This is a genomic window from Akkermansia biwaensis (assembly GCF_026072915.1).
GTDB lineage: Bacteria > Verrucomicrobiota > Verrucomicrobiia > Verrucomicrobiales > Akkermansiaceae > Akkermansia > Akkermansia biwaensis.
Genome location: NZ_AP025943.1, coordinates 2940505 through 2998175, shown reverse-complemented (window position 1 = coordinate 2998175; position 57671 = coordinate 2940505). Strand labels below are relative to the sequence as shown.

The 57671-nt window shown below is 60.0% G+C and carries 39 protein-coding genes (2 of these 39 only partly in view); 22 read left to right on the top strand and 17 right to left on the bottom strand.

All coding sequences use genetic code 11. The annotated features are described in order from the left end of the window. A protein-coding gene (locus tag OQH67_RS12320; protein WP_215436623.1) for a M60 family metallopeptidase crosses the window boundary here: on the top strand, positions 1 to 1211 show its 3' portion. The gene continues 661 nt to the left of window position 1, outside the view; only the last 1211 of its 1872 coding nucleotides appear in the window; its start codon lies beyond the left edge, outside the window; it ends in the stop codon at positions 1209 to 1211. A gap of 925 nt (positions 1212 to 2136) precedes the next feature. Here OQH67_RS12320 and OQH67_RS12315 read toward each other — a convergent pair. After that, positions 2137 to 2763 carry a DUF417 family protein gene (locus OQH67_RS12315; RefSeq protein WP_215436620.1) on the bottom strand — a complete coding sequence of 209 codons (627 nt, stop codon included), beginning with the start codon at positions 2761 to 2763 and terminating at the stop codon, positions 2137 to 2139. 218 nt (positions 2764 to 2981) lie between these two features. Here OQH67_RS12315 and OQH67_RS12310 point away from each other — a divergent pair, with 218 nt between their 5' ends. From OQH67_RS12310 to OQH67_RS12295, 4 genes are all read left to right on the top strand, one after another. Further along, the gene (locus tag OQH67_RS12310; RefSeq protein WP_215436617.1) at positions 2982 to 4139 is read left to right on the top strand and encodes an MFS transporter; all 1158 of its coding nucleotides are present in this window, start codon (positions 2982 to 2984) and stop codon (positions 4137 to 4139) included. 167 nt (positions 4140 to 4306) lie between these two features. Further along, the gene (pheS, locus tag OQH67_RS12305; protein ID WP_215436609.1) at positions 4307 to 5332 is read left to right on the top strand and encodes a phenylalanine--tRNA ligase subunit alpha; all 1026 of its coding nucleotides are present in this window, start codon (positions 4307 to 4309) and stop codon (positions 5330 to 5332) included. An 18-nt stretch (positions 5333 to 5350) separates the two neighbouring features. Beyond that, positions 5351 to 7888 (top strand): phenylalanine--tRNA ligase subunit beta, encoded by a 2538-nt coding sequence (pheT, locus tag OQH67_RS12300; protein WP_215436606.1) that lies wholly within the window; start codon positions 5351 to 5353, stop codon positions 7886 to 7888. Positions 7889 to 7952: 64 nt separating this feature from the next. After that, the gene (locus OQH67_RS12295; RefSeq protein WP_215436593.1) at positions 7953 to 8975 is read left to right on the top strand and encodes a lipoprotein N-acyltransferase Lnb domain-containing protein; all 1023 of its coding nucleotides are present in this window, start codon (positions 7953 to 7955) and stop codon (positions 8973 to 8975) included. On the opposite strand, the gene OQH67_RS12290 is transcribed toward OQH67_RS12295, so the two are convergent. Next, entirely contained in the window at positions 8965 to 9558 is a 594-nt protein-coding gene (locus OQH67_RS12290; RefSeq protein ID WP_215436590.1) for a M15 family metallopeptidase domain-containing protein, read from the bottom strand. The genes OQH67_RS12295 and OQH67_RS12290 overlap by 11 nt on opposite strands. A 415-nt stretch (positions 9559 to 9973) precedes the next feature. On the opposite strand from OQH67_RS12290, the gene OQH67_RS12285 reads away from it, so the two are divergent. After that, a complete protein-coding gene (locus tag OQH67_RS12285) occupies positions 9974 to 11437 on the top strand; it encodes a tryptophanase (protein ID WP_215436587.1) in 1464 nt (487 codons plus the stop codon). A 251-nt stretch (positions 11438 to 11688) separates the two neighbouring features. Here the strand turns inward: OQH67_RS12285 and OQH67_RS12280 are convergent, their stop codons facing one another. The 3 genes from OQH67_RS12280 to OQH67_RS12270 all read right to left on the bottom strand — a co-directional run bounded on the left by OQH67_RS12280 (position 11689) and on the right by OQH67_RS12270 (position 14376). Further along, positions 11689 to 12282 (bottom strand): uracil-DNA glycosylase family protein, encoded by a 594-nt coding sequence (locus OQH67_RS12280; RefSeq protein ID WP_412249760.1) that lies wholly within the window; start codon positions 12280 to 12282, stop codon positions 11689 to 11691. A gap of 18 nt (positions 12283 to 12300) precedes the next feature. Beyond that, complete coding sequence (locus tag OQH67_RS12275; RefSeq protein ID WP_067573146.1) at positions 12301 to 13350, bottom strand: serine/threonine protein kinase; 1050 nt, start codon at positions 13348 to 13350, stop codon at positions 12301 to 12303. Positions 13351 to 13428: 78 nt separating this feature from the next. Then, entirely contained in the window at positions 13429 to 14376 is a 948-nt protein-coding gene (locus OQH67_RS12270; protein ID WP_215436581.1) for a hypothetical protein, read from the bottom strand. A gap of 151 nt (positions 14377 to 14527) precedes the next feature. Here OQH67_RS12270 and OQH67_RS12265 point away from each other — a divergent pair, with 151 nt between their 5' ends. Together OQH67_RS12265 and proC are read left to right on the top strand one after the other, a co-directional pair. Then, positions 14528 to 15403 (top strand): ABC transporter permease, encoded by an 876-nt coding sequence (locus OQH67_RS12265; protein ID WP_215458928.1) that lies wholly within the window; start codon positions 14528 to 14530, stop codon positions 15401 to 15403. Positions 15404 to 15405: 2 nt separating this feature from the next. Continuing rightward, positions 15406 to 16212: a pyrroline-5-carboxylate reductase gene (gene proC / locus OQH67_RS12260; RefSeq protein ID WP_067573152.1), complete on the top strand. Its 807-nt coding sequence runs from the start codon at positions 15406 to 15408 to the stop codon at positions 16210 to 16212. Between the two features lie 94 nt (positions 16213 to 16306). On the opposite strand, the gene OQH67_RS12255 is transcribed toward proC, so the two are convergent. Genes OQH67_RS12255 through OQH67_RS12230 form a run of 6 tightly spaced genes read right to left on the bottom strand, consistent with a single transcriptional unit; the run spans position 16307 to position 23755 of the window. Further along, on the bottom strand, positions 16307 to 17734 hold the full coding sequence (locus OQH67_RS12255) for a hypothetical protein (protein WP_215436575.1): 1428 nt from the start codon (positions 17732 to 17734) through the stop codon (positions 16307 to 16309). Positions 17735 to 17748: 14 nt separating this feature from the next. Next, complete coding sequence (locus OQH67_RS12250) at positions 17749 to 19191, bottom strand: hypothetical protein (protein WP_215436572.1); 1443 nt, start codon at positions 19189 to 19191, stop codon at positions 17749 to 17751. Continuing rightward, complete coding sequence (locus OQH67_RS12245; protein WP_215436569.1) at positions 19181 to 20176, bottom strand: prenyltransferase/squalene oxidase repeat-containing protein; 996 nt, start codon at positions 20174 to 20176, stop codon at positions 19181 to 19183. The genes OQH67_RS12250 and OQH67_RS12245 overlap by 11 nt, the downstream gene beginning before the upstream one ends. Before the next feature lie 19 nt (positions 20177 to 20195). Continuing rightward, entirely contained in the window at positions 20196 to 20429 is a 234-nt protein-coding gene (locus OQH67_RS12240) for a hypothetical protein (protein WP_215436566.1), read from the bottom strand. A 6-nt stretch (positions 20430 to 20435) separates the two neighbouring features. Further along, entirely contained in the window at positions 20436 to 21146 is a 711-nt protein-coding gene (locus tag OQH67_RS12235; protein ID WP_215436563.1) for a hypothetical protein, read from the bottom strand. Beyond that, on the bottom strand, positions 21143 to 23755 hold the full coding sequence (locus OQH67_RS12230; protein ID WP_215436560.1) for an MFS transporter: 2613 nt from the start codon (positions 23753 to 23755) through the stop codon (positions 21143 to 21145). The genes OQH67_RS12235 and OQH67_RS12230 overlap by 4 nt, the downstream gene beginning before the upstream one ends. A 202-nt stretch (positions 23756 to 23957) precedes the next feature. Between OQH67_RS12230 and OQH67_RS12225 the strand changes: the two genes are divergently transcribed. The 3 genes from OQH67_RS12225 to OQH67_RS12215 all read left to right on the top strand — a co-directional run bounded on the left by OQH67_RS12225 (position 23958) and on the right by OQH67_RS12215 (position 29175). Next, positions 23958 to 26012, top strand: a complete 2055-nt coding sequence (locus tag OQH67_RS12225) for a methylmalonyl-CoA mutase family protein (protein ID WP_215436557.1) — start codon at positions 23958 to 23960, stop codon at positions 26010 to 26012. A gap of 22 nt (positions 26013 to 26034) precedes the next feature. Continuing rightward, entirely contained in the window at positions 26035 to 28179 is a 2145-nt protein-coding gene (scpA, locus tag OQH67_RS12220; RefSeq protein WP_067573165.1) for a methylmalonyl-CoA mutase, read from the top strand. Between the two features lie 270 nt (positions 28180 to 28449). Continuing rightward, positions 28450 to 29175: a hypothetical protein gene (locus OQH67_RS12215; RefSeq protein ID WP_215436554.1), complete on the top strand. Its 726-nt coding sequence runs from the start codon at positions 28450 to 28452 to the stop codon at positions 29173 to 29175. A gap of 248 nt (positions 29176 to 29423) precedes the next feature. Here OQH67_RS12215 and OQH67_RS12210 read toward each other — a convergent pair whose 3' ends face one another. Next, positions 29424 to 29573 carry a hypothetical protein gene (locus OQH67_RS12210; protein ID WP_215436552.1) on the bottom strand — a complete coding sequence of 50 codons (150 nt, stop codon included), beginning with the start codon at positions 29571 to 29573 and terminating at the stop codon, positions 29424 to 29426. A gap of 127 nt (positions 29574 to 29700) precedes the next feature. On the opposite strand from OQH67_RS12210, the gene OQH67_RS12205 reads away from it, so the two are divergent. From OQH67_RS12205 to ppdK, 4 genes are all read left to right on the top strand, one after another. Continuing rightward, a complete protein-coding gene (locus tag OQH67_RS12205) occupies positions 29701 to 30594 on the top strand; it encodes a class I SAM-dependent methyltransferase (protein ID WP_215436548.1) in 894 nt (297 codons plus the stop codon). A 94-nt stretch (positions 30595 to 30688) separates the two neighbouring features. Then, positions 30689 to 31777 carry a tetratricopeptide repeat protein gene (locus OQH67_RS12200; RefSeq protein ID WP_215436545.1) on the top strand — a complete coding sequence of 363 codons (1089 nt, stop codon included), beginning with the start codon at positions 30689 to 30691 and terminating at the stop codon, positions 31775 to 31777. Positions 31778 to 31800: 23 nt separating this feature from the next. Beyond that, positions 31801 to 33339, top strand: coding sequence for a glucose-6-phosphate isomerase (locus OQH67_RS12195; RefSeq protein ID WP_218957825.1), 1539 nt, complete (start codon positions 31801 to 31803; stop codon positions 33337 to 33339). A gap of 457 nt (positions 33340 to 33796) precedes the next feature. Then, positions 33797 to 36541: a pyruvate, phosphate dikinase gene (gene ppdK / locus OQH67_RS12190; RefSeq protein WP_215436542.1), complete on the top strand. Its 2745-nt coding sequence runs from the start codon at positions 33797 to 33799 to the stop codon at positions 36539 to 36541. Between the two features lie 124 nt (positions 36542 to 36665). Here ppdK and OQH67_RS12185 read toward each other — a convergent pair whose 3' ends face one another. From OQH67_RS12185 to aroE, 4 genes are read right to left on the bottom strand one after another with little or no spacing between them, the layout of a single operon-like run. Beyond that, a complete protein-coding gene (locus tag OQH67_RS12185; protein ID WP_215436539.1) occupies positions 36666 to 37229 on the bottom strand; it encodes a four helix bundle suffix domain-containing protein in 564 nt (187 codons plus the stop codon). Positions 37230 to 37275: 46 nt separating this feature from the next. Further along, complete coding sequence (gene aat / locus OQH67_RS12180; protein ID WP_215436537.1) at positions 37276 to 37854, bottom strand: leucyl/phenylalanyl-tRNA--protein transferase; 579 nt, start codon at positions 37852 to 37854, stop codon at positions 37276 to 37278. Beyond that, a complete protein-coding gene (locus tag OQH67_RS12175; RefSeq protein ID WP_215436534.1) occupies positions 37851 to 38876 on the bottom strand; it encodes an A/G-specific adenine glycosylase in 1026 nt (341 codons plus the stop codon). The genes aat and OQH67_RS12175 overlap by 4 nt, the downstream gene beginning before the upstream one ends. Then, positions 38869 to 39801 carry a shikimate dehydrogenase gene (gene aroE, locus OQH67_RS12170; RefSeq protein ID WP_215436533.1) on the bottom strand — a complete coding sequence of 311 codons (933 nt, stop codon included), beginning with the start codon at positions 39799 to 39801 and terminating at the stop codon, positions 38869 to 38871. Before aroE ends, OQH67_RS12175 begins: the two co-directional genes overlap by 8 nt. Before the next feature lie 157 nt (positions 39802 to 39958). Here aroE and OQH67_RS12165 point away from each other — a divergent pair, with 157 nt between their 5' ends. From OQH67_RS12165 to OQH67_RS12135, 7 genes are read left to right on the top strand one after another with little or no spacing between them, the layout of a single operon-like run. Beyond that, positions 39959 to 40954, top strand: a complete 996-nt coding sequence (locus OQH67_RS12165; RefSeq protein ID WP_215436531.1) for an AAA family ATPase — start codon at positions 39959 to 39961, stop codon at positions 40952 to 40954. Positions 40955 to 41005: 51 nt separating this feature from the next. Further along, positions 41006 to 41887, top strand: coding sequence for a DUF58 domain-containing protein (locus OQH67_RS12160; RefSeq protein WP_215436529.1), 882 nt, complete (start codon positions 41006 to 41008; stop codon positions 41885 to 41887). 28 nt (positions 41888 to 41915) lie between these two features. Then, complete coding sequence (locus OQH67_RS12155) at positions 41916 to 43973, top strand: vWA domain-containing protein (RefSeq protein ID WP_215436527.1); 2058 nt, start codon at positions 41916 to 41918, stop codon at positions 43971 to 43973. Further along, complete coding sequence (locus OQH67_RS12150) at positions 43970 to 46189, top strand: vWA domain-containing protein (RefSeq protein WP_215436525.1); 2220 nt, start codon at positions 43970 to 43972, stop codon at positions 46187 to 46189. The genes OQH67_RS12155 and OQH67_RS12150 overlap by 4 nt, the downstream gene beginning before the upstream one ends. 8 nt (positions 46190 to 46197) lie before the next feature. Next, positions 46198 to 49014 carry a DUF4175 domain-containing protein gene (locus OQH67_RS12145; RefSeq protein WP_215436523.1) on the top strand — a complete coding sequence of 939 codons (2817 nt, stop codon included), beginning with the start codon at positions 46198 to 46200 and terminating at the stop codon, positions 49012 to 49014. A 17-nt stretch (positions 49015 to 49031) separates the two neighbouring features. After that, positions 49032 to 49673, top strand: coding sequence for a DUF4159 domain-containing protein (locus OQH67_RS12140; RefSeq protein WP_215458927.1), 642 nt, complete (start codon positions 49032 to 49034; stop codon positions 49671 to 49673). Further along, on the top strand, positions 49673 to 53938 hold the full coding sequence (locus tag OQH67_RS12135) for a cytochrome c biogenesis protein CcdA (protein ID WP_215436518.1): 4266 nt from the start codon (positions 49673 to 49675) through the stop codon (positions 53936 to 53938). Before OQH67_RS12140 ends, OQH67_RS12135 begins: the two co-directional genes overlap by 1 nt. Before the next feature lie 292 nt (positions 53939 to 54230). On the opposite strand, the gene OQH67_RS12130 is transcribed toward OQH67_RS12135, so the two are convergent. Further along, positions 54231 to 57671, bottom strand: partial view of an adenosylcobalamin-dependent ribonucleoside-diphosphate reductase gene (locus OQH67_RS12130; RefSeq protein WP_215436515.1) — the 3' portion only. It continues 102 nt past the right edge of the window; the window shows 3441 of its 3543 coding nt (coding positions 103–3543); the start codon falls outside the window, past its right edge; its stop codon occupies positions 54231 to 54233.

The window sequence follows — 57671 nt, the reverse complement described above, 5'->3', positions numbered from 1 at the left end:
CGGAGGTCATCGACATTGTGGGCAGCCGCGTCCACCTGGTGTACCCGGTGGAGGAACTCAGGCAGGTCTGCCCGGACAAGGGTGAGGAACTGATCGCCCTGTATGACAGGATCATCGGCATGGAACAGCAGATCATGGGACTGTACAAGTACAAGATGCTTCCCAAGAACAGAATGTTCGGGCGCGTAATCTGGCAGGGATTCATGCATGCGGACGGCACGGGCGCGGCCTTCCACAACGGAACGATGAAGGAAGTAGCCAATCCGGACAAGATTCCCGGCAGCGCCTGGGGCATCGCCCACGAATTCGGCCATGTCAACCAGGTGCGGCCCGCCATGAAATGGGTCTCTACCGGGGAAGTGACCAACAACATTTATTCCGCCTATGTGAACTACATGCTGAACCCCACCAGCATGCGCCTGGAGCACGAACGGATCAACGGGGGCGACGGCAACATGATCGGCGGCCGTTTCAACGCCTATCTGAACAACGGCATCGTGAAAGGGGAAAACTGGCTCATCCAGGCCGGGCCGGACAAGCGTTCCGGCGGCGACAACCGCCCGATGGTGCATGACCACTTTGTGAAACTGGCCCCCCTGTGGCAGCTGGAGCTTTACTTCAAGGTGGCCGGCAAGGGGAATCCGGACTTTTATCCGGACATCTTCTACAAGGCCATCAAGATGGACACCGCGGGCAAGAAGGATGGCGAACTCCAGCTGGCGTTCATGAAAAACGCGTGCGACGTTTCCAAACAGGACCTGACGGACTTCTTCCGGAAAACCGGGATGCTCAAGCCCATTGACCAGGAACTGGACGACTACACCTGCGCCCGCATGACCATTACGGAGGCGGATTGCAGGAATCTGGTCGCCTACGCCAGGAAGTACAAAAAGCCGGAAAGCCCGGTTATCTACTACATCTCCGTCAACAGCGTGGAAGCCTACAAAAACCGTCTTGCGGTCCGCGGTTCCTACAACCAGGGCATCACGGAGCAGGGCAACCGCCGTATCATTTCCCATGACGTGTGGAAAAACGTCGTCGTATTTGAAACCTACAAGGATAATGAACTGGTCCGCGCGACGATGGTCGGCACGGACTCCAAGGACAATTCCTCCACAACGGTGACGTATCCGGAAGGCTCTACCAGGATTGAAGCTGTCTCCTGGGACGGCAAGCGCACCCTGGTGTATGGAAAGAGGCCTGCCAAATAACATCTTAAGAGGTTAGCGTGTTCTGGCGCCGCCGTTCCTTCTGGGACGGCGGCGCTTTTTCATGGAGAGGCGGGGCGGGATGAAAGGGAAAACACGCCTTTTCAGCGCGTTCCTTCCGCCGGTTTTCGGTGGTGGAAGCTTCCGGCGTTACGGAAGAAACCGGGATGCTTGGGACCGCCAGCGGCAGGAATGAATATCTGAAAGCCGGCCATTGTGTTAATGGAGACCATGAATTGGTGATGGAGAAGGCCCGCGCACCATCGAACGGGAGGGGCGGAGAAACCGGAGAGGACGGAAAAATATCTTCCATTTATCAGGGACGGAATCAGTCATTCATGGGATGTACGGGTCAAAAAGGCCGCATTGACCGCGGCGGCCATGATGCGGGGGAAAGACGGGCATCTCCCTGGCAAAGGCGAACTTACCGGACGGCCTGCTCCGTGTTTGCGGCATGCCGGCAGGAAGGTGCTGGGCCCGGCGGTGGACGCCAGAGAATGCCCTGGAAAGCGGATACGGCATTCACCGCTGAATGCGGCTTATAGGGGAACGCCGGGGAAACGGATCGGAATGGAGGCGCGGGAAAACGGGGAGTACATCCCCAGGGAAAGGGAGGTGGAGAAGAAATGCTTATTTGAAAGACTTGTGTTCCGTACAAGGCCGGAAATGGGAGAAATAAACTGCCGGGAAGTTCGTGGGGAGCCCCTGCGGCTGGCGCTGGCCATTCTTGAAAACGGCGCTGATGCGCTTCATAGGTATCGGCATTCCCTGCGTGGAATTTGGACCGGATGGCCTCTGGACGGCTGGAAACGGCTTTTTCCTCCAAAAGACGGTCCACGTATCTATTTAGAGGGGGCCTCTCTGGAAAAGAAAATCCCGTCCCTGCTTGCGGCAAGGACGGGATGAAAGGAGGTAAGGTGTGAAAGGGTTAGTCGTTCCGGCAGCAGCAGGATTTTTCACCAGTCGTACAGCCGAGGCGCGCTTTCAGAATGCGCTTGATATCCGTTCCCAGCAGCGTGACCGCGCCGGCCATGATGACAATATCCTTGATCACCAGGCGTCCGGCTCCGCTCAGGTAGGGGAAGCCGTGGTTCGGGCCTCCAAGGTCGGGCACCCATGTTTCCGGCGTGGTGATGAGGAAGGACAGAGTGCCGAAAGTCATGATGATCGCCAGGCAGTCTCCCGCCAGGCCCACCTTCGGGAAGAAAAGGCCCAGCAGCACCAGCGTGCCGATGGAAACGATCAGAACCCCCAGCCCGTAGGAAAACCCGTAGGTGTTGTTCTCCTTGTGCCAGGCAATGTTTTCCGGCACCACGGCGCCTTCCTTGTTCATGTGCTGCTTGTATTCCGGAGCCTCCTTGTTGTAGAAAAAGCTCATCATCGGGCTGTTGGCGACAAAGGGAACGATGCCGTCCGCTTCATATTGAAAGGCCTTGAGTCCGCCGATCCACGCGAACACGACAAAAATGGCCACTCTGATGAAATTGATGCCCAGTTTCTGCAATTGTTCGGCATAATGAAGGCATTTTTCAGGAGATGAATGTGAAGTAAACATATCTCCTCGTAATAGGGGAAGGTATCAAAGTCAAGAGAATTATTCTAATTTTAAATAATATCCGCGAATTTCCGTAATGCTGCACGGGGAGGAGAAAGGGAGGCTTCCGCTCCCCGGCAGCCGGCAAAAACGGATTCCCTGCCGGGAAACGCGTTTTGAACGCAAGCGGCGGGGATGCTGTATAATATGGGATGGATAAGACGGATTCTTCTGGGATTATGAAAGGCAAAATACTGTTGCTGGCGGCTTTTCTGATTGTCTGCTTCAACCTGCGCACCGGGTTTGATTCTCCCGATCCTCTGTTGGGGACAATTGAAAAGGATATGGGGCTTTCCCTGGAGAATTCAGGGTTGTTTGCCCTGCTGCCCGTGTTTGTGCTGGGCGTGGCGGCTCCCATTTCTCCGCGCGTCGCGCGCTGGATGACGCCGTGGAAAATCATTTTCTGGTTCCAGCTTCTGGCCGTGGCCGGGATTTTCTGGCGCAGCTGGGACGGCGTGGCGGGCCTGTACGGCGGCATGGTTCTGATGGGGCTGGGCATGGGGATTGCCGGAGCGGCCATTCCCGGGTTGATCAAGCACCAGTTCCCGGACCACGCTTCCGCCATGATGGGCGTTTACAGCGCGATGATCGGCGTGGGGAGCGCCGTGGCCTCCGGCTTGTCCGTACCCATCTCCAACATGCTGGGAGGGTGGCGCTTCGGCCTGGGAGTGTGGATTATTCCCATTCTGCTGGGAATGCTGGTATGGGGCGCCTACTTCCTCAAGCATCCGGTCGGCATGCTCCCGAGCGATCCGGCGTCTTCCGGACACAACCTGCTGCGCAGCAGCAAGGCATGGCAGGTCACCATCTTTTATTTGAGCCGCGTGGGGGCGGCCTACTTCTTTTATACCTGGATTCCGATTTTCCTGCGACAGCGCGGCATGAGCTACATGGACGCTGGGTTCATTCTTTCCGTAGCCATGTTCGCCCAGCTGCCCGCCACGCTTTCCGCGCACGCGCTGGAGAAGGCCACGGGAGGCCGGGGCCTGCTTATCGTGATGGCCATGGCACTGGCGGCCCTTTCCTGCTGGGGTATTCTTTATCTTCCGCTGGACTGGGCTCTCTGGATGGCTATTCTGTTCGGCCTGGCGACGGGAACCGTGTTCAGCCGCGGGATGGCTCTGATGGTGGAACGCGCCCGGACTCCTTCCGAGTCAATCAGGCTTTCCGGCATGTCCCAGGGCATCGGTTTTACCATGGGAGCCCTTCTGAGCCTGTTCTTCACCACCTTTCTGCATCAGGGTGGCTCCTTCCTGCCGTTCTGCCTGGTTTATACCTTTTTCTGCGTACTCGGCATGATTTCCGGACGCATGTCCGCCCAGCCGGGATACGTGTAATTTTTCAGGGAGATATTAATGATTAAGGATTAGGTATTAGATCGTGAGAGGATGTGCTGTTTCTTCGCCTTTCCGGTCCGGGCTCTTTTGTTTTTTGGAGATCCCCCGCCGTCCGAAGGGCTTGACGCTGGCGGAGGGGACGGGTAATCTATTGCCCGTCAAATTTTATGAAGGAAGAGATCGTACGCATTCAACGGGACGCTCTGGCGCGCATCGCCCAGGTGTCTGACAGGCGCGGCGTGGAAGACGCCCGCGTCGCCATCCTCGGCAAAAAAGGGGAACTGACCCTGGCCCAGACGGGCATGAAGGACGTGCCCCGAGAGGAAAAGCCCGCCGTAGGCCAGCTGCTCAACGACGCCCGCAAGGCGATTACCGAAGCGCTGGACGCCAAGCTGGTGGAAGTCCAGGCCCGGGCGGACAGGGAGGCCGTTGCCGGCGTGGATCTGACCCTGCCTGCGCGTTCCCTCCCTCTGGGAGGCCTGCATCCGCTGACCATCGTCCGGGACGAGGCCATCGGCATTCTGCGCCGCATGGGGTTCGCGCTGGCGGATGGCCCGGAAATCGAGGACGAGTTCCATTGCTTTGACGCCCTGAACACCCCGGCGGACCACCCGGCCCGCAATGAAAAGGACACGTTTTACTTTGATTCCGGCAAGCTGCTGCGCACGCATACCTCCACCGTTCAGATCCGCTCGATGGAAAAGCAGCTTCCCCCCGTGCGCGTGATTGCTCCCGGCTCCGCCTACCGCCGGGACGAGATCGACGCCACGCACCTTTCCGCCTTCAACCAGCTTGAAGGGCTGTATGTGGACACGGACGTTTCCGTCGGCGACCTCAAGGGAACGCTGGAATACTTCCTGCGCGCCCTCTTCGGTTCCGATACGGAAGTCCGCTTCCGCCCCCATTTCTTCCCGTTCACGGAACCCAGCTTCGAAATCGACGTGAAGCTGAAGGCGGCGGGGCAGGAGCCCCGCTGGGTGGAAATCGCGGGCTGCGGCATGGTGGACCCGAACGTCTTTGAAGCCGTGGACCGCGAACGCGGGCTGGAGCCCGGCGTGCGCGCCTGTTATGCGGGGCTGACCGGGTTCGCCTTCGGCATCGGCCTGGACCGCCTGGCCATGATCCGCTGGGGTATCCGGGACATCCGCGCCCTGATTGAAAACGATGTGCGTTTCCTCGCCCAATTCCAATAAATCTTACCTTATCCAGATATGAAAATTTCCCTTAATTGGCTTTCCCAGTACATTGACCTGGCCGGTCTGAGCGTGGACGAAATGTCGGACATGCTGACCTTTGCCGGGATTGAGGTGGAAGACATCCGCCAGCAGGGCGTGGATTCCCCCCTGGTGGTAGTGGCGCGCGTGGCCTCCGCCGAACAGCACCCTCAGGCGGACCGCCTGAAAGTCTGCCAGGTGGACGTGGGCGACGGCACGCTGCACCAGATCGTGTGCGGAGCGCAGAACTACAAGGCGGGCGACAAGGTTCCCTGCGCCCTGCCGGGCGCGGTTCTTCCGGGCAACGTTGAAATCAAGGTGGGCAAGCTGCGCGGCGTGGAATCCCGCGGCATGCTGTGTTCCGCCTCCGAGCTGGGGCTGCCGGACAAGGAGCACGGCCTCTGGATACTGCCGCAGGAGCTGGAAGTGGGCATGCCCATCTCCCAGGTCGTGAAAGCGGATACCATCGTGGAAGTGGAAGTGACGCCCAACCGTCCGGACCTGCTCTCCCACAACGGCATGGCCTTTGAACTGGCCGCCATCTCCGGCCGCGAATACAAGCCCGTCCCGATCGACGACGCCCAGGTGGAGCTGGAACCCGCCGGGGACTTCGTCCGTCTGGACCAGCCGGAAATCAACCCGTACTACACCGCCGTGAAAATCAGCGGCGTGAAGGTGAAGGAAAGCCCGGAATGGCTGAAGGAGCGGCTGGTCGCCATCGGACTGCGCCCCATCAACAACATTGTGGACATCACCAACTTCGTCCTGCATGAACAGGGAACCCCTCTTCATGCGTTTGACGCGGCCAGGGTGCAGGGCGGCATCGTCACCCGCACCGCCTATGAAGGGGAAACCATCAAGGCTCTGGACGGCCAGGAGTACACGCTCAACTGTACGGATCTGGTCGTGGCGGACCAGTCCGGCAAGGCGCTTGCCATCGGCGGTGTGATGGGCGGGGAGGAAAGCGGCGTGACCCAGTCCACCATGGACATCATTCTGGAATCCGCCTGGTTCAAGCCCTCCGCCGTGCGCGCCACGTCGCGCAGGCTGGCCCTGTCTTCCGACTCCTCCTACCGTTTTGAACGAGGCACGTCCGCGTGGAATACGCTGCGTGGTTCCGTGCGTGCCGTGGAGCTTATCCTGGAATTGGCGGGCGGCACGGCTTCCCCCACGTATGTGGCCGGAAAACCGGCGCCGAACCCCGCCCACGCCGCCATTCCCTTCTGCGGGACTCCGGACGGCCCCACCTCCGTATTCGCCTCCCTGAAGCAGGGCAAGGGCGCCACGGTGGAAAACGAGCTTGGCTTTGTCCGCCTGCCCTGGGCGGAACTGGACCAGATTTCCGGCGGCGCCATCCCGCATGAGGAGGGCGCGCGCATCCTGACGGCCCTGGGGCTGAGTCCCGTGGCGGAAATCGCCGGAAAAGAGGTGGAATCCGAATACTGGCTGGTTCCTCCGCATCGGCTGGACCTCACCCGCGCCTGCGACCTTCTGGAAGAAATCGTGCGCGTGTTCGGCCTGGACGGCATCCCCTCCCGGTTCCGGGGCCCCTTCGTGGCGGAATCCGCCGTGGACCTGGCCTACAACTTCCAGATGGGCCTGCGCCGGAAGCTGGCCGCCCTGGGGTTTTATGAAACCCAGACCATCAAGCTCATCGCTTCCGAATCCGCGGACGGCGCCATCGCCCAGGTGAAGGACGCCCTGCCGGTACGCCCCCTTCAGGAAGGCGACATCATCCGCGTGGCCCTTCCGCTCAGCGAAGACCATTCCGTCCTGCGCCCGGCGCACACGCCCGGCCTGATTGCCGCCGCCGTGCGCAACAGCAACCAGGGCGCTTCCGTGCTGCGCTTCTTTGAACTGGGCCGCGTATTCCGCAACACGGGCGGCGGCAAGGGCAGGGACATTGAAACGGACACGCTCGGCATTTTGATCGCGGGGGACAGGTCGCCCCGCTCCTGGGCGGCCCCCAGGCCGGAACAGTCATCCTTTGAAGACCTGCTGGCCGTGATGGAAGTTCTGGCCCCCGGGCACTCCTTCACGCTGACTCCCGCCAGGCCCCGCGAACAGGCGGCCCTGGGTGCGGACGTGCAGCTGGACGGCAAGGCCTGCGGCTACTTCGCCCGGCTCTCCCTGTCCCGATGCCGGGAACTGGGACTGGACAAGCCCGTATACGTGGCGGAACTGGACCTGCGCAAGATGCAGGAAATACTGACCGCTCCCGTCAAAGCCGCCGACCTGCCGCAGTTCCCCGGCTCCTCCCGCGACGCCGCCATGGAGCTGCCCCTGTCCACGCCGAACGCGGACATTGTGAAAGCCATTGAAGCCGCCAGGGAAAAACTGCTCGTCAGCTACTCCTGCTTTGACGTATTTACGGACCCCTCCGGACAGAAGCTGCCCGCGGACCGCAAATCCATCGCCTACACCTTCCTGTACCGGGACCCGGCCAAGACCCTGACCGCCGCGGAAGTGGACGCCGCGCACCAGCGCGTGTTGAAATCCCTGACGGACAAGGTGAAAGGTCTTTCCTTCAGATAAATCCTTACCGGTGGGCCGCGCGTTTCGGAAACCGGAGCGCGCGGCCTTTTCCTTGCTTCCTCCCATGAACCTGTCCTCCCTGCGCCGTGCCGGACTGGCAGCCGCCCGCATCCTGATGTATGCGGCATGGTTCGGCGTGGCTTTCTGGGCGGCGGGCGTGGTATTTTACAACGTATGGGGCGGCGTCGTGCTGGTGTGGCTGTACGCGGCTGGAATGGCCTGCGCCTTTGCCTTCCGGAAACGGTACCCGGCTGCCTGGTGGTTCTCCTGGGGAATTCTGCTCCTTCTTCTGGTATATTACCTGTGCATCCCGGCCACGAACGACAAGGAATGGCAACCCTCCTGGAGCCGCCTTCCTTCCGTGGAAATCAATGGAAATGAAGTGGTCGTGACAAATGTGCGCAGCTTCATCTACCGCACGGAGCAGGACTTTGATGCGCGCTATGTCACGCGCCGTTTCGACCTGGACAAACTCTCCACGCTGGACTTTGCCGTCAGCCACTGGGACGGGATGGAATTTGTGGCGCACACCATGCTCTCCTTCGGCTTTGAGGACGGGAAGCACCTGGCCCTTTCCGCAGAAACGCGCCTGCCTGAGGGAGTGGAGCAGGGAACCGTGCCGGGGCTCTACAAGCAATTCAATATCATCTACATCCTGGCGGACGAGGAAGACCTCTTCGCCCTGCGCACTACCTACAGGAAGGAAGACATGTACCTGTACCGGATCAACATCGGCAGGGACGACCTGAAAAAGGCCTTTCTGGGCTTTGTGGAAAAAATCAACGGCTTCCACTCCCGGCCGCGGTACTACAACACCGTAACGGCCAACTGCACGACGGAACTGGTGGATACCTTCAAGGACTACCTGGGCGTGCGCCGCTGGCAATGGACTCCCCTTTTCAACGGCATGTGCGACCAGGATGCCTATGACCGCGGAGAACTCCTCCACCTCCCCGGCGAAAGCTTTCAGGAACTCAAAAAACGCTCCTTTCTGGGCCATGGCCGGGAAGGGGAGGGCTGGGACCGGCTCCGCCGCCGCTGGGAGGAAGGATGGAATGCGGATCAAGCCGCTGCGGTCAGAGAGTAGCGAACTGGAAGTGCATCCAGTCGTAATCGCGCGCGCGGCCCAGGGAAACGGCGCCTTCCGCCTCCACGATCTCCCAGAATGCGGCATAATCGGGCCGGGAAAAAACGGCGTGGGGAGAATGGACGTTCAGGCCGTTCCTGTCCGGGTCCATGTCTACGGCAATGCCCCAGGCGTGCATGGACGTGGCCTTGCCGCCGATGATCGCGCGGTCGTTGAAGCAGCCGCCGTACAGGTCCAGGCCCATTTCCCTGATCTTCTCCATGCCGTAATGGTCCAACGCCGCCTGGAAAATGCGGGTGAGGGGTTCCGCAACCATCTTGTGGCAGCGCATGGTGGAAACGGTTCTCTCCGGTTCCCAGGCAATGCGCATCACATAGGGCAGCCTGATATTCGTCAGGGACCTTTCGTCTCCCGCACGGCCGAACATGGAATTCCCTGAACGCACCTCCGCCTGGCTGGGCCACGTATGGGCCGGAGGCTGGATATCCAGCTTCTTCATGAGGGCCTGCGCCGTCTTGGGGCCTGGAATTCCGTCCGCGTCAACACCTACGTTCTGTTGAATCAATCTCCATAATTCTTTCATAGGTTTTAAAAATAGGTATCGTTCCTGTCTGGAACCAGAGATTTCCCTCCGCCGGCATTGCTGCCTGTTCCAAGGCGTTGTCCACCGTGGCCATGGATAGAATTATTTGTGAAGAATGTTTTCAAATGTTTAATTGTTAAGATTTTATACTGTTTTTATCGATATTGCGGCGTGAAATAATCCGGGACGACGGTAAATTCACTTTCCGGAGCTGTGAAAGAATTCTTCCAACTATTGAATCCATCCCCCCTATTCCCCTTATCCTCCCTATATCCCCTATATTCCCTCCGGAACAGCATCATTTTCCGCAGTTCCCCACACCATTTCCTCCAGCCCTTCAAAGCCTGCCGGACTCCACCCTTTCCAGTCGAATTTGATTTGCACGGAAGAGAAATTTTGCTAAAGTTTATGCTTCATGAATTCAGAAACATCCAACTCTGTCAAATTTTACAATGGAGAGCAGATTCCTCTGGAATTGCACAAGGTCCGCGTAGTCCAGAAGCTGCACCTCGTTCCCGTGGAGCGCCGCCTGGAAGCCGCACGGGAAGCGGGTTTCAACACCTTCCAGCTCAGCACGAATGACGTTTATCTGGACATGCTGACGGATTCCGGCGTCAACGCAATGAGCGACAACCAGATCGCCGCCATGTTCCGTGCGGACGACGCCTATGCCGGCTCCCAGAGCTTTGACCGCTTGAAAAAGGCTGTGGAAGACGTATTCGGCAAAAAATACCTTCTGCCCGCCCACCAGGGGCGCGCCTGCGAAAACATCATTTCCCGCACCTTCGTGAAGCCCGGCGACGTGGTTCCCATGAATTACCACTTCACGACCACCCACGCCCATATCGACCTGAACGGCGGCAAAATCGAGGAACTGGTGGCTGATGACGCCGTAAACCCGGTCAGCTCCAATCCGTTCAAGGGCAACCTGGATCCGGACAAGCTGCGCGACTGCATCGCGCGGCACGGCGCGGACAAGATTCCCTTCGTGCGCATGGAAGCTTCCACCAACCTGATTGGCGGCCAGCCCTTCTCCATTGCCAACATGCGGGAAATCCGCAAAATTTGCGACGAACACGGCATCATGATGGTGCTGGACGCCTCCCTGATCGGTGAAAACGCGTACTTCATCAAGATGCGCGAGGAAGAATTCAAGGACAGTTCCTGCGCGGAAATCCTGAAAACGATGTGCAGTCTGGCGGAACTGGTGTACTTCTCCGCCCGCAAGGTTTCCTCGTCCCGCGGCGGCGGCATCTGCACGAACGATCCCGCCATCGCCAAAAAAATGGAACACCTCGTTCCCCTGTTTGAAGGCTTCCTGACTTACGGCGGCATCTCCGTGCGTGAAATTGAAGCCATGGCCGTGGGCCTGTATGAAACCACGGACCTGACGGTGATCTCCCAGAGTCCCTCCTTCATTGAATACTTCATCGGCCAGATGGTGGACATGGGCATTCCCTGCGTCACGCCTGCCGGCGGCTTGGGGGCCCACATTGACGCGGGCAGCTTCCTTTCCCATATTCCGCAGGAGGATTATCCCGCGGGAGCCCTGGCGGCGGCCTTCTTCATCGCCTCCGGCGTACGCGGCATGGAGCGCGGCACCCTTTCCAGCGTCCGGGACGAGAACGGCAACGACGTTCTGGCGGACGTGGAACTTCTCCGCCTGGCCTTCCCGCGCCGCGTCTTCACGCTGTCCCAGGTCAAGTACACGGCGGACCGGATGAAATGGCTCTACGACAACCGGGAGTTGATCGGCGGCCTGGAATTCGTGGAAGAACCCCCCGTCCTGCGCTTCTTCATGGGCAGGCTCCGCGCCAAGAGCGACTGGCCTGAAAAACTGGCCGCCAAATTCCGCCAGGACTTCGGAGACAGCCTGTAAACACAGTTACTTGATAAGTACTTCGGAAGCCGGACCTTTGCGCCATGATGGCCGGGGTCCGGCTTTCTTTGTTGTGGCTGCGCCAGGGATGCGCGTTCCCGTCCGACATGATAGAGGAAAAGTCGTGCCCGAAGAGAAAAGGCGCCGGAAAAAGGAGGGTAAACCGTGAAAAACGGAATTCCGGCAGGAAAGGCTCCTTCCGGCAGAAAGGACAATCCTTGAAAAGCCGTTCCCTTCTCGGTTGCCGGACCCTAGCTGCGGATGATTTCAAGCATGGTGCGGATGTCTTCTGCGGCCATGTCCGCTTTTGATTTCTCAATCAGAATGTTGCGGCCCGTCATGATGTAGGAGGGGAAAATCCGGATATTTTCCGCGTAAAGCGGCGTTTTCCGCAATTTGTATGTGGAAACGGCGGGCAGGGCATTCCGCCCGGTTTTCTTTTTCCAGATCAGGTTGAAGGCCTTTCTGGCCACGTCCCCCATCAGCATGACGGCTTTCAGGCGGGGAAACAGGTCCAGTTCATGTTCCAGCAGAGGCAGGGACAGGACGATGTCCTCTGCCGGCACGTTCGTGTCTTTTTTGGGCGTTTTCACCGCATTGGTGATGTAAACGCCTGCGTCCGTCACGTCGCGGATGGATTGCGCCGGCAGTCCGGCCCTCTGGAACAGGGGAAGAGCCGTGGTCAGGTAAAAAGGCGGATCGTTCGCTCCGTAAAAATCGTCTTCGGGATGTTCCGGAACCACTTCGTTAATCATGACGGCCCGGATAAGGGAGGGGTCAAGCGTGGCCGCAGGCAGGTGCATGCCCGGTCCGGCAAGGGGGGCCAGCTCTTCCGTCAGATTGATCATGAAGGGAAATGCCGGTTAAAAATTGACCAGTCCCTGTTTCCAGCAGACCCAGAGAGCCGCCCCCGCAATGAGGAGGATGATCAGGAAGGCGGTTCCGGCGGATGACTTTTTCCGTGCCTTGGGAAGGGTTTTTCTGGCCACTCCCCCCGCTTTCAGGGTTCCCGCCGCGCCCATGGCGTTGATGTAGTCATGCCATGCCTTGGCGGAATGGAAGCGGTTGCGTTCGTCGGGAGAAAGCGCCTTGTCTATCCCGGAGAGGAAATTCATCGGGTACGTCTGGCGGAGAATCGCGTAGCTGGTCACCTTGGGGTTGCGGTCCACCACGGAACGCTGGTCGGCGGGCTGGGGAACCTGGCCCGTGAGTAGTTCGTAAAAGGTGGCTCCCAGTTCGTATATGTCGCACCAGGGGCCGATTTCACTCCTGCGCCCCGGGTAGAATTCCGGAGGAGTGTAGCCGGGAGTGATCTGGACCAGGCCCTGGTGCTGGAGGGTTTTGGTGCGCACCGCTCCGAAGTCGATCAGCTTGGGAGTGCCGTCCGGCTGGATGAAGATGTTGCCCGGCTTGATGTCGCAGTGGTACACGCCCATGGAATGCAGGTAGTGCAGGATGTCCAGAATCCGGAAAAGAAGGTCCATGGCTTGGGCGGGGTCCATGGATTGCCCGGAAGCGTGCATGGAAGTCATGAGGTCGAACAGGGTCTGCCCCTGGATGTTTTCCATGACGTAGTAGCAGGTGCCGTTGGCGTCGAATATGTCAAACACCTGCACGATGCCCGGATGGCTGAGCTGGGACAGGACGGACGCTTCCTGCTGGGAGTTGGCGATGCTCTGGGCGAAGCTGGTGGCCGTCTGTTCGTCCCGCGGATGGACGCAACCGGTATTCAGGTCCCGGTAGGCGTAGGCGTCCGGCATGCATTCCTTGATGACCACATAGCGGGAATTCGGATTGTCCAGCGCCAGGTAGGTGATGCCGAAGCCGCCAGCGTTCAGCACGTTCAGGATCGTGTATTTGTCTTGCAGGACGGTATTGTCTGCAAGCGGATAAACCAGGGTTTCTTGTTCCATGAGGGGGGTAATGGGGGGTGGGGTTGGGAAAGTCTTTAATTCAATAAGGTCCCTCTGTCAAGAATCTCTCAGTTTTGTTCAGTAGCAGGAGACTCTGAACTCGTACTCTTCCACGCTCCCGCGCTCCAGGCAGGCGGCCAGCCAGTCGAACAGGGCGCCGAATTCCCCGCCCAGCGTCTCCCCCGTGTCCGCTTCCAGGGCTTTCACGCGGCCTGCGGCCAGGCGGATGGGGGTGAGCTCCGCCAGCAGGGCGGCGCATTCCTCGTCCCCGGCCTTGAAAATTTCTTCCGCGCCCGGCAGCTCGCACAGGCGTTCCTCCGCAATTTCCAGGCAGATTACGCCCACGCCGAACTCGGCGGCCAGCCCGCGCAGTTCCGCGCATTCGGAATCGTCCGGCAGTTCGCCGACGATGACGAGTTCCCCGCACTGGGCCCACCGGGACGTGGCCAGGGTACGGAAAAAATCCTTCCTGGCCTCTTCTCCCCCCGGCATGCAGGCGACGCAGACACCCCGGATGCCCATCATGGGCGCGCCGATCATGCGGCGGCGTTCCAGGGCGCTCCTGTCAAACACCAGGGCGTTTCCTTCCCACTCCCCTTCCGGCCATTCCACGACGGCCAGGTCCGGTTTTGTCCAGGAGGAGCCCGTTTCACTGGTGCTGAAAACGAAGACTCCGCGCCCCGTGGTATCGTATTGCCGCACGGCCAGCGCCAGGGCCCTGGCGCGGCAATTCAGCGCGTCGGATTCTTCTTCCCCCAGGAACAGGGGCAGAAGCCCTCTGGCGGCGGACTTGCCGCCGCGGTCCCGCTGGCGCCTGTAATAGCCCTGGCCGCGCTCCACCTTGGCGATTTCCGAATCAGGCTCGGAGGCCATGAAGGAAAAATGGTAGCGCAGGGAAGCGTCGGAATACTCCTCCCCCAGCCTCAGCCGTACCAGGCGTATGAGTTCGGTTCCCTTGATGGCCTGGGCCGGATCGGACGGCAAAAGCTCCGGCAGCAATTCTTCCAGTTGGGATCGTAAACTCATATGCGCCCCATGAGACCACGCGCCGGCGTTTTCTTCAAGAAGGAAGGAGTTCATGCACATGAAATAAAAAGCTCTTTTATTTAAAGAGGAATCCGGCAAAATGGTCCGCATGGCATGGATTACCTCCGGTTATATACCTTCGCCCGGGCGCATGGCCGTAATCGCCGGTACCACCTTCACGCAGCTGGTCCGCATGAAGGTGTTTCTTTTCCTTGGGTTGTTTGCCCTGGCTCTGCTGGCTCTGAGTTCCTTCCGGCTGAGCGAGGTGCTGGGGCCGGAAACGGGGGGAATCAATGAACTGGTGCTGCTGAAAAACTCCGCGTACGGAGCCATGCGGGTGTTCGGCCTGTTCTTCTGCGTGGCCGCCACGGCGCTGATCATTCCCAAGGATGCGGAGGACCGCATCCTGTACACCATCCTGTGCAAGCCCGTGCCGCGCATCGACTACCTGATGGGGAAGGTGCTGGGGGTGCTGGCCCTGACGCTGATAGCCATGCTGCTGATGGATGCGGTCATGACGCTGGTGCTCTGGCTCCGCACGGATACGGTTGTGGCCGAACAGATGGCCGCCCTGAAAGGCCGTTATACCGTAGAGGAAATGCAGCCTTACCTGGACAGGATACGCCTGCAGGGCGCTACCTGGAACGTCCAGGTGGGGCTGGGCGTGATGATGTGCGAATTCGTGGTTCTTTCCTCCCTGACCCTGCTGATGTCCTGCATCACCAACGGCACCATCATCAGCGCGCTGCTGACGTTCATGGTGTATCTGGCGGGCCTGTTCCAGACGCAGGCGCTCTCCATGTGGATGGGCTCCGGAACGAGCGGCCTGTCCTGGTGGGAGGTAACGGGCGGCAAGCTCTTCTCCCTCATTTTTCCGAACTTCCAGATTTATTCCGTGACGGATTCCGCCCTGAACGGTCAGGTGATCCCCCTTTCCCTCTTCGGCAGCCTGGCGCTGATCACGCTGGGCTACTTCGTCTTTCATATGACGCTGGCCGCATGGCTTTTTAGAAAAAAGGAATTTTAACGATGAAAACAGGCATTATCGGACTTGGCAAAATGGGAGGAGCCCTGCTGCGGGGCATGCTCAAATCCGGAGCCGTGGCTCCGCAGGACGTATGGGTGTACGATCATCATAAGGAGAATATGGCGGCACTCCAGGCGGAACATCCCGGCGTGCATGAGGCGGAATCTGAAGAGGCGGCTGCGGATGCCGTGGAAGCCCTGGTCTTGGCCGTCAAGCCTCATGCCGTTCTTCCCCTGATTTCCGCTCTTTCCGAGGGCGACAGGGAACTGCCCCTCCTGATTTCCATAGCCGCCGCCGTCACCCTGGACGAAATGGAGGAGCGCGCCTGCGACGGAACGCGCATCGTGCGCGCCATGCCCAATACCCCGTGCATGGTGCTCTCCGGCGTCATTGCCTACAGTCCGGGAACAGCCGTCACGGACGAGGACGAAGAAGCGGCGCGGCGCCTGCTGTCCGGCTGCGGCTCCGTCTTCAAGGTGGAGGAATCCCGGATGAACGCCGTTTCCGCCATTTCCGGCTGCGGCCCCGCCTACATGTTCACGGCTCTGGACGCTCTCTCCGACGCCGGAGTGGCCATGGGTCTTCCCAGAAAAACGGCCCTGGAACTGGCCGCCGGCACCATGCTCGGCTCCGCCCTGATGCTGGAACAGACGGGGGAACATCCCATGGCCCTCCGCGATGCCGTCACGTCCCCCGGCGGCACCACGATTGCCGCCCTGAATGCGCTGGATGAATGCGGTTTCCGCAATGCCTGGATTCAGGCCGTGAAAAGCGCCGTGCGCCGTGCGGAGGAAATGGAAGGAAATTAGGCCCTCCGGGACTGCTCCGTAACGTTTTTTTCGCTCCGGAGTAGTAGGGAAGGATGCGCCATGCAGCCTTTTTTCAAAAAAGGCTACCTTCCCCCTACCTGCCCAGGAACGGATTTTCCCGCTGTTTTTTAAGTTCCGGACTCTGGAGATTGAACAGGACTTTCCGCAGGGACTGGATGGGGATGCTGACTTTGCCGAGTGCGGAGGAATGCCCCTCCAGGCGGCCGTCCCGGACGGCATCCAGCCGGATGGAAACGATGCTCTGGTCGGCCAGGAAAACGCGCACGTCGGAATTGTCCTGCGCCGCCTTTTTCTCCTCCTCTTTCTTCTGGTTCAGGGAACGCACCTTGGATGTGGGCACGATGACGTCGTAATGATTGGATTTGACACGGATTCTGCCGTCTTCCTGAAGGGAAATGCTGCCGCGGAGAACGTCACCGTTCACCAGCATCACCTTGTCCGTGGAGGATTCCCTGTCGTATTTGCCGACAATGTCCTGTTCCTCCGGAGGATAGGGAAGGGCGCCGTTCCACTCCAGCACGTTCATATTGTTCAGGGCCATGTTCTGGGAATCGTAGCCGCGGATGCCAAGAATGTTGCCGGGCTTGAAATCGTGAGGTTTGGCATCTTTTCCGTCTTCTTCCTCTTCGTCGGCTTCCTCGTTTTCAAAGATGTTCTGCAATTCCTTGCCTTCCTCCCACCGGGCGATCTGCTTCCCGTTGAGGTACAGGTAGTAATTCCCCTTTTCCCGGTCCGCGTAAAACTGCACGTCGGAACGCTTGACCCCCTTGTCGGAGTACCAGTTCCTTTCCGTCTGCCTTTTGACTCTTCCTATGGTCTTGTGATGGCCGGAGCTGACCTTGTTCAGTTCCGCCTTTTCCAGGGAAACGGTCATTTCCACCTTGTTTTGGGAATTGTCGTCGTTCCACAGGAAGACATGGACTCGGAAAGAATTGGTGTGGTAAACGGAGAACTGGACATGCAGCCGGGGCGGCATGTCGAATTTGGTTTGCAGTTCCGTATTGTTGGAGCCGCGCATGATCCAGGAGCCGTTGCGGCATTCCGGCAGCATGCTGTTGCCTGCGGATGTCCATCCCTGGAGGGATTCCGTGGCATTGCGCAGGTAGGCTTTCTGTTTGTCGAAGCCGATGTACCGCACGTGGTTTCTGTTGACGGGAAGCAGGCCGCCCCAGGAGGTTTCCAACTGAAGGGATTCCGCATCCAGGGATTTCAGCGTGCCGTATAACTCGTCGCCGTTTTCCAGCCTGATGATGGAAAACTGTTCCGGAATAGCCAGGGGCACGGAAGAGGTGATCTGGTCCAGTTCCTCCACCTTGAGGTCCACCGGGCGGGAAAGGATTCTGGACTGCACTTTCAGGTATTGGTCCTGCAGGGCGTCTATCTTCCCGGGCAGGCTTTCTCCGGATTTGAGCGTGATGACGCCTTCCGCGCGCGCGGCGGGGAAGTGGGCTGCGGCCAGAAGGGTGCAGGCGGACAGGAACAACAGGGGGGCTTGTTTCATGGTCGGGCTCATCGTCAGGGAGTGGAGCGGGAGGGTTGGGCGGAATTCAGGAACTCCACGCGGGTAATATTCTTCAACGGCAGGGAGACCTGGCCCAGCAGGGAATGCTGGAGAACGACCTTTCCGGAGTCCATGCTCCGGATGTCGCCGTGCAGGCGGGAACCGTCTTTCATCTGGATGCTGTGGCGGGCTTCATCCCGGACGGCGTCCTGTTTTTCCGGTTCCGCAAAAAAGACCGTGTCCAGGTATCTGGCCGGAATGGAAAGCTCTCTTGGAACGCCGGGATATTCCTTGTCCGTGGAGAGGTTCAGCATCTTGTCCCTGTCATTGTAGCTGTTGATGGAGCCGGGAATGGCGTCCTCCTCCTTCGTCACGACCAGGTCCGTCCCCTGGGTGTCGTTCTTGGTCAGGGCCTTAGCGCTCAGGGAAATGGCGGAAAGCTGGAGCTTCGTGATGGTCAGGGAGATGTGCCCTTCCATCTGGAGGCCGAAGGCGTCCCCTTCCAGCTGCTGTTCGGGAGGGGAAGGATCCTTGATCAGCTTGGGCGGCATGTCCCCTACCAGCAATTCGTAAACCTGTTCATTGTTCTCGTGCCGGGAGGAAGTCAGCTGGATGTCTATCCCCGCCGTCATTTTCGGGGCCGGGATGTCCACTTCCCCCAGCAGGAGGATGCCGGACTTCTGTTCCCTGAGCAGCGTGCATTTGCCGGGCGCAATGCTGAGCATGAGCCTGTTGAGGCTGCTGCCGGCGTTGGATCTGAACGTAACGTTTTCCTTGCCGCCGAAGCAGAAGACAATGCCGGCGCGGTCGCTGCTGCCGTCCATCGTCAGGGCAATCCGGAAGGTGAAGGAGGAAGGGTCCAGCCCGATGCTCTTGTACAGGGGCACCCAGGTGGGATAATTGCCGTTGGACAGCTTGTACTGGTACTTCTCTCCGTCCAGCTTCGGATTCATGGCATTCATCAGTTTTCTGCCGGACTGGATGCGGTAGTCGTTCTCATTGTCTCCGGAATAAAGCCAGCTGTTGTCAAATACCAGGGGTTCCTGCCAGAATCCCTTCTGCTGGAGCGTTCCCAGGCGGAAGCCGGCCACCTGGCTGCGGGGGATGGAACGGGAAGTGCCGAACATGTCCCGGTACTGCACCTTGTCGGACGAGATGGAAGTAATGTTGCACGGAATAATGTCCCGGTGGCCGGTGGAGATGAAAATCTTGTCCCTGGCCCGCAGGTCGGGAGGAGCGGTATCCGTGAAATAGACGGCTCTTATTTCCGACGGAAGAATGGAGACGTTCTGGCGCACGGACGGATGCCTGATGACCAGCCCCTGTTTTCCGAAAGAGACGATTTCTCCGCGGAGGCGGTAATTGTCTTCCATCACTACGTCAACGGTAGGGGCCGCCCACGCGTGCAGCAGGCAGGCGGGAGCCAGAAGGAGTGCAAGACGGATCCTATTTTTCATAAATGGGCAGGAATCTGTAGTTGAGAGCGAGGGAGAGAAGGGCGGCGGACGTGGAATAGGCCGCGGAATAGTCGGACAGCCAGGAACCGTTGGGTGCCTGGGAAGCGCCCAGATACCGCATGTTCTTATAATTCCATTCCTTCCAAGTGTCCAGATCCGCATGGAAAAGAGCCTGGGACATGTAGTACTCGAAGTAGAACGGATAGGAGGAATCCCGATAATTGAGGTTCTTTTTCAGGAAGGCCAGGGAGGTTTTGAAGGACGGGTCCGACTTCTGGCGCGCCAGGGACAAGGTCAGGGAGCCGATGGCCGTGAGGGTGACGCGGGGACCGGAAGGTCCGGTATATCCGTAGCCTCCCTTGCTGTCGCGGCAGGAGGCCATGTACTTGAGGCCGCGTTCAAAAGCCTCGTCCGGCACGGGAATGCCCGCGTTCCGTGCGGCGTACAGGGAGACGAGCTGGCAGCCCGTCACCGTGCTGTCCGCGTCCGTGGAATCCGGCGCGTAGCGCCAGCCGCCCGTCTTGTTCTTCTTCTGGGCGGTCAGCGTCAGGGCCACGGCCTTATGAAGGGCGGGGCCTATGCGGTCGTCGCGCACCATGCCGTAGGCCTCCGCCAGCGCCAGGGTGGCGAATCCGTGGTTGTACATGGAATCCCCTATGTAGCCGGAACTTTTGTTCTGCTTGGCGAGAATGTAGTTGAGGCAGCGGCGCACCATGGTGGCGTACGGCCCCGTGTTCGGATCGTCCCCGTGGGCGAGAACGGACATCAGGCAGAAGCCGATAATACCGGGTTCCTGGCCGTAGGTGCCTTCATAGGTGCCGTCCGTTTTCTGGGCGTTCTGGAGGAATCTGAGGCCCTTGACGTACATCAGTTCTACCTGCGGGGGCACCGGGGAAGAGGTGCGCAGGGAAGACTGGGCCATCCCCGGCTGCGGCATGACCGCCATTCCCAGGACAATCAACAGGAAACAAAAGGCTTTTTTCATGGAAAGGGTGTGGGTGTGCTTATTGTTCGTAAATGGGCAGGAAGCGGTAATTCAGGGCAATCGAAAGGAGTGCCAGAGAGGTGGCATAGGAACTTCCCCTGTCGCTCAGCCAGGAACCGTTGGGCGTCTGGGATGCGTGGAGGTAGTGTATGTTTTTATGGTTCCACGCTTCCCAGAGGGACTGGTCTGCATGAAACAGGGCCTGGGACATGTAATATTCGAAGTAGAAGGGATAGGCGGAATGCGTGTTCATCTTTTACTACTTCTGGAGGGTTCTGTTGTAGGCGTCCAGCGCCTTGCGGAATTCGGAGGGCATGTCATCTGCGGACATCCCGGTGGATTTGGGGACGGAGCGGCTTTCCGCCGCCGTGTCGGGGCTGGAAACCCCTTTTTCCTGGGAGGAAGCCATGTCCGACTTTCCGTCGGCTCCTTTTCCCGGCTTGTTGCCCCGGCCGTTCTGGCCCTCGCCCTGTCCTTGCCCTTGCCCCTCTCCTTCGCTGTCCCCCTGCTGCATGGACTGGGACTCGCTGTCCATGCCCAGGAGCTGGCGGAGCATGTTCATCAGCGCCTCGCTGCCCGGCTTCATTCCGTTTTCTCCGAATTTGGGCAGTTTGCCTCCTGCACCTCCTCCCGGCATGCTCATTCTGGCCTTGGCCGCCAGGTAGATCAATTCAATGACGTCCGACTGGGCGGCGAGCGTCGGGCCTCCCGTGTTGTAATTCTCCAGGAGGTCCACGGCGTCGTTCATGGCGTGGCGGCATTTCTTCAGGAGGTCGATCACTTCCTCATTCGTTTCTCCCATAATGAGGTCGGACGTGTCCGCCTGGAGCTCGTCCTGCTGGACGGCCAGCTTTTCCGCCGTTTCCTTGTGCTTGGCGGTATAGATCGTCTGTCCCTCCGGGGTTGCCGAACAGGGTAGGGAAAGGGCCGAAAAGGCCAGGAAGATGACTGGCAGGCGGGTGATATTCATGGGGTTTTGGCGTTGAGTTTGCGGTGTTCCTTTTCAGCGGCGCGGGTACGCATGCGGATGTCCTGTTCCTGCTGGATCATGCGGATGATCTTCAGCATGAACTCAAAGTCGGCGTCGGAAATGGACTCCTGGTCTCCGCCCCCACCGCCTCCGCCTCCGCCGCGGCTTTTCTTGTAGTCGTCTATCAGCTTAGCCCAGTGGCGCAGGGTGGACGCGTACAGGCGGGATTCGTCAATGGACTGCGCCGTGATGGAATTCAGGATGTTTCCATGAACCAGGTCCAGCTTTTCACGGAGGGAGAAGGCGTTCATCTGATTGTACAGATCGCTGTAAATGCGTTCCTCCGTGCGGGATTTGTAGTAATTGAGGTCTTCCAGAATCCAACCGATATCCTGCGTGGAGGCATTCTGGAGGGTGGCGATGGTTTCCATTTCCCGGCGGGTGGAGGGGTCCAGCTCCTCCATGGTCATGCCCACGATGGTGTTGAGCTGGCTGGCGAGGGAACTGGCAATGGAATCCTCCTTGTAAGCCGCCTGGATGAGCCTGGCCACGAAAGTGCTGGCTTCCATGTCCTGAGCGGATTTGGAAAGCTGGTTCATGGCGTCTTTCAGGGCCTGCGTGGCGGCGGAATGGTCGCTTTCCCCGCCGCTGAGGGACTGCCGGCTTTCCTGAGGAGTGTTGTTCTCCGCCGCAGAATCCCGGAACTTTTTCTGGGCGTTCTTCATAGTGCTGTCGGGAACGGGTTTCAGCATGGAAATTCCCTTCATGAACTCCTTCATTCCGGACGGGTCGATCTGGGTATTGCGGGAAGCTTCCTTGAACAATGTTTCGGACCGGTTGATCAATTCATTCAATTCCCTCCGGTTGGCCTGTTCCTCATCCGCAAGGGCATGGAGCCTCTGCTGGGCTTCCGTATTCCTGAGGTCCTTTTCTTCCAGGGTTTTCAGGCGTTTCGCCTCGTCCGTCATGGCGTCCATGCGGCGGATCATCCCCTCCAGCTCGCTGACGATGCGTTCCAGTTCATTGCGGATCATCTGCGCATGTTCCGACTTGGAAAGGACGATGATGACCATGGGTTCCGAATACACCCTTTTGCCGCCGGGCTTGTAGTCCTGCGTAAATCCGCGGACGACCACGCGCTGGGGAGACAGCTTCAGGGCCCTGGCCTGGAACAGGAAGGTTCCCTTCAATCCGGTCCGGGTCGGATCGCCCGTTTCCAGAACTTTTTCCCCGTGCAGTCCCGGGACGGGCTTGCCGGCTTTCTCCGGATCCGCCGCTCCCCCGTCCAGATTTTCTTCCTCGTAAAAAGACTTTTCTCCCTGCCATTCCACGCCCAGTTCCCGCAGGCCGAAATCGTCCGCGGCCTCCACTTCCAGTTCAATGCTGGTGTCTTCCAGCACGTGGCGGTCGTTTTCTCCGCCCCTCAGATAAACGGAGGGTTGCTTGTCTTCAACAGGTTCCAGGCGCACTTTCACGGTCTGAGCGGCGGCCAGTCCGTCCCGGTCCGTCCATGTCAGCTCCATTTCCTGCGGATCCTTCCCCAGAAGAATGGAGGGAATGATCACCTTGCTGCCGTCCACGCGCAGGGGCTTTCCCTGGGGCGTGGCGGCGAAAGCCAGAGGCTGGGAGGCGGTAACCTCCAGCGTCAGCGTGGAGCCTTCCGGCGCGGAAATGACCCCGGCCCTCATCGGTTCCCGTCCGTCCGGGCGGTCCATGTATTCCGGATAGGCCACCGTGGCCGCGGCGGAAAGCAGGGAAGGGCGCGCCTTCGGCACGATGCGCATGCGGCGCACGACGTCCCCCGCTGAAAATTCAAGCCTGTCCGCCTGCTGGAGAGGGGGAATGAGTACCTTGTAAACGCCGTCCGCCAGAGTCGTCTGCTGGCGCACCCTGTTCCCGAAAACGTAATGGCCGGTTTCCGGGCGGGACTTGGTGGAATCCGCCAGTCTGAGTTCGTACACGTGGCTTTCCCCCAGGGGAATGACCAGGGTGTCGGGGGAGGGATCCAGCTGCGTGAAGGTGTAGCGTTCCGGAGGATTGAAGGGTTGAAGCCAGCGGTGCAGGGCGTTTTCCGCCGCTTCCGGGCTGACGATGCACAGGGCGCCCGTGCAGAGAACCAGAATGGAAAGAAGAAGGAACAGCATCCTGTGCCGCGGCCTGGGGATGTTGACCGTCAGGTCCTGTCCGGCGACTTCGCGGGCCACCTGTTCCATGGCCGCCTCCTTGAGCTTTGCTGAACTGTATTGGTGCCCGTACTTTTCGGAATCCAGTTCAATGACCCCCAGCAGGCGGTCTCCCAGAGCCGCATCCTTTTTGCCGATCAGGCGCGCCAGCTGTGCGGCCGTCCTGCGCTGCCAGACCCACCGGAAGCTCCACCACGGAATGAAAGTCAGCAATCCCGCCAAGGCGCAGATGAAAAGAATCCATCCCAGCGTGGGCGGTGTTTCCCAAACGCGGTCGGAAACGTACAGGAACACATAGGAGAGGATGACGGCCAGGCCGGCCAGGCAGATGGCTTCCAGTATTTTGACCGTTCGGAGGCGACGGCGGAATGCCTGGAGCTGCCTGACTAGTTGAACAGGGAGTTTGACGGTAGGTGAGGTCGGCATGCTTAAACCCTGTATCTACTCTTTTTATGTTGTTTTTGCAAGCTTCCCGAACGTGATAGGGCAAATTCGCCTTCATTGGGCCTGTTGTGTTTTTCACGCTGGACTTTATAATTTGATTTTCTAAGATAACTCCGCGCTTTAAATCTGGCCTGGTTTGCGCAATTAAAAACCAACATATTAGGCCTTACCCATTGACTTCGCCATGCAAAAGGGAAACAAAACAACGGATCCGGAGATTGACTTCGGAGAATTCGCACCAGCCACATACGCCGAATGGCGTGAGGCAGCCGTCGCTGCCTTGAAGGGGGCTGATTTTGATAAAAAACTTTTCACGAAGCTCGTGGAGGGAATCACGCTGCATCCCATTTACAACAAGTGGGACGAGCACTCTCCCGTCATGCCTGCCGGGCAGTTCCCGTACCGCCGCGGAACCCGCGCCCTGGGCTATGTGGAAAAGCCCTGCGAAATCGCCCAGAGCATTCCCGCCTCTACTCCGGAAGACTTCAACAGCAAAATCCTGCACGATCTGGAACGCGGCCTGACCGCCGTGAACGTCCAGCTCAACTGCAAATGCGGCCTCAAGCTGCGCAAGCAGGCGGCCTGGGACACCGCTCTCAAGGGCCTTCCGCTGGACAAGCTGCCCGTTTACATCACTCCCGGTTCCTGCGGCCTGGGCACGCTTTCCATGTTCCTGAACACGTACAAATCCGCCGGATTTGACACCGCCGGCCTCCGGGGCGGCGTTCTCTACGACCCGGTCGGCAAGGCCGTGATGAAGGGCTCCCTCTGCGGCGGCAAGGGCATTTGCGCCTATTATGACCAGATGGCCGCGATGACCAAGTGGGCCATCGCCAACGCGCCCGCCTTCCAGACCATCGGCGTCAGCGGGCTTCCCTATGCGGACTCCGGCGCCTCCGCCTTTGAAGAAGCGGGAGCCATGCTCGCTACCGCCGTGGCCTATCTGCGCGCCATGGAAGAACGCGGCATCTCCGTGGATGAAGCGGCCGCCCACATGCGCTTTACCGTATCCATCGGGGCCAACCTTTTCCTGGAAGTGGCCAAAATCCGCGCCCTGCGCGAACTCTGGGCCCTCATCGTCAAGGAATGCGGCGGCAGCGAGGAATCCGCCAAGATCAGCCTGCATGCCCGCACTTCCTTCTGGACCCTCTCCAAGGTGGACCCCTGGGTCAACCTGCTGCGCGGTTCCGCCCAGGCATTCTCCGCCATTATGGGCGGCGTGGACAGCATCGACGTACTGCCCTTCGACGCGGCCGTGCGCATGCCGGACGAATTCTCCCGCCGCATCGCCCGCAACTGCCCGCTGATTCTGCTGGGCGAATGCAACCTGGACAAGGTGGTGGACCCCGCCGGCGGTTCCTGGTACATTGAAAACCTGACGGACGAAGTCTCCCGGAAAATCTGGGACGTCTTCCAGGGAATTGAAAAGGAAGGCGGCATCATCAAGGCCCTTCAGTCCGGCTCCATCCAGAAGAGCGTGAACGCCACGGCCGCCAAGCGGTATGAAATGGCCGACCAGCGCCGCCAGTCCATTGTGGGCGTCAACCAGTACGTCAACCTGGTGGAAAAGAAGCTGGAAGTGCCGGAAGGCTCCGCCTGTTCCGCCTCCAAGGGCCACGGCTGCTGCAAGAATGCGGACGTGGAACTGCCCGACGTGAAAATGTGCGTGGATTCCGTCTGCAAGGCCGCGGAGGAAGGCTTCTCCACCTGCCTCATCAACAAGGCCCTCACGGCCGGCGCGGACTGCAAGTGCGGCGGACCGCTGGAAATTGAAGCCCTGCCGAAGCGCCGCCTGGCGGAACGCTTTGAATCCCTGCTCGCCAAGGCCGACGCCTGGGTGGAGGAAAAGGGAACGCGCCCGATGGTCTTCTTCGCCAACATGGGGCCGCTGCGCCAGCACAAGGCCCGTGCGGACTTCTCCCGCGACTTCCTGCGCGCAGGCGGTCTGGACGTGGTTTACCCGTCCGGCTTCCCGACTCCGGAAGAGGCGGCCAGGGCCGCTGCGGAAAGCGGCTGCGCCGTGTGCGTGATCTGCTCCACGGACGACACCTATCCGGAAATCGTTCCCGCCTTCTGCAAGGCGCTCAGGGAAATCAAGCCGGACATGATGGTGGCCCTCGCCGGTTATCCGGCGGACCATGTGGAAGCGTTCAAGGAAGCCGGCGTGGACATCTTCATCCACGTCAGGGCCAACTGCTACAACACCATTGAAGCCATTCAGAACAAGATCGGCCTCTAAACCATTTACCAAATTTCATCATATGAGCAATATTCCCGACTTTGCAACCGCCGCCTATCCAGAAGTCAAGGCTGGCGGCCAGTCCCCGGCCCCCCGGACGGAAACCTGGGTGACCAATGAACAAATTCCCGTGCCGCCCACCTATTCCGAGAGCGTGTACGACGACTGCCTGCACCTGGACTTTACCGCCGGTGTGGCCCCGAACCTGCGCGGACCTTACGCCACCATGTATGTGGCGCGTCCCTGGACGGTGCGCCAGTACGCCGGTTTCTCCACGGCGGAGGAATCCAACGCCTTCTACCGCCGCAACCTGGCGGCCGGGCAGAAGGGGCTTTCCATCGCCTTCGACCTGGCGACGCACCGCGGCTATGACTCCGACCACCCCCGCGTGGTGGGCGACGTAGGCAAGGCCGGCGTGGCCGTGGACTCCATCCTGGACATGGAAATCCTCTTCAAGGGCATCCCGCTGGACAAAATGTCCGTCTCCATGACCATGAACGGCGCCGTGCTGCCCGTGCTTGCCTTCTACATCGTGGCCGCCCAGGAACAGGGTTGCACGCTGGACCAGCTCTCCGGGACGATCCAGAACGACATCCTGAAGGAATACATGGTGCGCAACACGTACATTTATCCGCCGGACCCGTCCATGCGGATCATTGCGGATATCTTTGAATTCACCTCCAAGTACATGCCCAAGTTCAACTCCATTTCCATCTCCGGCTACCACATGCAGGAAGCCGGCGCCACGGCGGACCTGGAAATGGCTTACACGCTTGCGGACGGCCTGGAATACGTGCGCACCGGGATCAAGGCCGGCATTGACATCGACGCCTTCGCTCCGCGCCTCTCCTTCTTCTGGGCCCAGGGCAAGAACTACTTCATGGAAGTGGCTAAAATGCGCGCTGCCCGCGTGCTGTGGGCCAAGCTCATCAAGCAGTTCAACCCCAAGAACCCGAAGTCCCTGGCCCTGCGCACGCACTCCCAGACTTCCGGCTGGTCCCTCACGGAGCAGGACCCGTTCAACAACGTGACCCGCACCTGCATTGAAGCCCTGGCCGCCGCCTGCGGCCATACGCAGTCCCTGCACACCAACTCCCTGGATGAGGCGATAGCCCTGCCGACGGACTTCTCCGCCCGCATCGCCCGCAACACCCAGCTCCACCTGCAGGATGAAACCACCATCTGCAAGGTCATCGACCCGTGGGGCGGTTCCTACTACGTGGAATACCTCACCAACGAGCTCATCCGCAAGGGCTGGGCCCACCTTCAGGAAGTGGAAAAACTCGGCGGCATGGCCAAGGCCATTGAAACCGGGCTGCCCAAGATGCGCATTGAAGAAGCCGCTGCCCGCCGTCAGGCGGCCATTGACTCCGGTAAGGAGCCCATCATCGGCGTTAACAAGTACCGTCTGGAGCAGGAAGAAAAAATCGACATTCTGGAAGTGGACAACACCACCGTCCGGGACGCCCAGATCGCCCGCCTGCAGAAACTGCGTGCGGAACGCGACTCCGCCGCGTGCGAAGCCGCGCTGGAAGCCCTGTCCGAATGCGCCCGTACGGGAGAAGGCAACCTCCTTGACCTCGCTATCAAGGCGGCCAAGGCCCGCGCCTCCCTGGGGGAAATCTCCTCCGCCCTGGAAAAGCACTTCGGGCGGCACAAAGCTCCAATCAAACTCATTACCGGCGTGTACGCACAATCCTATGGTCAAGATCCGCTGGTGGAGGAAGTCCGCAAGATGACGGACGACTTCGCCGAACGCACGGGGCGCCGTCCCCGCATCCTCGTCGCCAAAATGGGCCAGGACGGCCACGACCGCGGCGCCAAGGTGGTCTCCTCCGCCTATGCCGACCTCGGCTTCGACGTGGACGTAGGCCCGCTCTTCCAGACGCCGGAGGAAACCGCCAAGATGGCGATTGAAAACGACGTGCACATGATCGGCATGAGCTCCCTGGCCGCGGGCCACAAGGTGCTTCTGCCCGCCCTGGTGGAAGAACTCCAGAAACAGGGGCGTCCGGACATCATGGTCTTCTGCGGCGGCGTCATTCCCGCCCAGGACTACGACTTCCTCAGAGAACACGGAGCCGTGGCCATCTTCGGCCCCGGTACGAACATCCCGGAAGCCTCCAAGGAAATCATGGAAGCCCTCAACGAACAGTACGCCGACTAAGGCCCGCTGTTCGCGGAACAAATTGAAAACCAGAGGCCGGATCATTGGATCCGGCCTCTTTTTTGGATCAAGGCGGATTTTGAATCCGGTGTCAATAAGAAAAGATGAAAAAGAAAAAGTTATGAAAATAAACGGGGGATGCGGAGCGTGAATTTTCTTCCCGGCCATAGAAGTATGTTTTTTATAAGAATATGAAAATCTAAAACTTGTACCGTATTTCGGATTCAAAATCCCTACATTGGTTTTCACCGTTTACAAGAGCAGAAAACCATGAAGAAAACATTATTTTTACTTATGGCCGGAGGGGCTTTTTCCCTGGCACAGGCTGCTTCCGTCCTGGTGGATGTGTACAGGGATGGCACGGGAAGGCCCGGCATGAATCAGTATACGTCCAACAGCTCGGCTGAATTGCAGCTTCAGGATGCTTCAGGAAACGGTACTCCCTATACACTAAAAATCGTTAAAAGTGGCGGGAACTTCTTTAACTCGAATGTCACCGCTGTGACTCCCGGAGAGGGAGACCCCGCTTATTACGCCTATTACCAGAATGAGGCTGCGATGACGGACCTGGTCAATATCCTCGGTTCTTTCGACTATGGAGCGCTGTCCACATTCATGAGCCCCGGAGCCGGTGGTTCCACGACATCTTCCATCCAACTGGGCGGATTGACGGCAGGGAACACCATAACGTTTTACATGTTCGTTTCCAGTGTGGCGACTGCTCCCGGCGCCACTACCGTCACCGGAGGAACGGGTTCCTTTGAATACGCCGCTACGGATGGAACGGGATTCTCCACGGCTCCTTCCTTTGCGAACAACAAGCTGACGCTGGTCAAATGGACGGGAACGGCAACATCGGACAGGCTTGATTTTCGCATTGGGGGACAGAAAGCCGGTGTAGCGGCCATGGCCTTTTCCGTGGTTCCCGAGCCGGCGGCGGCATCCCTGGGGGTGCTTGGCATGGCCGTTCTGATGATGCGGCGGCGCAGATCGTGATATTCCCGGACCGATGAAATTTAGGGGGGCGGAGGAAAAGATGCTGCCGCATGCCGTACTCGTGTCTGGTAATGATTCCGCGTTGCCCGATGTTGCGGAAGACGTCGAATATACCGGGAGGGGAAGAAAGGAAGCGTCGTTTTCGCAGGAATTATTCTGGAGTACCGGATAAAATATGCCGGAGGAGCTCTTCCTTCAAAAATCAACGCTTCTCCGGCTATTTGCTGTATCCGGAAGGCAACCCGCCTTCATCGGTTGGAACGGGCTTCAAAGAATTCGTCCTCCAAACGATCGATGTTTGAAAATATTTCCGGATCATGCGCCGGATCGCCTTCATGGAGTGGGTGGCTGATGACGAGATAGGAGTACGGAAATCTGCCTTCAGGCGTTGTTTCCATATTCAGGGGAAATGGATGGTGTACGGAACATGGTTTTCCCTGCCGGCAAAAGAAGATTGTTTCAGAATCCGTTTTCCCTGCTTTTGCCATTGCCCCCGGCGGTCAAATTCCGTAGTCTCTCCGTGCCGTGAGCCGCACGTATCGCCATTGCCTGGAATACAAGAAAGGACTGATTCCTCCGCGTACCGAGATTTTCCGCGTGATTGACGGGGAAGGAGAGGGCTATCCGGACGTGTTTGTGGACCGGCTGGGAGACCGCATCCTGGTTTCCACGCGTGACTGTGCCGTTCCCGTGAATTTGGGTAAGGAACTCGCTGAACTTGATGTTCCCGTATTTCACAAGCGTCTGGAACAGAATCAGAAGGAGGCTCCTGTCCAGATTGCCGGACCTATCCTTCCCCTGCAATTTGAGGCAGAGGAACAGGGCGTGCTGTTCAGGCTGGACATGTCCGCGGGTTATTCCCAGGGAATTTTTCTGGACCAGCGCGATCACCGTCGCCGGGTGCGGGAACGGAGCAGGCCGGGCATGAAAGTGCTGAATACCTTCGCCTATACGGGAGCCTTTTCCGTTTATGCCGCCCTGGGCGGCGCGCAGACGACCACGCTGGACCTGGCCCAGCCGTGCCTGGAATGGGCCAGGGAAAATTTCAGGCTGAACGGAATAGATCCCTCCGGCCAGTACTTCTGCAAGGGGGACGTGCTTCACTGGCTGGAACGGTTCGCCAGACAGGGCCGCACCTTCCACGGCATCATTCTGGACCCCCCCACTTTTTCACGGGACGACAGGGGCAGGGTGTTCCGGGTGGAATCCCATTACGGGGAACTTGTCTCCCTGGCGCGGAAATGCCTGGAGCGGGGCGGCTGGATGCTGTGCACCAGCAATTGCCGCAAGCTGAGCCATTCGGACTTCCGCAGGATGGTGGAGGCCGCCGCTCCCGGAGCCCGTCTCATTCATGATCCCATGCCTGCGGACTTTACGGGGGAGGATTATCTGAAAAGGCTGTGGGTGGACTGGAAGTGAATATTTTATGAAAAATTTTCCTCACCTGCGCTGACGCATTTTATTCTTTTGAAAACCATGTCCCTTTGATAGGAAACCGCCCATTGCTTCTTATATGAAAAAACTAGCCTGTGTCATCAGTATTCTTGCGTTCGCGTGCCCGCATCTCTTTGCCGCCCTTTATGAGAATCTGGAGACGGGAATGGATAAGGACCAGGTGCTGAAAGCGCTGAGGCAGAGCAAGCGGATTGAAGGGCCGCCTACGGACGCCCTGCTGGGGCGCACCGGGCTGAACGGCGTGTTCAAGACCAAGCAGCCCGTGGGCGGCCAGACCTTTTCCCTGAATTTTGACTACGACCCTTCCGGCGGCCTGCGCGGCGTCGTTTTCTACTCCCGCAGCAAATTCAAGGGCGCCGAGTATGAAACCAGGCTCAAATCCGCCTACAAGGCCCTGCTGGTGGGCCTGACGGAAAAATACGGGGAACCTTCCAACATGCCGGAATGGCTGCCGAAGGATTCCCTGCAGGAAGGGCGCATCCTGTACATGCACATGTGGAGGGTGGCTCCCAGCGTGTTTTTAATGTCCGGCCTGGGGAACATGGGGGCCATGGAGGGGTACTTCCCCGTATTCCGCCTTTCTGGTCCGGCGGGCATGCCTCCCAAATCCAAGAGGGACCGGGAGGAGCTGAAGAGGGAATGGGCCGCCATTCCGGAATTCCCGGATCTGAAAGAGGCGGAACTTCATATTGCGGATGCCGTCCGTTCCATGGGAACCAAAAAATATGAGGACGCTTTTGAATGCTTCCAGCAGGCGGCGGAACTGGGCAGTCCCCGCGGTTACTGGGGCATGGCGTTTCTCTATGACCTGGGCAAATACGGCGTGAAGCGGGACAAGAAAAAGGCCGATGAACTGAACCGCAAGGCCGCCGCCGCCGCCTATGCCCCGTCCGCCATGAAATACGGCGACACCTGGCCGGACGCGGCGCGGGCCGTGGGCCTGTCCCCAGCGGAGGCGAATGAACAGCTCAACCGCCGCAAGAGGGCTGCCGAAGAAGGCTATGCCTCCGAACAGTACAACATGGGCATCATGTACCAGAAAGGCTTCGGCGTACAGCAGGACGCGGCCAAGGCCAGGGAATGGTTCCAGAAGGCGGCGAACCAGGATGACGTGCAGGCGAAAAGCGTGCTTAAAAAACTTAAATAATTCTTTCTCACTCTATTACTATCATGAGCCTATACGCACAACAACTCGTTCGCTACCCGGAAATGGGTATCTCCCTTGATTTTTCCAAACTGCCGCTGGACGACGCTTTCCTGTCCTCCATGCAGGGCAGGATCGACAAGGCTTTCGCCGACATGAAGGCGCTGGAATCCGGCGCCGTCGCCAACCCGGACGAAGGCCGCATGGTGGGCCATTACTGGCTGCGCAATTCCGCCCTGGCCCCCACTCCCGAACTGAAAGCCGCCATTGACGGCCCTCTGGCGGACGTCAAGGACTTCGGACGGGACGTGCTGGACGGCAGGATCGCCCCTCCCCGCGCGGAACAATACTCCGCGGCCCTCGTCATCGGCATCGGCGGTTCCGCCCTGGGTCCGGAACTGGTGGCCGACGCCATTCCCGCCGCCGGGCTGGACATGTTCTTCCTGGACAATACGGACCCGGACGGCATGTACCGCGTGCTGGAATCCCTGCCTCTGGAAGAAACGCTGGTGGTGGTCATCTCCAAGTCCGGCGGCACTCCGGAAACACGCAACGGCATGATGGTGGCCCAGGACTTTTTCAACAAGCACGGGCTGGACTTCGCCGCCCAGGCCGTAGCCGTTACGGGCGTGGGCTCCAAACTGGACAAGACGGCGGAAGCGGAAGGCTGGCTCAAGCGCTTCCCGATGGAAGACTGGGTGGGCGGCCGCACGTCCGTCATGTCCGTAGTGGGTCTTGTTCCTGCTGTTCTGCAGGGCGTGGACGTGGACGCCCTGCTGGAAGGAGCGCGCCTGATGGATGAAAAGACCCGTCGGGAGTGCGTGAAGTGCAACGCCTCCATGAAGCTGGCCCTGGCCTGGTACAAGGCCACCGGCGGCAAAGGGGAAAAGGACATGGTGGTCCTCCCCTACAAGGACGCCCTGGTGCTTTTCTCCAAATACCTTCAGCAGCTCATCATGGAATCCCTCGGCAAAAGGCTGGACCTGGACGGCAATGAAGTCTTCCAGGGTATTTCCGTGTACGGCAACAAGGGCTCCACGGACCAGCACGCGTATGTGCAGCAGCTCCGCGACGGCGTAAACAACTTCTTCGCCACCTTCATTGAAGTGCGGGAATGCTCTGCGGACGCGGTGGAAGTGGAAGCGGGCGCCACCTGCGGGGACTTCCTCCAGGGCTTCCTGCGCGGTACGCGCCAGGCTCTTGCGGAATCCGGACGTTCCTCCATCACCATTTCCATTCCGGAAGTGAACGCCAAAACGCTCGGCATGCTGATCGCCCTCTTTGAGCGCGCCGTTTCTTTCTATGCGTCCCTGGTGAACATCAACGCCTACCACCAGCCCGGCGTGGAAGCCGGCAAAAAAGCCGCCGGAACCTTCCTGGCCCTGCTGGGGAAAGTCCGGAAAGCCATTGGTTCCGCTCCGGAAACGGCCGCGCAGGTGGCCGCCCGGCTGGATGCCGACCCGGAGGCCGTGTACCACTGCCTGGTCCACATCGCCTCCGGCGACTCCTCCGTCACATGGAAGGAAGCGGACTGTGCGGATGAAGACACCTTCTGCAAGGCGTAAAAACCGGTAAAACATATTTTTCAGCGAACTCCTGTCTTGTCGATAGGCGTTCGCTTTTTATTGGCAGGGGACAAGCCCTTGTAGGAGGGGAGGAACACTGTGGCCGCCTCCCGTACGCGGACGGTGGAAAGCCGGGCTCGGCCATTCCGTTATGTTACCGGGCAGCGGACATCATTCATGAGGAATTCCCGGCAGGCCGTCCCTGGCGGTGAGCCGGGTTTTATTTCCGGGAAACGCTGTGAGGTAAATCAGCGGGAGGTGCCGAGATGCGGAAAAAACGGGGAAAATATTTTCTCCCAAAAATCATCAAAAACATTTTTGTTTTCCTTACAATTTCGAGTTGACAAAGGCGGATGCGCCGGGCATCTTTACTCGACCCCAACTTGCTTTTGGGTCTCTTGTTGACTCATGCGGCCGGCTTTGGGGCAGAATCATTAATTCGACTACAACAATCGATATGTCCACCAATTCCTGCGCGTGCAGCGCATCCACTGACAAATTCGTCTATTCCTTCGGCGGAGGGTCCGCTGACGGCAATGGCAGCATGAAAAATCTTTTGGGCGGCAAGGGCGCCAACCTCGCGGAAATGGCCCGCATCGGCCTGCCTGTTCCTCCCGGATTCACGATCACCACGGAAGTTTGCACCTATTACTACGACCACGACTGCACCTATCCCTCCCAGCTTGACGCCCAGATCAAGGAAGGCGTTGCCAAGATGGAACAAATCCTGGGCCGCAAGTTCGGCGACACGGAAGCCATGCCCCTGCTGGTGGCCGTGCGTTCCGGCGCCCGGGAATCCATGCCCGGCATGATGGACACGATTCTGAACCTCGGCCTGAATGAAAAATCCGTGGAAGCCATGGTGAAGGCCACCGGCAACCCCCGCTTTGCGTGGGACTGCTACCGCCGCTTCGTGCAGATGTACGGCGACGTGGTGCTGGGCGTGCAGAAGAACCCGGATGAAGACCACGAACCCTTTGAAGCCGCCATTGCCGCCATCAAGGAAGAACGCTACGGCAGCGCCGACGTGGAAGACACCAAGCTTTCCGCGGACGACCTGAAGGAACTTGTCTCCCGCTTCAAGAAGCTGGTGCTGGAACGCACCGGTCATGAATTCCCGGAATGCCCGTGGGAACAGCTCCAGGGTGCCATCGGCGCTGTGTTCGGTTCTTGGAACAATGACCGCGCCATCGTTTACCGCCAGAAATACGGCATTCCCTCCGAATGGGGCACCGCCGTCAACGTGCAGGCCATGGTATTCGGCAACACGGGTGAAGAATCCGGTTCCGGCGTGGCGTTCACCCGCAACCCCGCTTCCGGCGAAAACGAATTCTACGGCGAATTCCTGATGAACGCCCAGGGTGAAGACGTGGTGGCCGGCGTCCGCACGCCCGCTCCCGTGGCAGCCCTTCACGACGTGATGCCCGCCGCCTTCAATGAACTCATGCGCATCCGCGAAGTGCTGGAAAACCACTTCCACGACATGCAGGACTTCGAATTCACCATTCAGGACCGCACCGTGTACATGCTCCAGACCCGCAACGGCAAGCGCACCGGCGTGGCCGCCTTCCGCATCGCCTGTGAAATGGTGGAGCAGGGCCTGATCGACTGGAAAACCGCCGTGCGCCGCATTCCCGCGGACCAGGTGGACCAGCTCCTGACCCCGATCTTCGACCGCGAGGCCATCAAGCAGGCCAAGATGCTCACCCGCGGCCTTCCCGCCGGCCCCGGCGCTGCCACCGGCCGCATCTACCTGAATGCGGAACGCTGCGTGGAAGCCGCGGACAACGGTGAAAAAGTTCTCCTGGTCCGTCTGGAAACCTCTCCGGAAGACCTGCGCGGCATGATCGCCGCGGAAGGCATTCTGACCGCCCGCGGCGGCGTCTCCTCCCACGCGGCCCTCGTCGCCCGCCAGATGGGCAAGGTCTGCGTCTGCGGCGCCGACGAAGTCATCGTGGACTACAATAACCGCACCGTCACCGTTGGCGGCATGACCTTCAACGAAGGCGACTACATGTCCATCGACGGAACGAGTGGCCTGGTGTACGCCGGCAAGGTGGAAACCTCCCCCTCTGAAATCATCCAGGTTCTGATCTCCAAGACCATGAAGCCGGAAGACAGCCGTACCTACCAGAACTTCGCCAAGCTCATGCAGTGGTGCGACGACTGCTCGAAGATGAAGGTGCGCACCAATGCGGACTCTCCCAAGCAGACGGAAGCCGCCCTCGCCTTCGGCGCCACGGGCATCGGTCTCTGCCGCACGGAGCACATGTTCTTTGAAGGGGACCGCATCGACTTCGTTCGTGAAATGATCCTCTCCACCAAGAAGAGCGACCGCGTGGCGGCCGTTTCCAAGCTTCTTCCCTACCAGAAGGGCGACTTCAAGGGCATCTTCAAGGCGCTCAAGGGCCTGCCGGGCACCATCCGCCTGCTGGACCCGCCCCTGCACGAATTCCTGCCCCAGACGAAGGAACAGCAGCTTGACTTGGCCCAGAAGATCGGCATGCCCGTGGAAGTCATCATGCGCCGCGTGGCTGAACTCCACGAGTTCAACCCGATGCTCGGCCACCGCGGTTGCCGCCTCGGCATCGCCTATCCGGAAATCACGGAAATGCAGGCCCGCGCCATCTTTGAAGCCGCTGTGGAAGTCTCCCAGGAAGAAGGCTTTGCCGTGGTGCCTGAAATCATGGTTCCCCTGGTGGCCTTCAAGAAGGAACTGGACATCCAGAAAGCCATCATCGACAAGGTGGCCCAGCAGGTGTTCGAGGAAAAGGGCACCAAGGTGGACTACCTCGTGGGCACCATGATCGAAATCCCGCGCGCCGCCGTCACGGCCGACGAAATCGCGGAAACCGCCCAGTTCTTCTCCTTCGGCACCAATGACCTGACCCAGACGGGCCTGGGCATGAGCCGCGACGACTCCGGCTCCTTCCTGCCACAGTACCAGGAACTGGAAATTATCAAGAAAAACGTCTTTGCCTCCATCGACCAGGAAGGCGTCGGCAAGCTCATGAAGATTGCCGTGGAACTTGGCCGCTCCACCCGCCCGGACATCAAGCTGGGCATCTGCGGCGAACACGGCGGCGACCCCGCCTCCGTCAAGTTCTGCAACACGCTCGGCCTTACCTACGTGAGCTGCTCCCCCTACCGCGTCCCGACCGCCCGTCTGGCCGCCGCCCAGGCAGCTCTGGAACAGGCGTAAGTCTTTGTTAAGGGTTAAAAGTCAGCCCGTGGCTCTCCGGAGCCGCGGGCTTTTTTGTGGATAGGGAGGGGGAATGAACTTAATGGACAGAGTGGACTGGGTGAGGTGCTCCTCCTATGATGGGTTACTTGTCCCGGCGCTTGCGTTGTTCCAGGCGGGCGCGAGTCATGCGTTCGCGAATGCCGCCGTTTTGCAGGAAATCCCGTTCCTGAGCCTGGATGAGTCTCGTAAGAAGGCCAAGAGCCACATTAATGAGGATAATCGCCGCATTGGCTCCAAAGTGGTCGGGCCGGAAATCCTTGTGCGTTCCTACCCAGCGGATGACTTCCTGTGCTGAAGAAAATCTGGCTTTAATCAGTTCCTGTGCGTAAGGACTGTTGTTTTTCCATTGTTCCAGGCCCCGCTGGCGCATGTAGGAACTATAGTCTTCCCTTAATTCCTGAAGGCTTCCTTTAGCGATTCCGGTGAGTTTCAATTCAGATGCTTTGCTGACGCCCGAATCCACGCTTCCTTCCGCGATGTTCTGCATGCCGGAACGTGCCGCCTGAACCATCTGGTCATACGTTCGTCCCTGATTTTTTACGTACTTGTTACAGAACCGGAAGGTGAAATCATAAGTGACCTCTGCAATCCGGTAAACAACCAGATTTTTGTAACCTCCGTGTTTGGGAATAAATCCGTTGTCCATCCTTGCCCCTTCCGTCCATTAAGTCCATTAAAGCCGCCTCTCCCCCTCACCCCTCCAGCGCCCGTTTCAGCATTTCCCGGTATTCCCGGGCCGGCACCTCATACGTCCCGAATTTCAGCAAATGCGGCGTTGTCCACTGGGTGTCCAGGAAAAGGAACTGGTGCGCCCGCAGGTACTGCACCAGCGCCACCAGCGCTATCTTGCTGGCATCCGTTTTCCGGTGGAACATGCTTTCCCCGAAAAACGCCTTTCCCAGGGAAATCCCGTACAGGCCGCCTTGCAGTCCTTCTCCATCCCAGCATTCCACACTGTGCGCAAATCCCATTTCATGGAGTTTGCCGTACACTTCCTCAATCTGGCCGTCTATCCACTGTTCTTCGGGCTGGTCCGTCCGGGCGCACGCATGGACGACTTCCGCAAAAGCCGTGTCCATCCGTATTTCAAAAGGTTTTTTGCGCAGGGTGCGGCGTAGGCCGTGGGGAATGTGGAAACGCTCGTCCAGGGGAATCAGGGCTCGCGGGTCCGGTTCATAAAAGGAAATTTCCCCGGTGGACGGATCCGCCATCGGGAAGCATCCCTGGCAGTAGGCGGAGAGAGTGAGTTCAGGTGTCAGGCCGGAAGTCATTTGATCTTGTCCAGCAGTTTGCCGAGTGCGGCGGAATTCAGGGCCTTGCGGTCCGGGGAGGCCATGGGCAGTTCATGAACTTTTTCCAGCGGGATCAGTTCCTCCTCCGGTCTTAAAGCGGGGGCGTCCGTCACATGGTGGATATAGCGGGTGACCCGGTAGCGGGTCACATTGTAGGTCTGTTTCAACAGATGGGGCAGGGAGAGCGTGTGGTCGTCGTCCCGCTGGGGGAAGCGGTACATGCCCGCGTGGCGTTCGCCTTCCTGACATTTGGACAGCAGGATGGATTTATTGCGGATGTAGAGGATGTCGTGGTGCTCCGCCCGCGTGATTTCCGGCTTGGGATTTTTGACGGGCAGCGTTTCCGGCCGTTCCGCCGTACAGAAGGAGCGCACGGGGCAGAGCAGGCAGTCCGGCGCGCTGATCCGGCAATAGGTCTGCCCCAGTTCCATGATGGCGGAGTTGAATTCCCGCGCATGATCCGGGTCCACCAGTTCTTCCGCCCGTGCCCACAGGTATTTCAGTCCCTCCGTGGAGTCCACGGCCGTGGAATAGTTGTCTATGCGGGACAGCACGCGCGCCACGTTGGCGTCCACGATGGGGGCCGGCTTGTTGAAGGCGAAGGAGAGCAGGGCTCCGGACGTGTACGGGCCGATGCCGGGAAGCTTTTTCAGCCCTTCCTTGTCCGAGGGGAATGTTCCGCCGAACGAAGTGACGATTTCTCGCGCGATGGCCTGGAGGGAGCGCACGCGGCGGTAATACCCCAGACCCTCCCAGGAACGCAGGGCCGTCTGTTCGTCCACGGCGGCCAGGTGGTGCGGAGTGGGGAAGCGGCGCATCCAGAGTTCATACCTGCCGAGCACCGTGGGAATGGTGGTCTGCTGAAGCATCAGCTCGGAAACGAGGATGTGCCACGGATCTTCCGTGCGCCGCCACGGGTAATCTTTTCCCTCCCGCCTGAACCATTCCACCAGGGCGTTCCGGAAAGCCTGGATGTCGAAGATAGGGGAGGTATCAGGCATCTTTCCTTTCAAGGGCTTGGCGCATGGCGGCTACGTCCGGCTTGATGCCGAACCAGCGTTCAAAGGAGAGAGCGCCCTGGTGAATCAGCATGGAAAGGCCGTCGGCCGTCCTGGCCCCCTGGAAGCGGGCTTCCATTTGGAAGGCGTCGTTGTGCGTCTGGAGGTCATATACCAGATGGTGCGCGGAAAACAGGGAGGACGGCACGGGGGACGGGTCCGTAGGTTTCAGGCCCAGGGCCGTGGCGTTGACGATCAGATCGGCATCCTCTACGGCCGCATTAAAGCGAGGCGTGTTGTTCAGGTGGGCCGTCAGGCGGTCGTACGCCCCTTCCAGCCTGTTTTCGTCAATGAAGAAGGAATCCAGCCTGTTCTTGAGAGCCTGGAGTTTTTCCTCCGATCTGCCGGCCAGCGTCAGCCGTTCGCAGCGCTGCATGGCGCAGGTGTAGGCCAGGGCCAGTCCGGCGCCTCCGCAGGCTCCCAGAAGAACGATTTTCAAATCCCTGAGGTCCACGGAGAATTCTTCCCGGATGGCTCGGGAAAAACCGGGGCCGTCCGTATTGAACCCGGTGATGGAGCCGTCTTTCTGGAAGACGAGTGTGTTGACCGACCCCGTGGCGCGGGACAGGGCATCCGTTTCGTCGCAGAGCGCGCAGGCAGCCTGCTTGTGGGGAACGGTCACGTTGGCGCCGATGAACCCCTTGTCCCGGATCAGGCGCACCACGTCCGCGAATTCCTCCGGAGACGCCTGGATGCGTATGTAGCGCGCCTTGATGCCCGCGGCATCCAGCGCGGCCTGCTGCATGGCCGGAGATTTGGAATGGTCGATGGGGTAGCCGATGACGGCCAGTCCGGCGGCAACGGGTTCGTCGGCATCGAACGGGTTTTCTTCATCCAGAAGATCGGCCAGGGTGTAATAGGGTTTCATGGAAAGATAGAGGAACGGAAGCTGGCGTTCAGGATATATTATGGCGGAAATCCCGCCGGATTTCAAGGCAAACGCATATCATTGATTTTTTCCATTATGGAATTGACTCAGGGGACATGGTTATGAGAATCTGATGGAGTTTCCTACCAACTATTTTATGATAAATAATGAAGAACAAGAGTCCGTTTCCTCGGACTGGGAGCGTATCCGCGCCGTTGTAGCGTCCGTCCGGGAAGAAGCCGCCAAGGTGATCGTGGGACAGGCGGATGTGGTGGATCAAATGCTCGTCTCTCTTTTGTGCCGCGGGCATTGCCTGATCGTGGGCGTTCCCGGTCTGGCGAAGACCCTGCTCGTCGGGACGCTGGGTCGGATTCTGGGGCTGGATTTCAAACGCATCCAGTTTACCCCGGACCTGATGCCGCCGGATATTCTGGGCAGCGAGATTTTGCAGACCTCCGCGAACGGCAGCCGGGCGTTCGAGTATGTGCCGGGTCCGGTATTCACGAACCTGCTGCTGGCGGACGAAATTAACCGCACTCCCCCCAAAACCCAGGCGGCCCTGCTGGAAGCCATGCAGGAAAAGCAGGTCACCGTGGCCGGAAAGACGCGGACGCTTGCGGAGCCCTTTATCGTGTACGCCACGCAGAATCCGCTGGAGCATGAAGGCACTTATCCCCTGCCGGAAGCCCAGCTTGACCGCTTTTTCTTCCAGATTCTGATCAAGTATCCCGATGCCGCGCAGGAAGTGGAAATCCTGCGGCGCACCGGCGGCCTGTCCATGCCGGAACCGGAAGTCCTGCTGGATGCGGAGCAGGTGATCGCCCTGCAGAATGCCGTCACGGAGATTCCGGTGCCCGATCACGTGTATGAGGCGATCGTGCGCCTGGTGCAGAGCACCAGGCCGGAATCCTCTTCCGCGCCGGATTACATCCGGTCCTACCTGGCATGGGGAGCGGGCCCCCGCGCTTCCCAGTGCCTGCTGAGGGCGGCTAGGGCGCTGGCCCTGCTGCGCGGTCAAACCTCCGTTTCCGTGGAGGAAGTCAGGGAAGTGATGCGGCCCGTTCTGCGCCACCGCCTGATTCCCAATTACAACGCCACCGGGGAAGGTGTTTCCGTGGAGGACATTCTGGGCAGATTGCAGGAATCCCTGTAGCCTGCCGCAGCATCCCGCTTCCGTTCCTTTTTTCAATCCGGAAGACCGCGCATGAGCGAAACGAGCCACAAATATCTGCGTCCCGAAGACGTTCGGCGTCTGGCAAACTACCGTTTTGCCGCCAAAATGATGGTGGAAGGGTGGATGTCCGGCCGCCACCGTGCCAGGGGCAGGGGGGCTTCCAGCAATTTTCTGGAATACCGCCAGTATGCCCAGGGGGACGACGTCCGCATGGTGGACTGGCGCGTTTATGCCCGTACGGACAGGCATTATCTGAAAACGTTTGAACATGAGACTCATCTGGAATGCCATCTGCTGGTGGACAGCAGCGCCTCCATGGGCTTCCGGGACATGGGCCCCATGAGCAAGCTGGAGTACGCTTCCTTTTTTGCCGCCTGTTTCGCGTGGCTGGTGGTGCGGGGGCATGACATGGTTTCCCTCCAGTTGTTTGATGAGAAAATACGCAGTTTCATTCCTCCCGGTTCCTCCATGAAGCACCTGGACCAGATACTGAACCGGCTGGAACACAATGCGCCGGGCGGCCTCACCTCCGTCAGCGCCGCGCTGGAGCGTTCCCGCGGGCTTCTCCGCAGGAAGGGGACGCTGGTCGTCGTCTCCGATTTTCTGGACGACCCAGCCTCCATCTTCCACGCGCTGAATCCCTACCTGCACCGGGGATTCAAGATCATCCTCATCCAGGTTCTCGACCCCGGCGAACTTTCCCTGAGGGACCAGGGCGCCGTCCGCTACCGGGACATGGAGACGGGGGACCGCCTGGTGCTGAACGCCGCCAGCGTGCGTGAGGACTACCGGCGCGATTTCATGAGCCACCGCCAGGCCCTGCGTTCCATGGCCGCTTCCAGGGGCGTGGCCTTCATGTCCGCAACCACCAGGGAGCCGTACTACGGCCTTTTCGACCAACTGGCAGGCTGATCTTTTCCTCTCCTGACTTCCTCTCTCCATGAACCTGTTTTTTTCCAATCCCCTGTTCTGGCTGATGGCTGCGGCGGCCATTCCGCTGCTGGTGCATCTTTTTGCCCGCAGCAGGCCCAGGGAACGGGAATTCAGCTCCCTGATTTTCCTGCGCAGAGCGGTGAAGCGCCATGTGCGCCTGAGAAGACCCAAGGACTGGCTTCTTCTGGCCGTCCGGACCCTGGCGGCGGCCTGCCTGGCGGCGGCGTTCCTGCTTCCCTACATGGCCGGGCGGAGCATGGAGGAGCAGGGCAGCCGCTCCGTCATTCTGGTGGTGGACCGTTCCGCTTCCATGTCCGCGGCGGACGGCCAGGAATCCCGCATTTCCAAGGCGGGTGTCTTTGCCGGACAAATCATGTCGGATCTGAAAAGGGGGGACCTGGTGAACCTCATCTGGGCGGATGCGGCCCCCGCCGCCCTGTTCCGGGAGCCCATGCCCTCCCATGACTTGGTGAACAGGGAGCTTCAGCGCATCCACAGCAGGCCGGAGGCGGCCAATACCGCCGCCGCGCTGGCCCTGGCCGTGGAGCAGGCGGCACGGACGGCTTCCACGCGCCCCACTTCCGTTTACATTCTTTCCGATTTCCAGTCGTCCAACTGGAGCGGAGTGGACTGGGAGAAGGCCTTTCCTCCGGACCTGGACGTGCGGTGCATTCAGGTGGCGGACCATGAACGCCTTCCCAACACGGCCGTGACTTCCCTGAAGGTGATGCCCGCCACAGTGCTTCCCGGGCAGTCCGTAACGGTGCAGGCCGTTCTTTCCAACTTCGGTTCTCAGCCCGTGCGCGTCACGGCCCATTTGGAGGCCGGTTCCCTGCGGGCCTCCCGTACGGCTGAAATCCCCGCGGGAGCCAAAGAAACGGTTTCCTTCCAGGCTCAAGTTCCCGCCTCCGTGGAGGAATGGCCCGTTTTCGTTACGCTGGACCACGATGCGTTCCCCGCGGACGATACCGCCGGAACGGTGGTCAGGGTGGGAGCTTCCCTGCAATGCGACGCCGTAACGCAGGATGAGGCGCAGCTCGGTTTCATGATGAAGGCCCTCCGGTTCATTCCGTTTCTGGATGTCCAGTCCGCCGGGGGACTGGGGAGGGAACAGCCGGATTTCATTGTCTGGAACAAACCGGAAAAAGAGGATTTGAAGAAGATGGAGGCGCTGGCGGAGGCCGGCTCCGTCATTGTAGCCGTGCCTGATTTTTCCGGGGATGCCGTGGCAAACGCGCTCATGGGCCTTCCGGACGGCCCCAGAACCTTTTCCGAATACGAGAAGACGGGAAAAGGCTGGACTTTGAATGCCGCTCTGCCGGACGACTCCGTGTTCGATCTGTTCCGCGGAGGGGATGCGGCCTCCCCCCTGGATGCCCGCGTGTTCCGGCGCCTGAACGAAGGGCTGGCTCCGGATTCCTGGAATGATTTGGTCAGCGTTCTCGTCCGCTATGAAGACGGGGTTCCGGCCATTGCCAGAAGGGTGAAGGGGCGGGGAGCCCTTGTTTTGTGGAATGTTCCGGTCCAGTCCATGGATGCGGACTGGGGGAAATCCCCCCTCTTCCTCCCGTTCCTGGCGGAAGCCATGCTGAAATCCCGCCAGGAGGGGGTGGGGGAAGCCGCTCCGGAGCCGGGCAGGGACTTTCCTTCCTGGATTTTGCCGGATACGCTGGATGCAGCGGACGTGGTTCTGACCGGGCCGGACGGAGCGGAACTTCTGTGCAAGGAATCCCGCCTTTCTTCCGGCAAGCGCCTTCTTTCTTCCGTGGCTCCCGCCGTTCCCGGAACCTACGTGTGGAGCGGCCGCCATGCCGCCGGAATGCCCCTGCATACCCAGGTAGTCAACTTCCCGGTGGGGGAATCCAACCTGCAAACGCTGGCGGCGGGGAACCTGCCTGCATCCGTGGCTGTCGTCACGGCTTCCGGAAAACTGGTGGAAGTAACGGGCAGAATACCTCTGTGGCCGTGGCTGCTGGGGGCGGCCGTTCTTCTTTTCGCCTTGGAACTCTGGCTTTCCTCCCTGCCTGTCCGGACGGTCCATGATGGAAAGGAGGCGCAATCATGATCTTTGAACCCGTCATTCCCTGGGGCTGGCTGGGCGTCGCCGCCGCGGCCTGCCTGGTCCTGTTCTGTTTTCTTTTGGCGCGCGGCACGCGGAGTTTCCGCCCGCGCACCCGCATGCTCGTGTCCGCGGCCTACCTGGCCGGAATTGCCGGAACCCTGTTCCTGCTTGCCAATCCGGGCAGGAAGGAAACGCTGACGGTACATTCCCGTCCCGTCTGGATCGTCGCTCTGGACGCCTCTTCCTCCATGACAGCCCCCATGCAGTCCTCCGGTGCGGGAGGTTCCCGGGTGGATGCCGCGCGCAGGGACTTGAAATCCATCGCCGGCCTGGTGCCGGACGGCGTGGACGTGCGCTGGGTTTCTGTGAAAGATTCGTCCTCCATCCTGCCGGATGCGGGAGCGCTCGCCCGTGTGGAGGCGGACGGCAGTTCCTCCCCCCTGTCCCGCTCCCTGGCCACTCTGCTGGAGGACGAACGCTCCGGAGGGCGCGCCCCTTCCGGCCTTATCCTTCTTTCCGACGGCAGAGACACGGAGCCCGCGCATCTGGGAAGGCTGGCACGGGAGGCCGGGAATCTGGGAGTTCCGGTCCATACCCTGTGCTACGGAGAGAAGTGGGAGGCCCCCCGCCTGACGCTGGAAGCGACCAAGACCATCATTCACTCCTTCCCCGGAAATACGGTTCAGGCGTCCGCGCGGGTGAGGAACAGGAAGCTGGGTGCCGTCCAGACCGCCGTGTCTCTGCTGGATGCCGGGGGCAGGGTGTTGGACAGGAAGGTGGTCAATGTGGCCGACGATGCGGACGCCGTAGTGAATTTCACTCTGGAGTGCCCGCCCAAATCGGCCCATTTTTCCTTGAAATGCGATGCCGTGCCCGGCGACGAATCCGGACCGGAAGGCCATGAAGCCCTTTTTTCCGTACAAGCCATGAGATCGCGCATCCGCGTGTTCATGGCGGAGGGAGCCCCGTACTGGGACAGCAAATTCCTGGCCCAGTTCCTGCGCCGCCAGCCTTCGTTCGACGTCCGTTCCATCCACATGCTGACCCAGGAGCGTTTTTACAGCATCAACACCGGGGAGGAAACCGGCGCGAAGGCGGACGGTGAGTCCATCCCCTCTTCCCTGGAGGATTTCCTGCGCTTTGACATGGTCATTCTGGGCAAGGGGGCGGAACGGATCATCACCCCGGCGCGCGCCGCCGCCCTGCATTCCTTTATACGCGATTACGGCGGCCTGCTCGTCTTTGCGCGCGGCAAGTCGTACGCGGGCCGCTTTCCGGAGATGGAAGCCCTGGAACCCTTCGCCTGGAAGGCGCCGTTCCCGGGTGACCACCAGCTCACCCCGTCCCCGGAAGGGGTGAAGGACGGCCTGTTCGGCGTCGTGCTGCCGGGTACCGGGGCCGACGTGTGGCGTTCCCTGCCGCCGCTTGAGGATTCCTGGGACGTGGAAAGAATTTTCCCCAGCACGCGGGTAGTGGCCCGGTCCCCGGACGGCCGCATTCCCCTGCTGGCCGTCAAAAGAGTGGGCATGGGCGCCGCGGGCATGATCAACGGCGACGGATTGTGGAAGTGGGACTTTTTCCCGGAGGCACTCAGGCTGGGGAACTGGTATGAGGATTTCTGGGGGCAGTTCCTGCCGTGGATGCAGACGGCGGCCGAATTCCTCCCCGGCTATGACCTTTCCCTGCATGTGGAGCGCACTTCCGTGGAACCTGGCGTTCCCGTCTCCTTCTCCATGAGCTGGAGGGGCAGAGGGCGGCCGTCCGGGGTGTCCGTTGAAGTGGCGGACATCAGGAATCCGGAAAAAACCATCTTTTCAGCCGCCGCGCGGCAGGACGCCTCCCGCGGGGGGCTGCCCCGCTGGAACGGCGTGTTCACTTCCCCCGGACCGGGCCGCTACATTCTCCGCGCACGCATGGCGGGGAGCGGCGCTTCCCCCATGCCGGACGTCTGTCTGGATGTTCCCGAACCGCCGGGGGAACGGGACAATCTGGATGCGGACCCGGCTTTTCTGGCTTCCATGAGCGAATTGACCGGGGGCCGCCGCCTGTCCCGTGAAGAACTGGACGGGACCCTGCCTGCCATGATGGAACCGCCGCCCGACTACACGAGCAGGGAGGAAGCTTTCTTCCCCCTCTGGAACCGCTGGTACGTCCTGCTGGTACTGGCCCTGCTTCCGGCCCTGTACTGGTGGGTGCGCCGCCGCAACGGATTACTGTAAACAACCCCATGAAGGAAAAGGACTCCAACACTCCGGCTTCATCCGCCTCCCGGCCCGCTCCGGGATTCCGCGGACTGTTTTCCGCCGTTCTGCGCCGGGAGAGACGCCGGGCGCTGGCCGCCGCCTGCTCCCTGTGGGGGATGGCGGTCATTCTGGCATGCGGCCTGTATGTCCTGGCCGATGTTTATTCCCCCCTGGAGAATAAGACGCGGGAATGGGCCTCCCCCGTTCTGGCGCTCCTGCTGCTGGTTCTGCTGGCCGCACTGCTGACGCATGCGTGGCGCAGGAATCCGGCGGACTTGGCGCGCAAGGCGGATTCCGCCAACCATGACGCCCGTCAAACCGTGCTTTCCTTCTGGGAAATGAGCCGGAGCCCTTTTGCGGCGGAGTCTTCCGGCCATTCCCTGGGAGCCTGGCTGATGGGGGAAACGGAGCGCGCCGCCCGTTCCCGGCTGGAGCAATACGCGCAGAACGACCGCCTGTGGCGCCTGTTGAAAAGAAAATCCGTATGGGGCCTGCTTTTGCTGCTGGCCATGTGCGCGGCGCTGGCCTCATGGAACCGGGATGCGGCCGGAGTGCTGTACGGCAGGCTGTGCACTCCGTGGGAGGACATACCGCCCCTTTCCCCCTACCGTTTTGAACTGGTGGACTCCCCTTCTTCCGTCGTGTACGGTGAGGACGCCCTGATGCAGGTGCGCGTCACGGGGGCTCCGCTGACTTCTCCCGTGGAAATATGGGTCAGGCCGGACGGCCATCCCGTCCAGAAGCTGGCCGCGTTCCGCGACCAGTCCGGCATTTGGGCCAGAAGGCTGGAAAAACTGACGGCTCCGTGCCGGATCGCCTTCGCCACTGCCGGCGGAAAGGCCAGGAGCGAATGGTTTCCGCTGGAAATCAACTACCAGCCCAAGGTGGCGGGCGGCTCCGTGATCGTGTCCCCGCCGGAATATACCGGTCTGCCGCCCGTGGAATATCCCCTGAACGGCCAGGATGTGACGGTGATTGACGGCGGCACGGCGGATTTCATTCTGGAAAGCAATCGTCCTCTGATGTCCGGGAAAGCCGTCTTTACGCCGGACAGGAAGGACCTGGAGCCGCAAACCGTGCAGGGAGTCCTTCTGCCGGACGGCCGCATTTCCTTCCCCCTCCGCGTGCGCCAGTCAGGGACGGCGTCCATCCAGATGACGGATTACCGCGGGACCGGGATGGCACGGCCTCTGGAAAACCGCGTCAGGGTGAATGCGGACGCCCGTCCGTCCGTGGTTATTCATGCCCCCGCTCCGGTTTCCGTGGCCCTGGAAGACGTGGTGATTCCCTTCCATGCGGAGGTGCAGGACGACTACGGCGCCACCCGTGTGGCGTGGGTCAGGAGCGTGAGCGGCTCCCGCGCGCGTTCGCTTGAAATGCCCGTGCCGGAATCGTCCAAAAAGTCCCTGTTCCTGGCGGAACAGCTTTCCCTGCCGGCGCTGGGGGCCAGGGCCGGGGATGTGCTCCAGTTGTCTGTGGAGGCCCGCGACGCCAATCCCTACCTGCTGAACATGACGGTTTCAGAACCTGTCACGGTGCATGTCATCAGTGAGGAACAGTACCGCGAAATGCTGCGCATCAGGACGGGCGTGGATGAGTTCGTCAACAAATACCGCCTTTTGGCCCAGTCCATTGCCGATCTGGTCCGGGAATTGGACAGGGCGAAGAAAGCCAATCCGTCCGGACTGAGCCGGGAAGAAGCCGTCCAATTGAAGGAAAAGCACGCGGAAGTCAGAAAACTGGCGGAAAAGATGGCGAAGGATTTTCCTATTTTCGACACGGACGGTAAATTGTCGGAAACGGCTTCCTCCCTGGCCGGAATCATTGCGAAGAATGAGGAAGACCTTTCCGGAGAACTTCCCGGAACTCAGGAATCCACCCAGGAGTTTTTCCGGACCATGCGCGACAGGCTGCGCGCTCCGCAGGAGGAAACGGCCCGGCAGAGCGGAGAAGCGGAAATGGCTGCAAAAATCATGCAGGGGTACGACCTGATCATGGAGTTCCGCCGTCTGGCGGATTCTCAGAAAGAGACGGCGACCATGCTGGGGCGCTTTTTGTCCGAACGGAAGGAGGGGCGCTCCGTGACTGCGGAGCAGTTGAAGTCCCTGGGCGAATCCCAAAAGGAAATATTGGCTCTGTACTGGCTCTGGCACAGCAGGGCTCCCGCCGTGATTTCCGCCATTCCGGGGGAAGCGGAGGAATTCAGGCGGGAGATGGCCGCCTTTATCCAGGCATGCCTTCAGGCGGGTATTGCGGAACTCATGGAAGAGAGTGCCTCCGCCTGTTACGCGGGCAAGCCCGCGGCAGCGGCGGACAGGGCGCAGAGAGCCTGGGAAATCATGATGAAGCTGCTGGGGGAAAACCCCGCCGCGTCATCGACAGGAGCATGTTCCGTAAGCGGCATGAGCCGGGAATGCGCCGGAGCCATGCAGCAGCTTTTGAATTCCATGCTGAGCAGAAAGCAGGGAAAAGGCGGATTTGGGGGCGGACAGGGGGATGGCGGGGGCGGCCTGATGAATGGAGCCCCCATGTTCGGCCCCCAGAGGGAGAAGTTCCAGCAGTCCCGCCCGTCCCGGGAAGGAGCGGGCGAGGGTTCGCAGAAGGGGGAAGGCGGAGACGGGACCGCAACGAACGCCCGGCATTCCTCTTCCGGCCATAAGGATGAAGAAGCCGGACGGAAACAGGAAAAAACGCCGGGGGACGGCCTGGGCAGTCCGGCCATGCAGCAGGTGCCCGGCCTTTACCGGGATGCCGTCAGGCAATACTTTGAACAACACAGGCAAAACGAGCCAAAACAATGAAAACGAACCTTAAACGAATGATGACGGCGGTTCTTGCCGCGCTGTTCCTGTATCCGGCGGAAAGCTGGGGAAAGGAAGGCGTGGTTCAGTGCGGCAACCTGATTTATGCGGGTACGCAGACTTCCCGCTGTTTCAGTGACGAATTCCTGTCCACCGTCCAGCAGAAAACCAGCATTTCCACCAGCAGGCGGTTCCGGGCCGTACGGCTGGACAATGAGGAACTGTTCCGCTTCCCCTTTGTGGTGATGACCGGGGAGGGGGACTTCGTCCTTACGGCACGGGAACGGGAAAACCTGAAGAAATACGTCCAGTCGGGCGGCTTCCTGCTGGCTTCCGCCGGGTGCTCCAATGCCGCCTGGGACGCTTCCTTCCGCAGGGAGATGCGCACCATCTTCGGAGAAGCCGTTCTCAAGCCCGTGTCCATGCGCCATCCTGTTTTTTCAACCGTTTTCAACATCAAGCAGCTGGAAGCCGGGAAACAGGCCGCGAAAGGCCATTTGGAAGGCGTTACGCTGAATGACAAGCTGGTCATCATTTATTCCGCGGACGGCCTCAACGACAGCCGCCACTCCAAGGGATGCTGCTGCTGCGGGGGCAGCGAACTGGGAAACGCCCTTGAAATCAACGCCAATATTCTGGCTTACGCCCTTCTGCGCTGATGAAGCCCTTCCTGTTCCATTTCCTGTGCCTGTCCATGTTCCTTGGCCTGAACGCCGGGGGAACCGTTCTGACGGAAGAGCAGCTGATAGCGGCGGAACAGCCGTCCGCGCTGGTCAAGTTTCTGGAAAAGGAGGGGAAGGACCCGCGTCCGGACCTGGTGGCCATGCTGAAAAGCCAGCGCCTGGCCGTTCGGAGCAAGGCGCTGGATGCGCTGGAGGATATGGCGGGGAACGACTTCGGCTTTGACCCCTGGACGGACCCGGACAAAGCCGACCCCGGCCCTCTTCTGTCCTGGGAAGCGTGGCTGAAACAGCCTTCCCGGGCTGAAAACGGGGGAAAGGAGCAGGACGATACCCGCCTGTATTCCATGATCCTGACGGGAACGGAAAAGGCGAGGGAAAGCGCCTGCCGGGCTCTTCTTTCCCGCAAGCGGCAGGCTCTGGAATTCCTGACGGGGTATCTGGAAAAGCATCCGGACCTGGATGCGGATACGGAGAGAGCCATTCGTCAGGCGCGTTTCCGGATGCAGCTGGATGAAGTAACGCCGGACGCCTCCCTGCTGGCGCGCAAACTGGCCGGCAGCCACCGGAACGACATCATCGACGCTCTGGAAGCTCTCCGGAAGAAACCCGTTTCCACCTTGCCCGTCATTCATGAATTCCTGGATCACCGCGATCCCCTCGTCCGGGAAGTGGCGGTGGACGTGTTCCTGCAAAACGGCAAAAAGAGCGCCGTGGACCATATCGCTCCCCTCCTGGAACGGGAAACGGATGAAAATGTGCTGCAAATCGCGTTCCGGAGGGCCAGCGACAATGACGATGAGGAATCCCGGGCGGGACTGGAAAAGCTGCTGGTCAGGCATGCCTCTTCGGAGTCGGAAGACCTGTGCCTGGCCGCCTTGAAGTCCCTGTCGGAGATCGAAAAGCTCCAAACGGCCATTGATCCCGAACAGCTTTTGAAATTGTTCCGGCACCCTGAATGGAGAATCCGCCATCAGGCCCTGCTGTATGCCGGAAAACACAGGATCGTCCAGCCTCCCCTGGACGGGAAGCTGGGAGAAATACGCGCGGCGGCGGTCAGGAGCGGCGTTGTCCGGCCCTCTTCTGCGGAACTCCTGTATCCGCGCGTGGTGGAGATGTTCCGGGATGAAGACGAATCCGTGCGCGCAGCGGCGTTTCTGGTGGCGGCGCGGATGAAAAGTGCCGCACTAGCTCCGGCTCTGGAACAGCTTGCATTCGACATGCCGGACATGGTCCCCGTCATCCTGTATGCCATGATGGCCGGAAACGCGGAGCTGAGCCCCGCCATGCAGGCCATGCTCAAGAGAATGCCCGCGGAAAAGGTGAACGTACTGGTCCGTCAGGAAGACCAGTGGGATAACATGCTGACGGCTTCTGATCCCAATAATACGGCCAAACTCGTCATCCAGTGTCTGCTGGAACATCCGGATCCGGAAGTGAAAAGCATTCTGGCTGTCATGGAGGCGGACCGTCTGGACGAAGATTCTTCCCCTGAGGCCTGGAGGTTTGTGCTGGACCGGCTGAAAGATTCCTCCGTTCCCCTCAAAACAAAGGAAAAAATGATTTCCACCATGTCTCTTTCCTACGGGGAAATCGGTAAATTGTGCAAACTGGCCATTCTCGGCGATATCAAGGTTGATCCCAATGATAACTGGGAGACCCAGAAAATCAAAAAACTGAAAAAAATACAGTCTTTCGGTGTGGAACTGGTGAATATCCTGAGAGAATTTTCCACGCTGAAGGATGAGGAATATTCCGGATTGAAGAACAAATGCATCCGGACCCTGCTGCAATACGGGGATGAGGAAGCGTTCCGCAGTGTTTTGGCTTCCTACCGTATCCTGCCCCAGGAGATGCGGTATGAGATCGCTTACAGAATAAGCAGTGAAAAGGACTTTTTGTTCAGGAACCTGCCTCTTGTGAAGCTGGTGGCGCAGGATGAGGACCCGGAAGTCCGCGAACGCATGAAGTCATTTTTTGAAAAAGTCTGTGAATATTATTCTTCCAGCAAAAGGGAAGAATCAAGAGGAAGGAAGCTTACCATCCTGAATAATTCCCGGAGGAATGCGGAGATGCAGGCATTTCTGGACGAAGTGTTCACGCAAAAGTACGGCGACCAGTACTGGACGTATTTCCTCAGGAATTTCCTGGGCAGTTACGAGATTTCCAGGCTGTTTGAAAGGATTCCGCCGGACAAGTATTCCATCTTTTTCCCGCGGAAGTACATACGCGGTGTGGCGGATGATCCCGCCCGTTCTCCATGGCAGCGGGCTTCTGCGGAATTCGCCCTGTTCCTGCAGGAGTATCCCCATGCCGTTTTCCCTCCCGCCGGAGTTGATGAAAACCCGGTTCTCGCGTCCCTCAGGACTTTTCCGCAGGGTATCCGGGAGATTCCGGAATGGATCGTTCAGACCCTTTCCTCTCCCGACCCCATGGTCAGATGCAACGCCATCACCCTGCTGATGCCGTTAAGCGGGATCAAAATGGCGCTCAGGTCGCCTGAGGGGGAACTTCTGGAAGGGGATTTCCCCGCGCTGAGGCGGCTTTACGAGAAATCCTACCTGGGCGGCAGGAAGGCGGAAAAGTCATCCCTCCTTCCGGATGTGCTGGCCTCCCTTTCCCGGCTGGCCGTCAAGGACCCGGATCTTCGCGTACGGGTTTACGCCTCCCTGGCACAACTGGTGGCTTCGCGCAAGTGCGATGTGGACGCCTTTTGTGCGATACTGGGAGAGGTTTCCCGGAAGAATGAGGAATTGGAGGAACAGGGCCGGTATAACAATGAATGGGACAAGCTTCTCGATTATTTCCAGAATGTGTTTACGGACCGTTTACAGAGTCGCGAATATGAAATGTACGAGAACTTTAGCGGCGGAGGCACCATGTTTGCCTTTGAACCGCCGGATCCTCTTCCCGGCAAGGGCAAGCTGACGGAAGAGGAACGCCGGTTGTTCGTCCGCGTCTCCACCGAGGTGCTGAAGGACATGTACTGGTCTTCCTCCCTGACGCGCAAGTACGGAGCCGCGGCCGTTCCGGCGGTCATGAGCTTTGCGTCCATGATGCAGGGCAGGGAAAAAGCCGCATCGGCGGCGGAGACGGATTCCGTTGCGGTCCGGGAGACGGCTGGGACACATCCCCCCGATCCGAATGCGCCGTTCCTGGTCGTTTTCTTTGAGAAAAGCGGCTGCGACGAATGCGCCAGGGTCATGCGGGACCTGGAAAGCCTGCGCCGGGAATATCCCGCCATGCAGTTGGAGACTTATTCCATCACGGATGATCGGGGAACGGAATTCAACGCGCTACTGTCTTCACGGTTCAAGATTCCCCAGCGGGACAGGCTGATTGCCCCGTCCGTATTCGGAGCGGCAGGGGGCCTGATGCGCGACCGCCTGACCTCCGGCAACCTGAAGGCCCTGCTGGAAGATTCGAGAAGGCAGCCGGAAAGCGGCATCCGCCCGGACGGAACCCGGCCCGCGTGGGCCATGATGGACCGAGAAGCCATGAAACAGGCCGGGAAGGAGGTGCAAGACACGTATGAAAGCCTTTCCCTGGGCGTGGTGCTGCTGGGCGGCCTGATAGACGGCGTCAACCCGTGCGCGTTCGCCACTCTGATTTTCTTCCTGTCCTATCTGCAGATTGCGCGGCGCTCCCCGCGGGAGCTGCTGCTGACGGGCGGCAGCTTCGTCCTTTCCGTTTATCTGACGTACTTCGCCATCGGCCTGGCGTTCCATGAACTCATCGGGCAGCTGCAGGCGTGGTCTTCCCTGAAGATGGTCATGGACGTCCTGTTCTCCCTGCTGGCTCTGCTTGCGGCCGTCCTTTCCTTCCGGGATGCGTGGCTGGCCCGCCGGGGACGGCTGGCGGACATGTCGCTGACTTTGCCGGATTTCCTGAAGAAGCGCATCCGCCGGACGGCCAGAGAGCAGAGCAAGTCCGCCCGCTTCATCGTGGCGGCGTTCGCTGCCGGGATCGTCATTTCCGCGCTGGAACTGGCCTGCACCGGGCAGGTGTACGCTCCCATCATTTACCAGATCAGGCAGGGGAGTTCGTCCGCCGTGGGCATGCTGGCCCTGTACAACCTGGCATTCATCCTGCCCCTGCTGCTCATTTTCTTCCTGGCCTACCGGGGGATGAAGGCGGAGGCCCTGATCCGCTACCAGCAGAAGCACGCCTTTCTGGTGAAAATGCTGCTGGGCGTCCTCTTCCTGTGCCTGGCGGCCATCATCGTCTGGGGTGCGGTGCGCTGACGCGGTTCTTCTTTAACCGCGTGGAGCGCCGTATGCCATGCGGCAATCTGGGCCGGCGCCGCAGGGCGTTCTTTCCTGGCCTGTTGCTGGCTCCCGTTCCCGTCCGCGTTGGGGAGGGATTTAAAGACCGATTTGCGGGTGTTCCATGATTTTCAGCGCCGCAAGGGCATGTGGCATTTCCTGAACATGGAGAGTCGGCCCGTGCCATACGGTATAAGGGCATGAGGAAGGCGGAACCCGGAAAGTCCGGATTCCGCCTGATGAATGGATGGAACGGAAGTGTTCCGGGGCTTTATTCCCCGCAGCCGCCGTCCTTGTAGCCGCAGGAGCGGCAGGATTTGCACTTGCCGTCCTGGACGTAGGCCAGGGAATGGCACTGCGGGCAGAGGGAGGCTCCGTTGAGCATGGTGCCTTCCGGCGCTTTTCCGGCGGGAATTTCCGGCAGGACCGGATTCTGCTTGTGGGCCGGCGTAGTAATGATGCGGGGAGGCAGCACGCTTACCGTGGTGTCTGGACTTTGCCCGGGCAGGCTGACGCTGGGGATGGAGAATACGTCCCGCAGGCGGTAGCCGTTGCTTTCCGGGAAGAGCCACGCCAGAATTTTGGCGATGAGGTCCACGACGGACGCGCAGGAGCGGATTTCCGTGCAGGTGTCCGCGTCCGTGTCGTCCCCCACGCGGCAGAAGCCGGAGGGCTCAAAGGAGTAGTTGCGGAAGCCCTTCACCACTTCCTTGAGGGGTACGCCGAACTGGAGCGCCGTAGAAAGGAGCTTGCAGTACGCTTCAAACATGCCGGAGGCGAAGGAGCCTACCTGGCCCAGGCGTCCGAAGACTTCCCCGCAGGTGCCGTCCGCATAGACGCCCACCGTCAGGTAGCCCGTGAGCTGGCCGCCCACGGAGAATTTCACGGTCTGGCCCAGGCGGCGGCCGGGCAGTTTGCGCTGGCGCGGCTTGGACGCTTCCGCGATGATTTCGTCAATCGCTTCCGATCCGGCCCCTACGAGCTGTTCCCAGACGTGGTTGGCCTTGAACATCCGCGTTTCCGGCGTGTCCACCACGTACACGGCGTTTGCCTTGGATCCGGCCCGAAAGATGGCGATGCACTTGACGCCGAGTTCGTGGGACATGATCAGGGAGTCGTAAATATCCTGCACGGTGGCGGAGACGGGCATGTTCACCGTTTTGGAGCACGCGCCGGAGATGAAGGGCTGAAGGGCGCCCAGCATCAGTACGTGCCCGGCGGGGGTAATGGAGCGCACGCCGTTGCCGTTGGTGGCGGCGCAGTCGAAGACGGCCAGGTCCTTCTTGTCCAGCCACGGGATGGATTCTATATGGGCCGCGCCGTTCACGACGGTGAGTTCGTCCGCAGTCAGCACGGACATGTTGGCCGGGTTGCTGATGTAGGCCACCTTTTCCTGAATTTCGCTGCGGGATTCCGTTCCGGAGAGGAGGCGGCGCCACGCCAGGCGCACGGGGCCCGCCTGATCGTTGCAGGGGTCGATGATGAGCTGGTTGACGACAGAGTCCATATTCCCCTGGAAGGCGGAAATCAGGCCGTCCAGGCCGGCTACTTCCAGAGCGGCCTCATTGACGAAGTCTTCCGGATAGCCCAGGGAGCGCAGGCCTTCCAGAGCCAGGCGGTTGAACATTTTCAGGGAGCCGCCGCCCGCAAGCTGCTTCCATTTGACCAGCGTGTAGTCCGGTTCGATGGAGGTGGTGCCTTCATCATAACAGCCCAGCGGGGCGGAAATGGTGCCCGTGGGGGCCATGACGGAAACGAAGGCGTTGCGGTGCGCGGTGGCCTTGGCCGCCCTGGCCCACATGGCGGAGGCGGCTTCCGCCAGTTTGGCGGCGGGGGCGATGCGCTCCTTGTTCATCTGGGTGGGCGCCTTGAAGCTCTTGAGGTAGGCATGCAGGGCGTAGGAGGCGGTCAGCCCCTGCGCTTCCGGAAGGACGCCTCCGGCATTGGCGATGATGTTGTCGATCATGTCGTCCAGGGCCTTGACGTCTTTCTGGGCGGGCAGGGCGACGGCCAGCTTCTGGGCCGCATGGTGCAGGCGCAGCACGGCCAGCAGGTCCTTCTTGCTGGCGGGATATTCCACATAGGAACCGAGTTCCGCTCCCATTTCCGCGGAAGCCGTCCAGCAGGCCGCCGTCAGCGCGCTGCAAAGCTGGGAGGCGATCCAGCGGCCTTCGTCGGAGTCGTACGGCACGCCCAGGGCCATCAGGGAGCCGCCCACGTTGGCGAAGCCGATGCCGGTGGTGCGGTACTTGTACGTGCCTTCCGCGATTTCTTCAATCGGGAAGCCGCCGCGTTCCACGTTCAGGTCCGCGCAGACCATCGCCAGGCGCGCGGCGTGGGTCAGGGCGTCCGCGTCGAAGACGGGCTTCCCGTCCTCACCCTTCGTCAGGAAGCGGTAGGCGTTGAAGGAGGAAAGGTTGCAGCTCGTGTTGTTCAGGAAGACGTATTCGGAGCAGGGGTTGGACGTGGTGATGGAGCCGATGGATTTGACCGGGTTCCAGAGGTTGATCACGTCGTTGTTGTGCACGCCGGGCTCCCCGTTTTCCCAGATGGATTTGGCCATGGCTTCCAGCAGTTCCTGGGCCCGGAAGGTCTGTTCGATGTGGGCGGGGTTCGTGACCCAGCGCGTGTAGGTGTTGCCGTTGTTGGCCAGCGCCTGCCAGAAGTCCCCCTTTACGGAAACGGAGTGGTTCGCGTTCTGATGGGAAAGCGTTTCCCCGTACAGCAGGGCGTCCATGTGGGGGTCAAAGCTGTTTTTGGTGGCCAGGGGCAGGGAAAGGATGACGCGGGCGGCGGCCTTTTCCGCAGGGGTGCCGGCCACCAGCTTGGTTTCCGCAATCTGCTTGAGTTCCACATGCACGTTGTGCTCCCGCAGAATCACCTTGGCGATGTCTTCCTGGCGGTTTTTCGTGTTGATGAATTCGAAAATATCCGGGTGATCGCTGAACATCAGCACCATGCGGGCGGCGCGGCGCGTCTTGCCCCCGGATTTGATGGCGCCTGCCATGCGGTCCCAGCCGCGGTCAAAGGAGATGGGGCCGGAGGAACGGCCCTTGCCGCTGATGGGTTCCTTGGAGGAGCGAAGGGTGGAAAGGTTGATGCCCACGCCGGAACCGGACGCGAAGATGCGGCCTTCCGTGGTCAGGTGGTCCAGAATGTCCTCCATGCTGTCCCCCACTTCCGTCAGGAAGCAGGCGGAGCACTGCGGATATTCATAGGTGGACTGCACCGTGTAGGTTTTCAGATTGTTCTTGGAGCCCTTGGCATGGTAGGCCTTGTTGCCGTGGCCGGTATAATTTTCACGCAGGTCCGGGCGGCCCCAGCGCCACTGCTCCCAGTGGCCGATGTTGAACCAGACGGGGGAGTTGGGCGCCCAGATCTGCTGGACGAGCATGGCCTTGATTTCCTCATTGAAGATTTCCGCGTCCTCCAGCGTGGCAAAGTAGCCTTCCTCCCAGCCCCAGACGGTGTAGGTGTTGGAAATACGGTCGTAAATGTTGCGGAAGCTGTCTTCGTATTCCAGGGAGCCCGGCTCGCTGCCGAAAAGGTATTTGTCCGCCGTGATCTTTACGGCGTTGTCGTCCCAGTGGGCCGGGGCTTCCAGGCCCAGGCGCTCGTAAATGGTTTTTCCGGTCTTCCAGTCCATGATGCGGACGTCGCGCCGCGCCCAGTCCACTTCATCGTAGGGATGAACCTCGTTATGGGAAAATCT

What these genes read in the sequence shown, in the direction of transcription:
- OQH67_RS12230 (WP_215436560.1), bottom strand. Translation starts at nt 23,755, where the DNA reads ATGCCGACCTCACCTACCGTCAAACTCCCTGTTCAACTAGTCAGGCAG.
- OQH67_RS12315 (WP_215436620.1), bottom strand. Translation starts at nt 2,763, where the DNA reads ATGTTTACTTCACATTCATCTCCTGAAAAATGCCTTCATTATGCCGAA.
- OQH67_RS12240 (WP_215436566.1), bottom strand. Translation starts at nt 20,429, where the DNA reads ATGAACACGCATTCCGCCTATCCCTTCTACTTCGAATATTACATGTCC.
- OQH67_RS12275 (WP_067573146.1), bottom strand. Translation starts at nt 13,350, where the DNA reads ATGGAACAAGAAACCCTGGTTTATCCGCTTGCAGACAATACCGTCCTG.
- OQH67_RS12285 (WP_215436587.1), top strand. Translation starts at nt 9,974, where the DNA reads ATGAATTCAGAAACATCCAACTCTGTCAAATTTTACAATGGAGAGCAG.
- OQH67_RS12150 (WP_215436525.1), top strand. Translation starts at nt 43,970, where the DNA reads ATGATCTTTGAACCCGTCATTCCCTGGGGCTGGCTGGGCGTCGCCGCC.
- OQH67_RS12175 (WP_215436534.1), bottom strand. Translation starts at nt 38,876, where the DNA reads ATGCCTGATACCTCCCCTATCTTCGACATCCAGGCTTTCCGGAACGCC.
- pheS (WP_215436609.1), top strand. Translation starts at nt 4,307, where the DNA reads ATGAAGGAAGAGATCGTACGCATTCAACGGGACGCTCTGGCGCGCATC.
- OQH67_RS12255 (WP_215436575.1), bottom strand. Translation starts at nt 17,734, where the DNA reads ATGAAACAAGCCCCCCTGTTGTTCCTGTCCGCCTGCACCCTTCTGGCC.
- OQH67_RS12225 (WP_215436557.1), top strand. Translation starts at nt 23,958, where the DNA reads ATGCAAAAGGGAAACAAAACAACGGATCCGGAGATTGACTTCGGAGAA.
- OQH67_RS12295 (WP_215436593.1), top strand. Translation starts at nt 7,953, where the DNA reads ATGAACCTGTCCTCCCTGCGCCGTGCCGGACTGGCAGCCGCCCGCATC.
- OQH67_RS12140 (WP_215458927.1), top strand. Translation starts at nt 49,032, where the DNA reads ATGATGACGGCGGTTCTTGCCGCGCTGTTCCTGTATCCGGCGGAAAGC.
- OQH67_RS12235 (WP_215436563.1), bottom strand. Translation starts at nt 21,146, where the DNA reads ATGAATATCACCCGCCTGCCAGTCATCTTCCTGGCCTTTTCGGCCCTT.
- OQH67_RS12290 (WP_215436590.1), bottom strand. Translation starts at nt 9,558, where the DNA reads ATGAAAGAATTATGGAGATTGATTCAACAGAACGTAGGTGTTGACGCG.
- OQH67_RS12210 (WP_215436552.1), bottom strand. Translation starts at nt 29,573, where the DNA reads ATGGAAACAACGCCTGAAGGCAGATTTCCGTACTCCTATCTCGTCATC.
- OQH67_RS12215 (WP_215436554.1), top strand. Translation starts at nt 28,450, where the DNA reads ATGAAGAAAACATTATTTTTACTTATGGCCGGAGGGGCTTTTTCCCTG.
- OQH67_RS12135 (WP_215436518.1), top strand. Translation starts at nt 49,673, where the DNA reads ATGAAGCCCTTCCTGTTCCATTTCCTGTGCCTGTCCATGTTCCTTGGC.
- pheT (WP_215436606.1), top strand. Translation starts at nt 5,351, where the DNA reads ATGAAAATTTCCCTTAATTGGCTTTCCCAGTACATTGACCTGGCCGGT.
- OQH67_RS12265 (WP_215458928.1), top strand. Translation starts at nt 14,528, where the DNA reads ATGGCCGTAATCGCCGGTACCACCTTCACGCAGCTGGTCCGCATGAAG.
- OQH67_RS12195 (WP_218957825.1), top strand. Translation starts at nt 31,801, where the DNA reads ATGAGCCTATACGCACAACAACTCGTTCGCTACCCGGAAATGGGTATC.
- OQH67_RS12245 (WP_215436569.1), bottom strand. Translation starts at nt 20,176, where the DNA reads ATGAAAAAAGCCTTTTGTTTCCTGTTGATTGTCCTGGGAATGGCGGTC.
- scpA (WP_067573165.1), top strand. Translation starts at nt 26,035, where the DNA reads ATGAGCAATATTCCCGACTTTGCAACCGCCGCCTATCCAGAAGTCAAG.
- aroE (WP_215436533.1), bottom strand. Translation starts at nt 39,801, where the DNA reads ATGAAACCCTATTACACCCTGGCCGATCTTCTGGATGAAGAAAACCCG.
- OQH67_RS12185 (WP_215436539.1), bottom strand. Translation starts at nt 37,229, where the DNA reads ATGGACAACGGATTTATTCCCAAACACGGAGGTTACAAAAATCTGGTT.
- OQH67_RS12250 (WP_215436572.1), bottom strand. Translation starts at nt 19,191, where the DNA reads ATGAAAAATAGGATCCGTCTTGCACTCCTTCTGGCTCCCGCCTGCCTG.
- OQH67_RS12160 (WP_215436529.1), top strand. Translation starts at nt 41,006, where the DNA reads ATGAGCGAAACGAGCCACAAATATCTGCGTCCCGAAGACGTTCGGCGT.
- aat (WP_215436537.1), bottom strand. Translation starts at nt 37,854, where the DNA reads ATGACTTCCGGCCTGACACCTGAACTCACTCTCTCCGCCTACTGCCAG.
- OQH67_RS12310 (WP_215436617.1), top strand. Translation starts at nt 2,982, where the DNA reads ATGAAAGGCAAAATACTGTTGCTGGCGGCTTTTCTGATTGTCTGCTTC.
- OQH67_RS12145 (WP_215436523.1), top strand. Translation starts at nt 46,198, where the DNA reads ATGAAGGAAAAGGACTCCAACACTCCGGCTTCATCCGCCTCCCGGCCC.
- OQH67_RS12155 (WP_215436527.1), top strand. Translation starts at nt 41,916, where the DNA reads ATGAACCTGTTTTTTTCCAATCCCCTGTTCTGGCTGATGGCTGCGGCG.
- ppdK (WP_215436542.1), top strand. Translation starts at nt 33,797, where the DNA reads ATGTCCACCAATTCCTGCGCGTGCAGCGCATCCACTGACAAATTCGTC.
- proC (WP_067573152.1), top strand. Translation starts at nt 15,406, where the DNA reads ATGAAAACAGGCATTATCGGACTTGGCAAAATGGGAGGAGCCCTGCTG.
- OQH67_RS12165 (WP_215436531.1), top strand. Translation starts at nt 39,959, where the DNA reads ATGATAAATAATGAAGAACAAGAGTCCGTTTCCTCGGACTGGGAGCGT.
- OQH67_RS12200 (WP_215436545.1), top strand. Translation starts at nt 30,689, where the DNA reads ATGAAAAAACTAGCCTGTGTCATCAGTATTCTTGCGTTCGCGTGCCCG.
- OQH67_RS12270 (WP_215436581.1), bottom strand. Translation starts at nt 14,376, where the DNA reads ATGAGTTTACGATCCCAACTGGAAGAATTGCTGCCGGAGCTTTTGCCG.